The 41347-nt window shown below is 63.8% G+C and carries 44 protein-coding genes and 1 pseudogene; 27 read left to right on the top strand and 18 right to left on the bottom strand.

Going from position 1 to position 41347, the window contains the following annotated elements:
* Positions 1-341 (bottom strand): hypothetical protein (locus WBA38_RS06975; RefSeq protein WP_424322370.1); only part of this gene is annotated, 341 nt, incomplete at its 3' end.
* A 101-nt stretch (positions 342-442) separates the two neighbouring features.
* Here WBA38_RS06975 and WBA38_RS06970 point away from each other — a divergent pair.
* Genes WBA38_RS06970 through WBA38_RS06950 form a run of 5 tightly spaced genes read left to right on the top strand, consistent with a single transcriptional unit; the run spans position 443 to position 3938 of the window.
* Positions 443-1360 (top strand): Rossmann-like and DUF2520 domain-containing protein, encoded by a 918-nt coding sequence (locus WBA38_RS06970; RefSeq protein ID WP_424295812.1) that lies wholly within the window; start codon positions 443-445, stop codon positions 1358-1360.
* 23 nt (positions 1361-1383) lie between these two features.
* Positions 1384-2244: a pantoate--beta-alanine ligase gene (gene panC, locus WBA38_RS06965; protein ID WP_424322372.1), complete on the top strand. Its 861-nt coding sequence runs from the start codon at positions 1384-1386 to the stop codon at positions 2242-2244.
* Positions 2245-2251: 7 nt separating this feature from the next.
* Positions 2252-2677 carry an aspartate 1-decarboxylase gene (gene panD, locus WBA38_RS06960; protein ID WP_424295810.1) on the top strand — a complete coding sequence of 142 codons (426 nt, stop codon included), beginning with the start codon at positions 2252-2254 and terminating at the stop codon, positions 2675-2677.
* Between the two features lie 11 nt (positions 2678-2688).
* A complete protein-coding gene (locus WBA38_RS06955; protein ID WP_424295808.1) occupies positions 2689-3495 on the top strand; it encodes a type III pantothenate kinase in 807 nt (268 codons plus the stop codon).
* On the top strand, positions 3492-3938 hold the full coding sequence (locus WBA38_RS06950; protein ID WP_424295806.1) for a MaoC/PaaZ C-terminal domain-containing protein: 447 nt from the start codon (positions 3492-3494) through the stop codon (positions 3936-3938). Before WBA38_RS06955 ends, WBA38_RS06950 begins: the two co-directional genes overlap by 4 nt.
* A 64-nt stretch (positions 3939-4002) precedes the next feature.
* Here the strand turns inward: WBA38_RS06950 and WBA38_RS06945 are convergent, their stop codons facing one another.
* Positions 4003-4821, bottom strand: coding sequence for a hypothetical protein (locus WBA38_RS06945; protein WP_424322373.1), 819 nt, complete (start codon positions 4819-4821; stop codon positions 4003-4005).
* A 274-nt stretch (positions 4822-5095) separates the two neighbouring features.
* On the opposite strand from WBA38_RS06945, the gene WBA38_RS06940 reads away from it, so the two are divergent.
* Both WBA38_RS06940 and lysS read left to right on the top strand, forming a co-directional pair.
* Positions 5096-5509 carry a rhodanese-like domain-containing protein gene (locus tag WBA38_RS06940; RefSeq protein ID WP_424293642.1) on the top strand — a complete coding sequence of 138 codons (414 nt, stop codon included), beginning with the start codon at positions 5096-5098 and terminating at the stop codon, positions 5507-5509.
* Between the two features lie 45 nt (positions 5510-5554).
* A complete protein-coding gene (gene lysS, locus WBA38_RS06935; protein ID WP_424293641.1) occupies positions 5555-7090 on the top strand; it encodes a lysine--tRNA ligase in 1536 nt (511 codons plus the stop codon).
* A 20-nt stretch (positions 7091-7110) separates the two neighbouring features.
* On the opposite strand, the gene WBA38_RS06930 is transcribed toward lysS, so the two are convergent.
* The gene (locus tag WBA38_RS06930) at positions 7111-7977 is read right to left on the bottom strand and encodes a LuxR C-terminal-related transcriptional regulator (RefSeq protein ID WP_424293640.1); all 867 of its coding nucleotides are present in this window, start codon (positions 7975-7977) and stop codon (positions 7111-7113) included.
* 67 nt (positions 7978-8044) lie between these two features.
* On the opposite strand from WBA38_RS06930, the gene WBA38_RS06925 reads away from it, so the two are divergent.
* The gene (locus tag WBA38_RS06925) at positions 8045-9574 is read left to right on the top strand and encodes an AMP-binding protein (RefSeq protein WP_424322369.1); all 1530 of its coding nucleotides are present in this window, start codon (positions 8045-8047) and stop codon (positions 9572-9574) included.
* A gap of 133 nt (positions 9575-9707) precedes the next feature.
* On the opposite strand, the gene WBA38_RS06920 is transcribed toward WBA38_RS06925, so the two are convergent.
* Positions 9708-11252: a FadD3 family acyl-CoA ligase gene (locus WBA38_RS06920; protein WP_424322368.1), complete on the bottom strand. Its 1545-nt coding sequence runs from the start codon at positions 11250-11252 to the stop codon at positions 9708-9710.
* 41 nt (positions 11253-11293) lie between these two features.
* On the opposite strand from WBA38_RS06920, the gene WBA38_RS06915 reads away from it, so the two are divergent.
* The 6 genes and pseudogenes from WBA38_RS06915 to WBA38_RS06890 all read left to right on the top strand — a co-directional run bounded on the left by WBA38_RS06915 (position 11294) and on the right by WBA38_RS06890 (position 17921).
* The gene (locus WBA38_RS06915) at positions 11294-12556 is read left to right on the top strand and encodes an acyl-CoA dehydrogenase family protein (protein ID WP_424322367.1); all 1263 of its coding nucleotides are present in this window, start codon (positions 11294-11296) and stop codon (positions 12554-12556) included.
* The gene (locus WBA38_RS06910; RefSeq protein WP_424293636.1) at positions 12553-13365 is read left to right on the top strand and encodes an SDR family oxidoreductase; all 813 of its coding nucleotides are present in this window, start codon (positions 12553-12555) and stop codon (positions 13363-13365) included. Before WBA38_RS06915 ends, WBA38_RS06910 begins: the two co-directional genes overlap by 4 nt.
* A gap of 27 nt (positions 13366-13392) precedes the next feature.
* A complete protein-coding gene (locus WBA38_RS06905; protein ID WP_424322366.1) occupies positions 13393-14550 on the top strand; it encodes an acetyl-CoA C-acetyltransferase in 1158 nt (385 codons plus the stop codon).
* Positions 14551-14691: 141 nt separating this feature from the next.
* Positions 14692-15526 (top strand): annotated as a pseudogene (locus WBA38_RS06900) (alpha/beta hydrolase).
* 140 nt (positions 15527-15666) lie between these two features.
* A complete protein-coding gene (locus tag WBA38_RS06895; RefSeq protein ID WP_424322365.1) occupies positions 15667-17178 on the top strand; it encodes an aldehyde dehydrogenase family protein in 1512 nt (503 codons plus the stop codon).
* Between the two features lie 143 nt (positions 17179-17321).
* Positions 17322-17921 (top strand): TetR/AcrR family transcriptional regulator, encoded by a 600-nt coding sequence (locus WBA38_RS06890; protein WP_424294141.1) that lies wholly within the window; start codon positions 17322-17324, stop codon positions 17919-17921.
* Between the two features lie 17 nt (positions 17922-17938).
* Here the strand turns inward: WBA38_RS06890 and WBA38_RS06885 are convergent, their stop codons facing one another.
* Entirely contained in the window at positions 17939-19057 is a 1119-nt protein-coding gene (locus tag WBA38_RS06885) for a class I SAM-dependent methyltransferase (protein ID WP_424322364.1), read from the bottom strand.
* 66 nt (positions 19058-19123) lie between these two features.
* On the opposite strand from WBA38_RS06885, the gene WBA38_RS06880 reads away from it, so the two are divergent.
* The 4 genes from WBA38_RS06880 to WBA38_RS06865 all read left to right on the top strand — a co-directional run bounded on the left by WBA38_RS06880 (position 19124) and on the right by WBA38_RS06865 (position 22406).
* Entirely contained in the window at positions 19124-20317 is a 1194-nt protein-coding gene (locus WBA38_RS06880) for a multidrug effflux MFS transporter (protein ID WP_424322363.1), read from the top strand.
* A 64-nt stretch (positions 20318-20381) separates the two neighbouring features.
* Complete coding sequence (locus WBA38_RS06875) at positions 20382-20915, top strand: MOSC domain-containing protein (protein WP_424322362.1); 534 nt, start codon at positions 20382-20384, stop codon at positions 20913-20915.
* Between the two features lie 94 nt (positions 20916-21009).
* Entirely contained in the window at positions 21010-21447 is a 438-nt protein-coding gene (locus tag WBA38_RS06870; RefSeq protein ID WP_424322361.1) for a VOC family protein, read from the top strand.
* 8 nt (positions 21448-21455) lie between these two features.
* Positions 21456-22406, top strand: coding sequence for a sigma-70 family RNA polymerase sigma factor (locus WBA38_RS06865; protein ID WP_424322360.1), 951 nt, complete (start codon positions 21456-21458; stop codon positions 22404-22406).
* Here the strand turns inward: WBA38_RS06865 and WBA38_RS06860 are convergent.
* From WBA38_RS06860 to WBA38_RS06840, 5 genes are all read right to left on the bottom strand, one after another.
* Complete coding sequence (locus tag WBA38_RS06860) at positions 22403-22720, bottom strand: helix-turn-helix domain-containing protein (protein ID WP_424294210.1); 318 nt, start codon at positions 22718-22720, stop codon at positions 22403-22405. The two genes, WBA38_RS06865 and WBA38_RS06860, sit on opposite strands and share 4 nt — an antisense overlap.
* Before the next feature lie 129 nt (positions 22721-22849).
* Positions 22850-23941: an NAD(P)H-dependent flavin oxidoreductase gene (locus tag WBA38_RS06855; RefSeq protein ID WP_424322359.1), complete on the bottom strand. Its 1092-nt coding sequence runs from the start codon at positions 23939-23941 to the stop codon at positions 22850-22852.
* Entirely contained in the window at positions 23938-24690 is a 753-nt protein-coding gene (locus WBA38_RS06850) for a CoA-transferase subunit beta (protein ID WP_424322358.1), read from the bottom strand. The genes WBA38_RS06855 and WBA38_RS06850 overlap by 4 nt, the downstream gene beginning before the upstream one ends.
* A complete protein-coding gene (locus WBA38_RS06845; RefSeq protein ID WP_424295397.1) occupies positions 24687-25595 on the bottom strand; it encodes a CoA transferase subunit A in 909 nt (302 codons plus the stop codon). Before WBA38_RS06845 ends, WBA38_RS06850 begins: the two co-directional genes overlap by 4 nt.
* Positions 25595-26356, bottom strand: a complete 762-nt coding sequence (locus WBA38_RS06840; RefSeq protein WP_424295395.1) for an enoyl-CoA hydratase family protein — start codon at positions 26354-26356, stop codon at positions 25595-25597. The genes WBA38_RS06845 and WBA38_RS06840 overlap by 1 nt, the downstream gene beginning before the upstream one ends.
* 79 nt (positions 26357-26435) lie before the next feature.
* Here WBA38_RS06840 and WBA38_RS06835 point away from each other — a divergent pair, with 79 nt between their 5' ends.
* Genes WBA38_RS06835 through WBA38_RS06820 form a run of 4 tightly spaced genes read left to right on the top strand, consistent with a single transcriptional unit; the run spans position 26436 to position 29327 of the window.
* Positions 26436-27215 carry an SDR family oxidoreductase gene (locus tag WBA38_RS06835; RefSeq protein WP_424295393.1) on the top strand — a complete coding sequence of 260 codons (780 nt, stop codon included), beginning with the start codon at positions 26436-26438 and terminating at the stop codon, positions 27213-27215.
* Positions 27216-27265: 50 nt separating this feature from the next.
* Entirely contained in the window at positions 27266-28162 is an 897-nt protein-coding gene (locus WBA38_RS06830) for an SDR family oxidoreductase (protein WP_424322357.1), read from the top strand.
* On the top strand, positions 28149-28517 hold the full coding sequence (locus tag WBA38_RS06825; protein WP_424294206.1) for a hypothetical protein: 369 nt from the start codon (positions 28149-28151) through the stop codon (positions 28515-28517). The genes WBA38_RS06830 and WBA38_RS06825 overlap by 14 nt, the downstream gene beginning before the upstream one ends.
* Positions 28518-28526: 9 nt before the next feature.
* On the top strand, positions 28527-29327 hold the full coding sequence (locus WBA38_RS06820) for a crotonase/enoyl-CoA hydratase family protein (RefSeq protein WP_424322356.1): 801 nt from the start codon (positions 28527-28529) through the stop codon (positions 29325-29327).
* Positions 29328-29416: 89 nt separating this feature from the next.
* On the opposite strand, the gene WBA38_RS06815 is transcribed toward WBA38_RS06820, so the two are convergent.
* Positions 29417-30280, bottom strand: a complete 864-nt coding sequence (locus tag WBA38_RS06815; protein WP_424322355.1) for an oxygenase MpaB family protein — start codon at positions 30278-30280, stop codon at positions 29417-29419.
* 93 nt (positions 30281-30373) lie between these two features.
* Between WBA38_RS06815 and WBA38_RS06810 the strand changes: the two genes are divergently transcribed.
* Complete coding sequence (locus tag WBA38_RS06810; RefSeq protein WP_424294209.1) at positions 30374-30928, top strand: TetR/AcrR family transcriptional regulator; 555 nt, start codon at positions 30374-30376, stop codon at positions 30926-30928.
* 58 nt (positions 30929-30986) lie between these two features.
* Here the strand turns inward: WBA38_RS06810 and WBA38_RS06805 are convergent, their stop codons facing one another.
* Complete coding sequence (locus tag WBA38_RS06805; protein WP_424322354.1) at positions 30987-31643, bottom strand: GNAT family N-acetyltransferase; 657 nt, start codon at positions 31641-31643, stop codon at positions 30987-30989.
* Between the two features lie 166 nt (positions 31644-31809).
* Between WBA38_RS06805 and fadD8 the strand changes: the two genes are divergently transcribed.
* Together fadD8 and WBA38_RS06795 are read left to right on the top strand one after the other, a co-directional pair.
* Positions 31810-33426 (top strand): fatty-acid--CoA ligase FadD8, encoded by a 1617-nt coding sequence (gene fadD8 / locus WBA38_RS06800; RefSeq protein WP_424295070.1) that lies wholly within the window; start codon positions 31810-31812, stop codon positions 33424-33426.
* Positions 33426-33689, top strand: a complete 264-nt coding sequence (locus WBA38_RS06795; protein ID WP_424322353.1) for a ferredoxin — start codon at positions 33426-33428, stop codon at positions 33687-33689. Before fadD8 ends, WBA38_RS06795 begins: the two co-directional genes overlap by 1 nt.
* A 76-nt stretch (positions 33690-33765) precedes the next feature.
* On the opposite strand, the gene WBA38_RS06790 is transcribed toward WBA38_RS06795, so the two are convergent.
* Entirely contained in the window at positions 33766-34245 is a 480-nt protein-coding gene (locus tag WBA38_RS06790) for a nitroreductase family deazaflavin-dependent oxidoreductase (protein WP_424322371.1), read from the bottom strand.
* 1 nt (position 34246) lies between these two features.
* Positions 34247-35410, bottom strand: coding sequence for a steroid 3-ketoacyl-CoA thiolase (locus WBA38_RS06785; RefSeq protein ID WP_424297076.1), 1164 nt, complete (start codon positions 35408-35410; stop codon positions 34247-34249).
* 203 nt (positions 35411-35613) lie between these two features.
* Here WBA38_RS06785 and WBA38_RS06780 point away from each other — a divergent pair, with 203 nt between their 5' ends.
* Both WBA38_RS06780 and WBA38_RS06775 read left to right on the top strand, forming a co-directional pair.
* Complete coding sequence (locus tag WBA38_RS06780) at positions 35614-36837, top strand: cytochrome P450 (RefSeq protein WP_424297078.1); 1224 nt, start codon at positions 35614-35616, stop codon at positions 36835-36837.
* A gap of 6 nt (positions 36838-36843) precedes the next feature.
* Entirely contained in the window at positions 36844-37287 is a 444-nt protein-coding gene (locus tag WBA38_RS06775; protein WP_424322352.1) for a nuclear transport factor 2 family protein, read from the top strand.
* 85 nt (positions 37288-37372) lie between these two features.
* Here the strand turns inward: WBA38_RS06775 and WBA38_RS06770 are convergent, their stop codons facing one another.
* The 4 genes from WBA38_RS06770 to WBA38_RS06755 form a co-directional block, all read right to left on the bottom strand.
* A complete protein-coding gene (locus tag WBA38_RS06770; protein ID WP_424322351.1) occupies positions 37373-37831 on the bottom strand; it encodes a DoxX family protein in 459 nt (152 codons plus the stop codon).
* Positions 37832-37983: 152 nt separating this feature from the next.
* Positions 37984-39153, bottom strand: a complete 1170-nt coding sequence (locus WBA38_RS06765) for a thiolase domain-containing protein (protein ID WP_424322350.1) — start codon at positions 39151-39153, stop codon at positions 37984-37986.
* Positions 39153-40196, bottom strand: a complete 1044-nt coding sequence (locus WBA38_RS06760) for a thiolase domain-containing protein (protein WP_424322349.1) — start codon at positions 40194-40196, stop codon at positions 39153-39155. Before WBA38_RS06760 ends, WBA38_RS06765 begins: the two co-directional genes overlap by 1 nt.
* A gap of 28 nt (positions 40197-40224) precedes the next feature.
* Positions 40225-41238, bottom strand: a complete 1014-nt coding sequence (locus WBA38_RS06755) for a Zn-ribbon domain-containing OB-fold protein (protein ID WP_424322348.1) — start codon at positions 41236-41238, stop codon at positions 40225-40227.
* Positions 41239-41347 lie beyond the last annotated feature (109 nt).

Raw genomic sequence — 41347 nt, 5'->3', positions numbered from 1 at the left:
AGCCCCGCCCGCAGCAGCCGCGGCGCGAACAGGCCCGGCCTTCGCAGCCGCGACCGCAGCAACCGGTTGCCGAGGTCGATGAGGCCGAGGGCACGCATTCGGAAGGTCGACCGGCCAGCGAGCTGTTGAGTCGACTCCGCGCTGCCAGCGAAAACGCCGCGCCGAGCCGTGAAGGCGGGCGTCGCCGCCGCGACTGAAGTTATTGCCGACAGAATTATTGCCGACAGGGTTCGTGCGCATGCGGCTGCGGGCGTGACCGGCCCGCAGACTTCCCGCGTATTGCAACGCTGCCTCGTATCGCCGGACTGTGCCCGGAAATTCCGCGCCGTGAAAGTTGTCACACGGCGTAGCCGCCCATACCCGCCCCGCATATCGTGGTGTGGAACGTCTGGTACCCACAACTCGCCTTCGAGTAGGGACTGGAACGGAATGGAGGAACGCGGTGAACTCACCGATGACCCCGGCACGTCTGCGTGTCGGCATCGTCTCGGCCGGTCGCGTCGGCACTGCGCTCGGTGGGGCGCTCGCGGCGGTCGGACACGACGTAGTTGCAGTCACCGCACGCTCCGTCCAATCTCAGGCCCGTGCCGCTACCCGACTCCCCAGCGCGCGCCTTCTCGACATCCCCGGCGTAGTTAGCCAGGCGCAACTTTTGATCCTCGCGGTCCCGGACACGGAACTGTCCGAGGTGATCGCTCAGGTTGCTGACGCACAGCCTCGTCCCGGAACCATCGTGTTGCACACCGCTGGCGCCTACGGTGCCAACATCCTGGCGCCGCTCGCCGAACTTGGGGCCGTCACGATGGCCGTCCATCCCGCCATGACTTTCGTTGGCACGTCCGATGACACCGTCCGCGTCGCGTCGTCGTGCTTCGGCATCACTGCGGTCGACGAGATCGGCGAGGCCATCGCTGCCGCCCTCGTTCTTGAGATGGGTGGCACACCGGTGCGGATCGCCGAATCCGACCGCACGCTCTATCACGCGAGCCTCGCGCACGGTGCGAACAATTTGATCGCCCTCATTTCGGATGCGCTGACCGCGCTGACCGTGGCGATCGAAGGGCCGACGGGAGAGCATCGCAACACCGCGACCGTCGACGGTCCCGATTCTGGATTGGCCCAGCGGATCCTTGGGCCGCTGGTCCGTGCCTCGCTGGAGAATGTCCTCGACATGGGTCCGGCCGCGTTGACCGGACCTGTCGCGCGGGACGACGCCGCGACCGTCGCCCGTCACCTTGATGCCCTTGCGGCGTTGCCCGATGCGGGCGTCGTCGATGGATACCGTGCCCTGTCGCTCCGTGCGGCCGGCCAAAGTGCCGCCGGAGAAGAACTACGAGACCTTTTGGAGAAGCAATCGTGAGCTCCCTGTATGCGCCGGGTGAGATGACCGTCCACCGTAATCCCGCAGACCTGCGCCGGGTCGTGAAGGCGTTGCGCGCCACCGGTAAGCGCGTCGCGTTGGTGCCGACGATGGGTGCGCTGCACCTCGGACACATGCAGCTGGTGGAAGCGGCGAAGATGCACAACGACGTCGTGGTCGTGTCGATCTTCGTTAATCCGCTGCAGTTCGGGGAAGGCGAAGATTTGGACGCCTACCCGCGGACGTTCGACGAAGACCGTGCCCTGCTGGAAAAGGCCGGGGTGGAATTGGTGTTCGCCCCGACCGCCTCGGCAATGTACCCGACCGGTCCCCGCACCACGGTGCTCCCCGGCGAGACCGGTGCCATTCTGGAAGGCGCGACCCGTCCGACGCACTTCTCGGGCATGCTGACGGTCGTCAACAAGCTCCTCAACATCGTCGCACCGCACGCCGCGTACTTCGGTGAAAAGGATTACCAGCAGCTGGTTCTCATCAACCAGATGGTGAACGATCTCAACATGGACGTCGAAATCATCGGCGTCCCCACCGTGCGCGAAGCCGACGGGCTGGCACTGTCGTCGCGCAACCGATACCTGTCCGCCGACGAACGCGAACTCGCGACCGTCCTGTCCGCGGCGCTGCTGGCTGGCACGCACGCCGCAGCGGGAGGACGCGACGCGATCCTCGCAGCCGCTCACTCCGTCTTGGCTACCGCACCGGAAATCGAGATCGACTATCTCGAATTGCGGGGGCGGGGCCTAGAAGAACCGCCGGAACTCGGGGACGGCCGCCTGCTTGTGGCCGCCCGCGTGGGACCGGCACGCCTTATCGACAATGTCGGGGTCGCCATCGGCACCGGCTTTATTGAACGACCAGAAGGGTAGGGGCGACATGTTTCGCACCATGATGAAGTCGAAGATTCATCGCGCGACGGTGACCCAGGCCGACCTGCACTATGTGGGTTCGGTGACCATCGACGCCGACCTCCTCGATGCCGCCGATCTGATGGAAGGCGAGCAGGTTTGCATCGTCGACATCAACAACGGAAATCGGCTCGAGACCTACGTCATCGCGGGTGAGCGTGGCACGGGTGTGATCGGGATTAACGGCGCCGCCGCGCACCTGGTGCATCCCGGCGACCTCGTCATCATCATCGCGTACGGCGTCATGAACGAGGCCGAGCTGGCTGAGTACTCGCCCGCCGTGGTTTTTGTCGACGAAGCCAACCGTCCGATTAGCCTCGGCACCGACCCGGCCAACGTTCCCGAAGGCTCCGGCCTGAAGGACCCGCGCGGCCTCGCGACCGCCGCAGTCTGAATCGGGCAACCGTGCTCCTGACCGTCGCCGTCGGCAACACGAATATCAACCTCGGGGTGTTCGCCGGAACCGGCGATCACGCGAAGCTGGTGCGTGACTGGCGGATCCACACGCAACCGCATCTGACCGCCGACGAATTTGCCCTGCAACTGCGCGGCCTGCTTGGCCCAGACATCGAGCAGGTGACAGCGGTTGCCGGACTGTCGACGGTGCCGTCGTTGCTGCGGGAAATGCGGGAGATGCTGCCGCGCTATTTCGGTCATGGCCCACACGTGCTGCTTGAACCCGGTGTTCGCACCGGGGTGCCGCTGCTCGTCGACAACCCGAAAGAAGTTGGCACCGACCGGGTGGCGCACAGCCTGGCCGCGCACGAAAACTACCCGGACGGGCCATGCATTGTTGTGGCATTCGGTACGGCGACGGTCGTAGATGCGGTGTCGGCGAAGGGTGAGTTTTTGGGCGGGGTGATTGCCCCGGGCGTCGACTTGGCGGTGGAAGCGCTCAGTGAGCACACCGTGACTGTTCGAAAGGTGGAGCTGATGCCACCGCGAAGCGTGATCGGGAAAAACACGGTTGAGGCGTTGCAGTCGGGGATTATCTACGGGTTCGCCGGGCAGGTCGACGGCCTCGTCCAACGGATCAGGAACGACGTTCCGGGCTTCGACGGCAACGATGTGACCGTGATCGGCACGGGTTTCCGCGCACCGATGATGGTGGAGCAGTGTCGTGAGATCAGCGTGCATCACCCACATTTGGTGCTCGACGGCCTGCGCCGCGTGCACGAGCGTAGTCGCCGCCTAGGAAAGGGCCGAGCGTGACAGACAAGATTTATGGCCGAGATATCGAGCCCGGCCAGGTTTACCAACTCGGCGAGTACATCGTCGAGAAAGACGAACTCGTCGAGTATGCCCGCAAGTGGGACCCGCAGGGCTTTCACATCGACGAGGACATTGCCGCCGCCAGCCCCTACGGCGGACTCATCGCCAGCGGCATTCATTCTTTCGCGATCATGCAGCGTCTGTCGGTGATCGGTGTCTACGACAATTGGGCCGTCATTGCGGGCAAAGAAGTCCGCGACATCAAGTTCCTCCGCCCCGTGCGTCCCGGCGACGTCATCACCGGAACTGTGACGGTCAGCGAACTCGAGTTTGACGACCGCAACCGAGCCCTCGTTCGCATCATTACGGAACTGACCGTCGACGGAAAAGCCGTCCTCCGAACCGACACCGCCTCCCTGCTTCACGCCGCGCCGACGAAGTAGGTTTCGATTCTTTGCTCCGTCCGTACTTTGGGCCCAGATACCGGGCCCAAAGTTCGGACGGAGGCTAAGTCGGCGGGCGAACTGCGCATTGTGTTGATCTGCATGGCTTTACGAAGTCCCGCCATCCGCGGTGGTTCAGGGCTGTTCCATCCAACTCGACGATCAGCCCCCACTCGTCGTATTCCACGTCGCGGAAGCCTGGTCGGCCGACTTCCGTCGGTGATTGTCGAGTACCGCGAGGCAGTCCGTGCGCCTGTTCCACATTGGTGAGATAGCGATGCTCGAGCACCGAGCAGGTGCCGTCGCGAATATCAATCAGTACTGCTCTCAGGAACCGCCGCCGGGCGATCCGACTTCGGGATGCGAGGGCATTGAGCAGTCGGTCCGGAGTTGTGTGCCGCGATTGGACGACGTCCGAGAGGTAGGCAATCGCATCCAGTTCCGAAGTCGCGTCGGCGGCGACGTCGAGCACCGCGTGTTCCAACCGGGTCCGCGGTGGATGCGTACTGGCCATAACGCGCTCGGCCATGTAATTGCTGTAGTGCACGACTACACCTGGAGGTCGGGTGACGCGCCGTCCCCCATCGACGACGATGTGGATTGGATCGTGAAGGTTCCCGGTGGCTCCTGTCCCGGCTTGGATCGCCGATCTGTGACTGAGCGCTGCGGGCATTACCGAGAGAACTGCGATCCATTCCTTTTGCCTGCGAGTGAGTGGTCCGGTGTGCGCCACGTAAACGCCGGAATGCACTTGTACCCAGTCTCTGCGATTGAGGCGTTGCCTGATGAACGCGCGGGCGAGACCGCAGTCGAGCACCTGGCGTCGTGCGATGACACCGTCTTGTGCGTTCAATAGCCGACCAAGCTCCCCCGAGATCGTCATACCGGTAGTTTCTCGATAAGTCCGGCTTTGCGGTAGTCCCCCCTGTGGATAACTCGACGGCAGCGTTTCGTCCGTACTTTGGGCCCAGTATTTGGGCCCAAAGTACGGACGGGAGCAGGAGTGTTTAAAACCACGGTGCGCGCAAGGGGTAGTCAGGGGGAGCGGGCTGTGGCAAAATCACTTCCGTGATCAAGAGCTGTATGGAGTGTTGTCGGGGCTGAAACGCCCTTTCGTCAACCCCTGCTCGTTTCGATCATTTGAGGATTCCCTCGTCATGACTGTTTCTTTTTCTGCACCTGTCACTTCTTCGTACACGCAGGCCCCGATTTCGTTGCAAGTTGCCGACTACCGCGCGGCGCTCGCGGGCGGGGCGGTGGCCGTCGATCTGCGCGCCACGGACGTTCGCGCTGCCGAAGGTGCCCTCATGGGGGCACTGGCCGTCGGGGTCGACGACGCCCTGGAACTGCTGTCGCCCGGATCGTCGGAGCGGCTTCGCGCAGCAACCGCCGACGCCAACTGGGTGCTCGTCAGCGACGACGGTCACGACGCCGAAATGGTCGCCTGGCACCTGCAAGCGCGGGGTGTGCGCGGCGCCCGATTTGTCGTCGGAGGACACGGGGCGCTCCGATCGGCAGGCGTCAATGGGTCCGTCGGCAGCGACGCCCTGGGCCTGTTCGACGCGCACTGACCCGCTGATTGGTCTTGTCCCTGGTGGGCCGCATAACCTGGGAGGGTGAGTGACCAGGATTCCAGCGCCCAGACGCCCGCCTCCGCAGCCGCCGATCAGACGCCCGAACAGGTGCGCGTCCGGCAAGACAAGCGTGAGCGCATCCTTAACGAGGGACGCGAGGCCTACCCGGTAGCGGTAGGTCGCACCCACAGCCTCAGCGAAATCCGGGCTGCGCACCCCGAACTCGAAGCAGGCACCGAGACCGGCGAAATCGTTGGCGTCGCCGGCCGCATCATCTTCCTTCGCAACAAGGGCAAGCTGTGCTTTGCCACCCTGCAGGAGGGCGACGGCACCCAGCTTCAGGTGATGGTCAGCTTTAACGGCGTCGGCGAGGAAGCTCTGGCCCGGTGGAAAGCTGACACCGACATCGGAGACATCGTCTTTGTGCACGGTGAAGTGATCAGCTCGCGCACCGGTGAACTTTCGGTGATGGCCGACGCTTGGGAGATGGCGTCGAAGGCCCTGCGGCCGCTGCCCGTTGCGCACAAGGACATGAACGAAGAGTCACGCGTCCGCCAGCGCTACGTCGACCTGATCGTGAACCCGGAAGCTCGGGCGACGGCCCGCACCCGCGTCAAGGTAATGGCCGCGCTGCGCCAGTTCATGACCGACCGCGACTTCCTCGAAGTTGAGACCCCCATGCTGCAAACCCTCCACGGTGGTGCCGCAGCCCGCCCGTTCCATACGCACTCCAACGCTTTCGATATGGAACTGTTCCTGCGGATCGCGCCCGAACTGTTCCTCAAGCGCTGCGTGGTCGGCGGCATCGAGCGAGTCTTCGAAGTAAACCGCAACTTCCGAAACGAAGGTGCGGACTCCACGCACTCGCCCGAGTTCGCAATGCTCGAGACCTACCAGGCATACGGCACCTACGACGATTCGGCGGTCATGATCCGCGAACTCGTGCAGGCTGTCTCGATGGCCGCCGTCGGCACCCTGACCCCGACCATGCCCGATGGCAGCACCTACGACCTGTCCGGCGAATGGAAGACGGTGTCGATGTACCCGTCGCTGTCGGAGGCATTGGGCGAGGAGATTGTGCCCGCACAGACGTCGGTGGACGAACTGCTGAAGATCGCCGACCGCGTCGGCCTCGACGTGCCCCGCGACAAGGGGTACGGACACGGCAAGCTCGTCGAAGAACTCTGGGAGCACCTCGTCGGAGACAAGCTCGACGAGCCGGTGTTTGTCCGCGATTTCCCCGTCGAAACGTCGCCGCTGGTGCGCGCGCACCGGACCGTCCCCGGCGTCGTCGAGAAGTGGGACCTGTACGTCCGCGGCTTCGAGTTGGCGACCGGCTACTCCGAACTCGTCGACCCGGTAATCCAGCGCGAACGGTTCGTCGACCAGGCGCGACTGGCGGCTGCCGGTGACGACGAGGCGATGGTCCTCGACGAAGAGTTCCTGATGGCCATGGAATACGGCATGCCGCCGACCACCGGCACCGGTATGGGCATTGACCGTCTACTGATGGCCATCACCGGCCTCGGTATCCGTGACACCGTGCTATTCCCGCTGGTGAAGCCGCTGCAGTCGTAGCTAGCGCGTTAGGTCTGCCGCTACGGAATCAGCCGGACGCGGCGGGCATTAACGACGGCCTCAAAGCGGGACGAGGCGTCGAGTTTCGTGAGCAGCGACTTCACGTAACCCTTGACCGTGTGCAGGCCAATGCCCAAATGCGTGGCGATTGACGCGTTGGTCAGGCCGACGGCGAGGAGGCTCAGGACGTCTTGCTCGCGGGAGGTGAGCCGGACGACGATGTCGTCGGCGGGGGCATGTCCTGCCAGATCTGCGGCGATGTCGAGAAGCTGGGCGCGGAGCGACGGCTCGTCCACGGTGTCGGCGAGCCGCCGCAGTCGGGTGTGCGACTCCTGCACCCGACTGCGCCAGGCGGCGAGGCTGAGCTCGTCTTCGTCGGTGCGGAGAGTCCCGAGGACCTCGGCCACCGTTAATTGCTGTTCGATAGCTCGCGCTTCGTCGGTGACGATGTCGAGGGCGTCGTCCAATTGATCGTGTGCGGTTCGGCTCGCCGCGTACAGCACGCCGATATGCCTGCGGCCGACAATGATGGGCGCGGCCACGAGGGAGCTTAGGCGTTCAGCGCGGATGAGGTTGTCGTAGGTGTGGGTGATTACCGGTGACCCAAAATAGTCGTTCACGGCGGTCGCGCGGCGACGCTGCAGAACGTGTCCGCCGAGTCCGTGACCGTAATCCAGCCTGGCCCCGCGCAACGGCCCGACCACGTCGCCGTCGAAGAAGCTCAATTCGATCTTTGGATCGTCGCCGCTTTCGGCGACTACCCGCCCGGCGAAGGCCAAACTTGCGCCAGTACTTTTCCGGAGACGACGAAGCGTCCGGAGCAGGTGCCGAGCAAATTCGTCGTGGGGCGTACCCCTCTTTGGGGGGTTGTGCGTGTCGGCTGTCACGTCGATGATCATCCCAGATCAAGTGGGACGAGTCGAACAAGAGCGACAACCCGAGGGAGATTGCCGAATGAATGCCGAGCAACAGACTCAGGCGTGGCTCGAACTCTATCGGGCGCAAGACGCTAGCGCGGCACACCTCCTGTGCGACCGTCACGACCCAGACGCCGTCGCGTTTACGTTGGTTGAACCGGATCTGACAGCGCAACCAATGACCTGGGGCGAGCTGGCGGCAGAGTCTCGGGCGATGGCAACAGTCTTGGCGGCCAAGGGGATTGGCCGGGGCGACCGCGTGCCGGTCCTGCTCGGCAAGCGTCGGGCGCTCGTCGTCACCCTGATGGGCCTGTGGCGTCTCGGTGCTGTCCACGTGCCGCTCTTTACCGCGTTTGCGACCGGTGCCATTGAACTGCGCACCGAGAGTGCCGATGCCCGGGTGGTTGTGACCGATGCCTCACAGCGAGACAAGGTTGATCCGATCGCCGCGGTCACCGTTCTTGATGTCGACGACCTGGTCGCTGAGGCCGCTACGGCCGAACCGCTCGCCGATGCGGTCGCCATTGGCGGCGACGGCACGCTGGTTCAGCTTTACACTTCCGGCACCACTGGCAAGCCCAAGGGCGTCCCGGTCCCGCTGTTTTGCCTCGCGTCGTTCCACACGTACCTGCACTACTCGCTCGATGTCAGCGACGATGACGTCTTCTGGAACGCGGCCGACCCGGGTTGGGCCTACGGGCTGTATTACGCGCTGCTGGCCCCGATGGTTGCTGGCCGCACCAGCTTGCTACTGAACCAGGGCTTCACTCCGGAGTCGACAGTCGCGGTGATCCGGAAATTTGGCGTTACCAACTTTGCGGCAGCGCCGACGATCTACCGGGCCATCCGCGCCGGGGTCGGCACCGAAGGCATTGCGCTGCGGCGAGCATCGTCCGCCGGTGAACCGCTAACGCCCGACATCGTCGAATGGGGCATCGCGAACCTCGGTTGCGAGGTCCGCGACCACTACGGGCAGACCGAACTCGGCATGGTCATCGGCAACCACTGGCACCCCGAGGTAGCCAAGCCGGTGAAGGTCGGATCGATGGGGCAGGCGATGCCGGGCTTTACCGCGGGCATCGTTGAGGGGCAGATTGCGCTCAACGTGCACGACAGTCCGCTTCTCTGGTTCACCGGATACGACGACGCCCCCGAGAAGACCGCCGAACGTTTTACCGCAGACGGCAGTTGGTATCTGACCGCAGACACCGGCAAGCAGGACGATGAGGGCTACCTCTCGTTCAGCTCGCGCGATGACGACGTCATCCTGGCGGCTGGCTACCGAATCGGCCCGTTCGATGTGGAGAGCGTCCTTGCCGGGCACGCCTGGGTTAACGAGGTCGCGGTGGTCGGACGCCCAGATCCGGAAGGGATCCGCGGCGAGGTCGTCGAAGCGTTTGTGGTGCTGAAGGCCGGGGTTACCGGCGACGATGCCCTCGCTACCGAGCTAAAGCACCTGGTGCGGGACAAGTACTCCAAGCATGCGTACCCGCGGACCGTTCACTTCGTGGAGTCACTCCCGAAGACGCCGAGCGGCAAAATTCAGCGGTTTATCCTGCGGCAGTAGGAAACTGCGCCACGACCTTTTTGGCGGGAGGGGGAGCGGAGCGAGCGTATCGAGATTCGAGGGGTTTGAGGTGTCCTCTCGAGGCCGATACGCCGTTCCGCTCCATATTTTCTGGCGCTGGAACCTGCCAGCACTAACTCATTTCGCGCTTGAGGATCTTGCCGGAAGCATTGCGGGGGAAAGCGTCGAGGATCTCGACGGTGCGGGGGGCCTTGAAATTTGCGAGGTGCTCGCGGGCGTAGGCGATCACCGCTGCGGGCTCGATTGTCGCGTCCGACTGCACGGTGAGGAAGGCCTTGCCGACCTCGCCGAGACGCTCGTCGGGTACGCCTATCACGGCTACCTCGGTGACGCCGGGGAGGCGAGACAGGACCTGCTCGACCTCCGCCGGATACACGTTGAACCCGCCGCAGATGTACATGTCCTTGAGTCGGTCGGTGATCTTGAGGTTGCCATTCTCGTCGAGCACGCCGATGTCGCCGGTGTGCAGCCAGCCGTCCGAGTCAATGGTTTCGGCAGTTGCCTCCGGGTTGTCGAGGTACCCGCGCATCACCATGAGGCCGCGCGTGAGGACCTCGCCCTGTTCTGACAGCTTCACCTCCATGCCGTCGAAGGCACGACCGCACGTGGTGGCAACGGTGACGGCATCGTCGTTGGGGCGGCAGGTGGTGATGAAACCGCTGGTTTCGGTCTGCCCGTAAGCGGTGACCACGGTTTCGACGCCGAGGTCGGACTGCAGGCGTTCGATGAGTACGACGGGGACGATGGTGGCACCGGTGACGATCAGCCGAAGGCTCGACAGGTCGTGGTTGGTGCGGTCGGGGTCGTCGAGGATGGTCTGGAAGATGGTGGGTGCACCGGGGAACACGGTGATGCCTTCGGCGGCGACCGTTTCCATCGCCTTTGTCGGCGAGTACACGGCCAGCGGGTACATGGTGGTGCCCAGAAGTAGGCACGGCAGGATGCCTGCCTTGTAGCCGAAGGTGTGGAAGAACGGGTTCACCATCAGGTAGCGGTCGGTCGAGCTCAGGCCGCCGTTGCTGCCCCACGCGTGAGCACCGTGAACGGTCTGCTGATGCTCGGCCATGACGCCCTTGGGGGCGCCAGTGGTTCCGGAAGTGAAGAGGATATCCGACAGATCGTCGGCGGCGACGGCCTCGGCTCGGGCGCGGGCCTGGCCGATCAGTTCATCGGTGGCCGAGCCCATGAGTGCGTCCCAGGTGAGGACGCCGTCGCCGTCGGCGCTGGTTTCGAGCGGCACAGAAATGATGGTCCGGCCGGTCGGAATCGTGGTCGCGAGGACTTCGTCGAGGCGGTTGATGCCCGCGAACTCACCGGAGACGATGACCACCTTGGCACCCGCGCGGTCGACGATGTCGGTCGCCTCGCTGGTTGTGTAGCGAGTGTTCAGGGGAACCAGGACGCCGCCTGCGTAGTGGACGGCGAGCGCCGCGATGGGCCAGTGGAAACTGTTGGGTGCCCACAGTGCGACGCGGTCACCGGGGGCAACGCCGATCTTGATCAGGCCGGCGGCGAACTCGCGGACCCGGTCGGCGAGCTGTGGCCAGGTCAGGCTGACGGGTTCGCCCCACTGGTTGTCGACGATGGCGATACCGTCGGGCCACTGCGTCTCGGCGCGGTGGAGTGCGGCGGGGGTGGTCAACGGGTTCGGGAGCATAACCAAAACCTAGCAAATGCTTGGTAGGTTAAGCTAGCGGTATGACGACGATCAATCTCGCCGATCGCAGCGTCGATCTGGGCGAATGGGCGGCCACGACACCCGATGCCGCCGAGGTCTTTGCGCAAGCAGTCCGCACCTGGCTCGCCGACAACCTGGTTGGCGACTTCGCGGAACTTCGCGGCCGCGGCGGACCCGGCAGTGAGCACGAGTTCTTCGCCGAACGCCTCGAATGGGACCGCCACCTGGCTGCCTCCGGGTGGACGTGCCTCGGCTGGCCGGTCAAGCATGGCGGTCGCGGAGCGACGATCGCCCAGCGCATCATCTTCCACCAGGAGTACGCGCGCGCCAATGCTCCGGCCCGGGTCAATCACCTCGGTGAAGAACTGCTGGGACCCACGCTGATTGAGTACGGCACTCCCGAACAGCAAGAACGGTTCCTGCCGGGCATCGTTAACGTCACCGAGCTGTGGGCGCAGGGCTACTCCGAACCGGGCGCAGGCAGTGACCTTGCCGGTGTCGCAACGTCGGCCGTAGTCGACAACGGCGAGTGGGTTATCAACGGCCAAAAGATTTGGACGTCGCTGGCGCACCTTTCGCAGTGGGCCTTCGTGATTGCCCGCACCGAAAAGGGTTCGACCCGCCACAAGGGCCTCAGCTTCCTGCTGGTCCCGCTCGATCAGCCGGGCGTCACCATCCGCCCCATCCAGCAGATCACCGGAACGTCGGAGTTCAACGAAGTCTTCTTCGACGACGCCCGCACCGAAGAGTCCCTCATTGTTGGCGAGCCCGGCGACGGCTGGAAGGTCGCGATGGGGCTGCTGCAGTTTGAGCGCGGCGTCTCCACGCTCGGCCAGCAGGTCGGTTTCCAGCGTGAACTGGAAGACATCATCGACCTGGCTCGCAGCAACGGCAGCATCAACAACCCCGACGTTGCGAGCCGCCTCCGGCGCGCCAAGGTGGGGCTCACCGTGATGGATGCCAACGCGCGCCGCACCCTGTCCGGCGACGTTGTCTCCGAAGCCGGGGCCGCCTCGGTCACCAAACTGCTGTGGGCCAACTGGCACCGCGACCTCGGCGAGCTTGCCGTTGCCGTCGTCGGAGCGCCGTCGTTGATCGGCCCGCCCGCCACCACCGAGGGTCGTGCCAACGACATCGCCGACCCCGAACACGTCGAACTCGACGAGTGGCAACGACTTCTGCTCTTCACCCGCGCCGACACCATTTACGGCGGCTCCAACGAAGTGCAGCGAAACATCATCGCCGAGCGAGTGCTCGGCCTTCCCCGAGAGGCACGCGCATGACCGACTCCCGCCCCGTTTCCCCGCTGGCAACCCCGCCGGAGGAAGTTGCCGGACACAACCTCCTCGCAGGCAAGAAGGCGATCGTCACCGCTGCCGCGGGCACCGGTATCGGTTTCGCGACCGCACGCCGCATTCTGCTTGAGGGTGGCGATGTCCTAGTGTCGGACTTCCACGAGCGTCGTCTCGGCGAGACTGTCGAGAAGCTGTCGGCGGAGTTCCCGAACCAGCAGGTTGTCTCGTTTGTGTGCGACGTTTCGAGCACCGAGCAGGTCAACGAACTCTTCGCCAGCGCTGCCAGCCAGCTCGGCCGCATCGACGTTGTCGTCAACAACGCCGGTCTCGGCGGCGAGACGCCCGTCGTCGACATGACCGATGAGCAGTGGGATCGCGTCGTCGACATCACGCTCAACAGCACGTTCCGCGCCACCCGCGCCGCACTGGCATACTTCCGCGACGCACCGCACGGCGGCATCATCGTCAACAATGCGTCGGTCCTCGGCTGGCGTGCACAGCGCGGCCAGGCTCACTACGCGGCCGCCAAGGCGGGCGTCATGGCATTGACGCGCTGCTCGGCCGTCGAAGCCGCCGACTACGGAGTCCGTATCAATGCCGTCGCACCGTCGATCGCCAAGCACCCGTTCCTGGCGAAGGTGACCTCCGACGATCTGCTCGACGAACTCGCTTCGCGCGAAGCGTACGGTCGTGCCGCTGAGGTGTGGGAGATCGCCGCGACGATCGCCATGCTCGCCAGCGACTACACCACCTACCTGACCGGCGAAATCGTTTCCATCTCCAGCCAGCGCGCCTGACCCGCCAGCTTCCCGAAAGGCATTCTCATGACAACTCCCCAGGCATACATCGTTGACGCGATCCGCACCCCCGTCGGCAAGCGCAACGGCTCGTTGGCCGGCTTCCACCCCGCCGACATGGGCGCCCACGTCATCAAGGCGATCATTGATCGCACCGGGATCGATCCCGAGGTTGTCGACGACGTCGTATTCGGCTGCGTCGACACGATCGGCCCGCAGGCAGGCAACATCGCCCGTACCGCGTGGCTGGCCGCAGGCATGCCGCTCGGCGTCCCCGGCACCACCGTCGACCGCCAGTGCGGCTCCAGCCAGCAGGCCATCCACTTCGCGGCACAGGCCGTGATGAGCGGCACCCAAGACGTGGTGCTCGCCGGTGGCGTCCAGAACATGAGCGCGATCCCGATCAGTGCGGCCATGATCGCTGGCCAGCAGTTTGGTTTCACCACCCCGACCGCCGAGTCGAAGGGCTGGACCGAACATTTCGGCGACCAGGAGATCAGCCAGTTCGTCGGCGCCGACATGATCGCCAAGAAGTGGAACATCAGCCGCCTCGAGATGGAGGAGTGGTCGCTCCAGAGCCATCAGCGCGCTAAGGCGGCGATCGCTGAAGGCCGCTTCGCTAACGAGTACGTAGCCCTCGGTGACTGCGTCGTCGACGAGTGCCCCCGCGACACCACCATGGAGAAGATGGCATCGCTCGACGTCCTCGCTCCCGGCTCGCAGCTGACCGCAGCCGTCGCCTCGCAGATCTGCGACGGCGCGTCGGCCACCCTCGTCGTTTCGGAGAAGGCGCTTGAGCAGTACGGCCTGACCCCTCGCGCCCGCATCCACCACATGTCGGTGCGTGGCGACGACCCGGTGATGATGCTGTCCGCACCGATCCCAGCCACCGAGTACGCCCTCGCAAAGACGGGCATGAGCATTGATGACATCGACGTTGTCGAGATCAACGAGGCCTTCGCGCCGGTCGTGTTGTCGTGGCTCAAGGAAACCGGTGCCGACCCGGCTCGCGTGAACCCCAACGGTGGCGGCATCGCCCTCGGCCACCCGCTGGGTGCCACCGGTGCCAAGCTGTTCGCCACCATGCTCAACGAACTGGAGCGCACTGGCGGCCGCTACGGACTGCAGACCATGTGCGAAGGTGGCGGCACCGCAAACGTCACCATTATCGAACGTCTGGGCTAATCAGTCGCAAGATTAATACCGACATTCCGTGCCTAATAAGTATGGGATGTCGGTATTTTTTGCTCCCTGGGAAAAGCGTCGCATAGCATCTGAACAACTGACATGTTCTTTACACTTGCTTTACCTATGAGGAGTTACTGGATGAACCGCGCGCGACTGGGCCGATTGGGGCTTCTCTTAACATCGGCACTGGTGTTCGCTGGTATCACCGCCGCACCGAGCAATGCGGCCCCGCAAATGGAAGACATCGTGGTCCACTCGGCATCGATGAACCGCGACATTCCGTTGACGGTCCTCAAGCCGAAGGACACGTCCAAGCCTGCGCCCGTCCTGTACCTCCTCAATGGTGCTGGCGGCGGCGAAGACACCGCCACCTGGCAACGCAACACTGACGACATTCCTCGGTAAGGAACTCCCGCCGGCCATCGGCGGCAAGTACAACACCAGCGGCAAGAATGCGATCGCCGGAATCTCGTCATCCGCGACGTCTGTGCTGAACCTCGCCATCGAACACAAGGGCCTGTACAAGGCTGTCGGTTCGTACAGTGGCTGCGCCAGCACTTCGAGCCAGCTCGGGCAGATCTACATGCAGATCGTCGTCGAGCAGCGCGGCAAGGCCGACATCACCAACATGTGGGGCGACCTCTCCGATCCGCTGTGGAAGAAGAACGACCCGGTTGTGCACGCCAACGGCCTGCGCGGACTGTCGCTGTACCTCAGTAATGCCAGTGGTCTGCCCGGCCCGCACGACACTCTCGTCGAAGTTCCGGATCCCGTCGTCCTCGCTGACCGCATCGTCGTTGGCGGTGGCATCGAAGCGGCTACCCGCATCTGCACCGACCAGTTGGTGGGCAAGCTCAAGAGCCTGAACATCCCGGCAACCGTCGACTACCCGATCGCTGGCACGCACTCTTGGCCGTACTGGCAGGAGCAGCTCCACAAGTCGTGGCCGCAGCTCGCCCGCGCCATCGCATAAGCAAGCGTGCGCTATCGCGCACATAAAGGTGTGTCTTCCGTGTAGCGGCCCTGTGATTCAAACCACGGGGCCGCTACACTTGGGATGAGTGAGCAAATTTGTCTCACGGTGTTTTGAATGCCTCGTAGTGGGAGAGTGGAATGACCAAACCGGCAGAAATGGCCGTGCGTGCGGGCGACAAAGTGTCGTCGGAATCGCGGACGTTGGAAGAGCTTCTCGACATCCAGAAGGCCGCGTTTCTGCGCGACGGAATCCCCGATGCGCGGACCCGCATCGACCGGATCAACCGTCTCGGGCAGATGCTGCTCGACCACTCGGACGAACTGACGGCCGCGCTGACCGCAGACTTCGGTACCCGGCCGGCTGACCTTTCCGTCGCCGCCGACATCGCTGGCTGCATGATCGACATCGCACACCAGCGCCGCAGCGCTGAAAAGTGGATGCAGGAAGTCACCGTCAATAAGCTGCAGGGCCTGGTGGGCTTCAAACAGCGGTTGCGTCGCGATCCGCTCGGCGTTGTCGGCATCATGGGTCCTTGGAACTTCCCGTTGCAGCTGACGATCGTGCCCGCGGCTTCGGCGTTCGCTGCGGGCAACCGCGTCCTCATCCGGCCGTCGTCGGTCACCGCGAAGACCACCGACGTGATCGCGCGCGTGGCCCCCGACTACTTCTCGATCGAAGAACTGGCCGTCATCACCAGCAAACACGGTGGCGGTTCGGACTTCGCGAAGCTCAAGGTCGACCACATGTTCTTCACCGGTTCGCCGGAAGTTGGCTCGTCCGTCGCACAAGAAGCGGCCAAGAACCTGGTGCCGGTCACCTTGGAATTGGGTGGAAAAAACCCCGTCGTCGTCGACAAGAGCTACGACATCGCCAAGGCCGCGACCAGCATCGCCGACTCGCGGATGGTGAACGGCGGCCAGGTGTGCCTGTGCCCCGACTACGTGTTTGTGCCCGAAGACAAGGTTGGCGAGTTCACCGACAAGGTGATGGCGCGCTGGACCAAGAACTTCCCGACCATCGTCGACAACGACGACTACACGTCGACCATCAACGAGAAGAACTACAACCGCATCGTTGATCTGATCGACGACGCCGTGAACCTCGGTGCCACCAAGCATCAGCTCAAGCCCGCGGGCGAAGAACTGCCGAATGCGGGGGCGCGCAAGATTCCGCCGACCATCCTCACCGGTGTTACCCCCGGGATGAAGATCGAGGACGACGAGGTATTTGGTCCGGTCCTGACCGTGTACCCGTACCGCGACCTGTCTGAGGCGATCGACAAGATCAACTCGGCCGGGCACCCGCTGACGCTTTACTGGTTCGGTGAGGACAACGACAACCTGAAGACGGTTGCCGATAACACCCGCAGTGGATCCATCTCGGGGAACGACTTTGGCTTGCATATGCTGTCGTCCAAGCTGCCGTTTGGCGGTGTCGGGCGTTCCGGCATGGGCAATTACCACGGCGAGTTCGGGTTCAACACGTTCAGTCACGCTCGCGCGGTTACTGTCTCGAAGCTGCCGATGTCGTTCGCGGAGAACATGGTGCCGCCGTTCGGCAAACGCGAAAAGCGTGCGACGAGCATTCAGATGAAGCTGTGGCGCTTCCTCAACGGTCGTGCGATGAAGAAGTCGGCCAAGAAGCGGTGATCTCGTAGGTCACTCGGTGCGCCTCATTCCCTCGGGATGGGGCGCACCGTTGTCTTTACGGATCAGGGGCTGTAACGAGGAGCGACGCACCTAACCAACCAAGCACTTGCTAGGGTAGGGGGTAGTCATACGAGGGAGGCACGGTGGCGTCGAAGACATCGGTAAGCGGGACCAGCCGTCGAGACGAACTGCTGGGGATCGCCGGCCAGTTGTTCGCTGATCGCGGCCTGCGCTCGACCACGGTACGCGATATTGCTGACGCGGCCGGAATCCTGTCGGGCAGCCTCTATCACCATTTCGATTCCAAGGAGTCGATGGTCGACGAGTTGCTTCGCGACTTCCTCGACAGCCTGTTTGCCAGCTACCGCGAAATCGTCGAAGCGAAAATGTCGGCGACGGATACCATTCGAGCACTCGTGGTCGCCTCATTCGAGGCCATCGATGCCCGCCATACCGCCGTCGCGATTTACCAGAATGAGGCACGACAACTCGCTGGTCAAGAACGCTTCGAGTACATCAGTGACCGCAACCTCGAGTTCCGCAACCTGTGGGAATCGGTGCTGCGCCGCGGCGTCGACGACGGCGACTTCCGCCCGGACCTCGATATCGACCTCGTCTACCGCTTCATGCGCGACACCGTCTGGGTTGCCGTCCGCTGGTACCGCCCCGGCGGCACCATGACTGTCGAGCAGATCGCGGATCAGTACCTTTCGATCGTGCTCGACGGGATCTTGCCGCGCTGATCGGTGTTCGTGAGCACTTACGGCTTCCGAGAAGCAGTCACCGTGAACTTGGTGTTCCGCGCGATCTGACGCGTCGGTCCGACGACCTTTTCCAACGTCGGCCGGTAACGCAGGTGCGAATTCCAGACGCACCAGAGTTCGCCACCTGATGCGAGGGCGCGGGCGGCGTCGGCGAAGAGATGGCGGGCGATGCCCGTCGAGACGGCGGCGTCGCTGTGGAACGGCGGGTTCAGCGCGATCAGTTCCTGCGAACCGTCGGCCACCGACTCCAGGCCGTCGGCCTGTTCCACGTGAATCCGATCGGCGACGCCGTTGGCGGCGGCGGTCGCGCGGGCAGACGCAGCCGCAGCAGCGGAGCGGTCGGTCGCCAAGACCGTAATGTTGTCGCGCGCTAACGCCAAGGATGCGGCAACGAGGCCGCTGCCGCACGCGAGGTCGACGGCGGTCGTAGCGTCGGGGCGGGCGGCGTCGAGGGTGGAGAGTAGGAAGCGGGTACCGACGTCGACGCGGTTGCCTGCGAAAACTCCGCCGTGGGCGGCGAGGGTGACGCCGAGGTCGTCGTGGCGTTCCAGTTTCGGCCAGGTGCCGAGTTGCTCGACGGCAATGGCTGGGCGCGGGCCGCGGGCGAACAGGACGCGCGACTTTTGTCGTGCGTGTGAGATGTCGACGCGGTCGAAGAACTGGCCGAGGACGTCGTTCATCGCGACCGACATGTGCTTGATGCGACCGCCCGCCACCACGACCACTTCGGGGTCGGCGTTGGCGGCGATTAGGGCTGCGACCTCGGCAAGGCGTTCCAAGCTGCGGGGTAGGCGCAGCAACACCACGCGTGCGCCGGACACCGCACTCGCGTCGAAGGGCAGCTGGATGATCTCGACGTTGAAACGGTCGGCGTTGCGACTCGACGCGCGTTCGCCCGTCACCAGGTCCTGATGGCTGCGCACACTCGTGGCACCGCTGACCGCCGCGCCGATCGCGAGCGCGCCATAGGCGTCGTCGAACACCGTCACCGAGTCGGCGGTCGCATCGGCGAGGAATCCTGCGGCCTCGTCGAGAATCAGCCGGTCGGCGGCATCGGAGGCGGACAGATCGGGGCCGTCGGGGTCGGGGTCGCGCCGGAGCAGGGAGAAGTCCACGATCGGGAGGTTACCGGTGACGGGCCGCGATCGGCGCATCGTTGGTGCAGCGGTAGCGTCGAGCCCATGTCTTCTGGTGCGCAGGTGCAGCGTTCAATCCCCGTGCCGATGCTCCTGAGTCTGGCGCTATTGTCGGCGATCGCACCGCTGGCGACCGACATGTATCTCCCGGGCCTGCCGCGGGTCGTTGATGAACTCGACACGTCACCGTCTCTGGTGCAGTTGACTCTCACCACGTTCATGCTGGGGTTGGCCGCCGGGCAACTCGTCATGGGACCGCTCTCGGACGGATTGGGTCGACGACGCCCGCTGATCGTCGGCACCGTGCTTCTGACGCTCGCCGGACTGGGGTGCGCGTTAGCACCGTCGATCGGGGTGTTGATCACGCTCCGATTCCTTCAAGGGGTCACTGGAGGCATCGGCGTCGTGGTGGCGCGGGCGGTGATCGCCGACCGTACCGAGGGCGATCAGTCAGCGAAGCTGTTCAGCATCATGATGATCATTACCAGCGCGGCACCGGTGGTCGCGCCGTTGCTCGGCGGCGTGCTGGTGGGGCCGATCGGCTGGCGCGGAGTCTTTTACGTACTGACCGGATTAGCCTTGGTGATGCTGTTCGCGGTAGCGCGGTTTGTTCCCGAGAGCTTGCCCGTGGAGCGGAGGCACCCCGTGGAGCCGCGCGCCATCGCCAGCAATATCCGCGCGGTGCTGAGCAATCGGCTGTACCTCGGTTACACCCTGACCTTTGGTATCGGCTTCGGCGCGATGTTCGGTTACATCTCGGCCTCGCCCTTCGTCATCCAGGAACTGATGGGCTTCTCGCCCGCAGTGTTCTCCGTGCTCTTTGCGATCAATGCCCTCGGAATCGGGCTGGCCGGTACCGCGAACACCAGACTCGTCGGCAAGTTGCATCCGCAGCGGTTGTTGACGATTGGCGTCGGCGCGCTGGTGATGGTGGGTACGGGGATGCTGGCGGTCGCACTGTTTGCGCCGGATGTGCACTGGCTTCTGCTGGTCCTGATGTTTTGTCTCACCGCGACTTTTGGGCTGACGGCAGGAAATGCGACGGCGCTGGCGCTGGGGCAGGTCCGCGATCGGGCAGGCACCGGATCTGCGGTTCTCGGTACCCTGCAATTCACCGTCGGGGCCATCGTCTCTCCGCTGGTAGGGATTGGTGGTTCCACCAGCGTGCTGCCGATGGCGATCGTCATCTTCACGTGCACGGTGTTGGCTGCGGGAGCGTTTTTGACGACGTTGCGGTAGGAAGTTCGTTGAGCGTGCCGAGGTGCCTTCGAGGAGGTTTCAAGCCGCCGGTACCGTAGCGGCCATGGCTCACGTGACGGCAATCTGCGTTGTGCACGCACTGCTCCCGGATTCGGGGAAGGTCGGGACAACGGCGATCGACAAACGGCCCGTCGCCGGAGCGGTCAAGGTTGGTGATTACGGCGTGTACGCCGACGTGCAGGCCGACCGCAAACACCACGGCGGGCTCGACAAAGCGCTGTACGCCTACGCGCAGGAAGATGCCGACTTCTGGGCGCACGAACTGAGCCGGGAGATTCCGGCAGGCTCCTTCGGCGAGAACCTGCGGACCGTCGGGATCGACGTGAACGCCGCGCGGATCGGGGAGCAGTGGCGCATCGGCGACACGGTGGTCGTCGAAGTGACGTCGCCGAGAGTGCCTTGCCAAACCTTCGCGCGCTGGATGGGCGAAGAGACCAATGGCTGGGTGAAACGCTTTGCGCAGTCCGGTCGCGTCGGCCCCTACCTGCGCGTTGTGAAGCGGGGAAGCATCGCGCCGGGGGACGAGATCACGGTTGTGCATGTGCCCGACGGTGCTCCCGCCGTCAACGGGTTGTAAATCTTTTGCGCGACGACCGATCAGTTTCGGGGTCGGCACCGGTCTATATCTATGACGGCATCGATCGGCGGTGCCGCAGACGATTGGAACCGACATGCACAAGACAATTTTCGTCAACCTTCCCGTCGCCGACCTGGACGCTTCGAAGAAGTTCTTCGGCGCGTTGGGCTACCGCTTCGATGAGCGCTTCTCTGACGAGAATGCCGCCGCGCTGGTCCTCGGTGAGACGATGGTCGCGATGCTGCTGAAGCGCGACTTCTATCAGAGCTTTGTGCCGGGCAGGCAGGTCATCGACGCCCACAAGGTCAGTGGCGCTATCCTCTGCCTCGACGTTGATAGTCGTGAGATCGTCGACGAACTCGTCGGCAAAGCCGTCGCAGCCGGTGCGACCTTCGGCGATACCGAAGACCACGGATTCATGTACGGAAGTTCGTTCTACGATCTCGACGGCCACGGCTGGGAGATGATGTGGATGGACCCGGCAGCAGCTGAAGCTGGGCCGGAAGCCTTCGCAGCACAGAACGAGAGCTAACCAGATCCATGAGCGGCGACCGCGAGTTCGACGAAGCGACTAGCGCCCTGCGCGCGGAGTTGCTGGTGCACTGCTATCACATGCTCGGTTCGGCGACCGATGCCGAAGACGTCGTTCAGGAGGTCTACCTCCGCGCATGGCAGGCGTATCACCGGTTCGAAAGGCGGTCATCGGTCCGGACCTGGATGTACAAGATCGCGACCAATACGTGCCTCACCGCGCTGGAGGGAAAAGCGCGCCGACCGCTACCAACGGGGTTGGGGACCGAGTCGTCCGATCCGCGGGAGCCGGTGATCGCGAACGACGAAATCCTGTGGCTCCAACCGCTTCCCGATGCGGCGCTGGGCGATCCGGCGGCGGCAGTCACCGCACGTGAGAGCGTCGGCCTGGCGATGGTCGCAGCCCTGCAAGACCTACCGGCGAGGCAGCGGGCCACGCTGATCTTGCGTGATGTGCTGGCGTTCTCGGCAGCCGAGACCGCCGACGTGCTCGACATGTCGGTGGCTGCCGCCAACAGCGCGCTGTCGCGGGCGCGCGCAACGGTCGGGGACGGTGCGCGCAGGGATGGTCGTCGTGCGGCGGAGTTGTCCGAGCACGAGAGGCAGGTGTGGGACGACTTCTGTACCGCCTTTGAGCGGCACGACATTCCCGGCGTCGTCGACGTCCTTGCCGCCGACGCCATCTGGGAGATGCCGCCGTTCCCCGGCTGGTACATCGGCGCGGAAGAGATTGGAGTGCTGACGCTTTCGCAATGCCCAGCCAAGGTGGCCGACGATCTCAAAATGGTGAAGACCACCTGCAACGGCCAGCCCGCGGCCGGCATGTATCTACGTGACGGCGACGTCTGGCGCCGATTCCAGTTAGACGTGCTGAGCATCGTCGAGGGGAAGGTCGTGCACGTGGGTGCGTTCTTTGAACCCGCGCTGTTTTCGTTGGCAGGTCTGCCGGAAGTGCTTTAGGCGTCGTCGTCGCCGACGGGGCCGCCTTCACTTTCCCAGTTCTCAATCATGCGCACATTGGTGCGGGTGAACTTGCGTCGAACCCCGATGCCACCAGCTTCGTCTTCGGGCACGAAGGACGCACCGTAGTGCACGAGGGCTTCGGTGACGGCCTGGATTTCCTTGGACGACAACGAATTTCCCCCCTTCTCGTAGCGGCGAAGAGCATCCTGATCGACGTCTGCGAACCGGGCGATCGTCCGCGCCGACACCTGCGTCAAATGCCTCGCCGCGCGAGCCAGGGCACCATCCATGTGAAACTCGATTGCGGTCATATTTCCCATTGTCCCCGGTTTGGTTGTGGGTTACCAGGGATGCCGGGAAGTGGATGGAGTTAACCACCGATCCACAAATGGAACAGGCCCGACCGGCGATTCGCCGGTCGGGCCTGGGTCTAGAGCTCCCTAGCGGGGGAGGGAGGCCAAGCGGCTGTGGGCCTGGGTCATGATCGACTGGATCAGCTCGTCACAGGACGGGAGATCGTTGATCATGCCGACCACCTGGCCGGACGCCAACACGCCAGCTTCGGTGTTGCCGTCGACCAGACCGGCCTTCAGCAGCATCGGGGTGTTGCCAGCCATGATGATCTGCTGCCACGAGCGGTCGCCGCTCTTCTTCATCGACGCGCCGTCGCGGAGCATGGAAGTCCACTTCATGCCGGTCATCTGCTTGAACTCGTTGGCATTGCGTGCGGCGGCAAACAGAGCCTTGGCGCGCGAGCCAGTTTCGAGAGCTTCAACCAACTGAGTGCGGAGCACGCGGTGAGGCATGCCGTCGACCTTGAGTGAAACCACCGTGTCGTTGAGGGTGCGCTTCAGGTACTCCTGCTTGACGCTCTCCGGCACAGCCGAATCGGACGTCAGCAAGAAACGCGTACCCATCGCAACACCATCGGCACCGTAGGCGAGCGCGGCTACCAAGCCACGACCGTCGAAGAAACCGCCGGCCGCAATCACCGGGATCGACGTCGGACCGTCGTTGCCACCGAGGGCATCGACGACGGACGGCAGCAGCAGCGTGGTCGCGACGGGGCCGGTGTGGCCACCGCCTTCGCCACCCTGCACGATCACCGCGTCGGCACCCCACGAAGCCACCTTGACGGCGTGCTTGGCGGCACCGATCGACGGCACAACGACGAGTCCGTTGTCCTTGAGCTTGGCGATCAGTTCCTTCTTCGGCGCCAACGCGAACGAAGCAACCTTGACGCCCTCGCGGATCATCAGGTCGACGCGCTCGTTAGCGTCAGTGGCGTCGGCACGCAGGTTGACGCCGAACGGCTTGTTGGTCAGCGACTTGGTCTTCTTAATCGCAAACTCAAGCTCGTCGTACGTCATAGTGGCCGAGGCCAGAATGCCGAGGCCGCCCGCATTGGCGGTGGCGGCCGTCAACGACGGTCCCGACACCCAGCCCATGCCGGTCTGCACGATCGGATACTGCACGCCGACCATCTCGGTGAACCGAGTCGAAATCGGTGCAGCCTTCGCAGCGTCTGTCACGAGCGGACCTCGCGATCACGCAGGTTCTTCGGGTCGAGGACCTCGCGGATGATCTGCAACTGCTCAGCCGTGGGCTCAGCGGTGACCGGTGCCTTGTCGAGATCGGCAACAGCGAAGCCGGTGTTCTCGGCAACCTGCTCGGCGGTGACGCCGGGATGCAACGACAGTGCGCGCATCGTGTGGCCGGGGCCGCTGAAATCGAAGACGCCCAGGTTGGTGACCACGCGGTGGATGTTGAGGTCGTCGTACGCCGGGTTGTTTTCGTCGATCTTGTCGTAGCCGACACCGGAAACGATGTCGACCTGCTCCGGGAACACGCGAGCGGTGTGGTTACCAACCCAGTAGCTGGTGGCATGGTTGATGGTGTTGCCTGGGGCGCCGCGAACACCAAACATCTGGCGCTTGGGGTGCTGCAGCGGACCGAATGCCGAGAGGTTTTGGTTGCCGAACCGGTCAATCTGGTTGGCGCCCATGACGACGTGGCGACGGCCCGAGGCGACGACGTCGAACACCTTGCGGAACGGCATCCAACCCTCGATGGGGCTGGACTGTCCCACGGCGGGGGTGTCGGCGAGGATGAGGGCTTCACCGTCGGTGATCAGCAGATCGGGCTCGGTGGTGAGGCGTGCGAGGCGGGCACCGATCAGCGGGTTGGTCGCCATCGGCGATGCCATGATCTCGCCGGCCCCGGTGAAAATGTCGGCGCATGCGACGACGCAGTATTCGGCGCGGGTGATTTCGGTGCTCACTTGCTGCTCTCCTTCTGTGCCTGCTGCTCGGCCTGCCACTTGGCGACCTCGCTCTGGTAGGTGGCTTCGTCAACGTCGAGGAAACGGGTCTTGAATGCCGACCAGGTTTCTTCGGTGCCAGCGGACTCGGCATAGAACTTCAAGAAGGCATTGTCGCGGCCGTAACCGCCGGCGAACGTGAAGTGTGCGCCGTTGGGGGCGTGCACCACGCGGTCGACGTTCATGCGGTTAACGATGAGGCGTTCGCGGGCCACCGAACCGACGAGCTCTTCAGTGGAAACAACCTCGTCGGCCGACACGTAACGACGCTCAGCGGCGGCGAGGTACAGGTCGTCGAAGTACGGGTCGACGCCGGTGTAGGCGGCGTTGCCGTGAATGTCGGCGATATCCAGGTGCACGAATGCCGCGTCGAGCTTCAGGGCGGGCATCGCGATCAGCGTCTGGGTACGACCGTCAGCGTCCGCGTAAGGCGACTCGATGGTCTTGAGCTCGCCTTCCCAGAACTCGGGAACAGCGGAACCGAGACCGGCGCGGATCGGCAGGAACGGGAGGCGAGCAGCGGCGGCTTCGAGGCCGCACTTGATCATGCCCTCATCCATCTCGCGGGCTTCCAGGGTGCCTTCGGTGCGGACCTTGGCGAACCACGGGTCGTAGAAGGGGGCGGCGTCGAGCGAAACGAAACCGTAGTAGGCGCGCTTCACCTTGCCCGCGGCGCACAGCAAGCCGAGGTCGGCGCCGCCGTAGGTCACCACGGTCAAGTCCTTGACATCCGAACGTGCAATCGCACGGACCAGGGCCATCGGCTTGCGGCGCGAGCCCCAGCCGCCGAGGCCGATAGTCATGCCGTCTTCGAGCTCGGCGACAACGTCGTCGAAGCTCGACGTCTTGTCAGTCTTGGAGGACATCAGTTCCCTTTCAAGGTCTTGCCGGTCTCGACGAACGCATCACGATGTTCGTCGGCGACGCCGGCCAGATTCAATTCATAGGTGTAACGCTGCTCAAGCAGGTAGCTGGTCTTGACATCGACGGGGTCGATGCCGTTGATCGCGGCCTTGGCGGCGCGGATCACGCGGGTGTCCTTCTGGTCGATCATGCGAGCGACTTCGAGGGCGGCCTCAAGGAGTTCTTCGCGCGGGACGGCCTTGTAGCAAGAGCCGAAGTGCACAAGCTGCTGGGCGGTCACGTTCTGCGCCGTGTAGTACAGGGTGCGCATCATGTGCTGCGGAACCAGACGCGCCAGGTGAGTGGCGGCACCCAGAGCGCCGCGGTCCACCTCGGGGAGACCGAAGACGGCGTCGTCGGAGGCGATGATCACGTCAGCGTTGCCGACGAGGCCGATGCCGCCGCCGACACAGAAGCCGTTAACGGCGACGATGACGGGGACCTGGCAGTCGTACACGGCGGAGAAGGCTGCGGCGCAACCCTTGTTGGCGTCGACCAGAGCGCCGAAGCCCTCGGTGTTCTGCATTTCCTTGATGTCGACGCCGGCGTTGAAGCCGCGGCCTTCGGCGCGAAGGATCACGACGGACGTTTCCGGGTCGGCGCCGGCGGCCAAGATAGCCTCGCCGAGCTCGAACCATGCGGCGCTGGGCAGGGCGTTGACCGGCGGAAAGTCGACAGTCACGGTCACAATGCCGGATTCGACGCGGGCGGTGGTGATCGGCACACCGACTCCTTTGCTGGGGGGCTGGGTGGTACTCAATGACTACCCAAGCAAATGCTTGGTTGTTTGTTACAGTAGCACCATGACCAATGGAGTGCACAGCCCGGCGAATCTGGGACTTGCAGGGAAAACGATCCTCGTCACCGGGGGTGTCCGCGGTGTCGGCGCAGGCATTGCGCAGGTACTTGCTGATCTCGGTGCCAACCCCGTGGTGTGCGCGCGCCGCCCGGGCGACGACGGCCGTGAGTTTTACCCGTGCGACGTCCGTGACAGTGACGCCGTCGCCGAAATGATCGCCGCGATCGTCGCCAAACACGGCACCCTCGACGGTGTCGTCAACAATGCGGGCGGTTCGCCGTTCGCGCTCGCCGCGGATGCATCGGACAACTATTCGCGCAAGATCATCGAACTGAACTTGATTGCCCCGCTGATCGTGGCGCGCGCTGCCCACCAGGTGATGGTGAATCAGCCCGACGGCGGTTCCATCGTGAACGTCTCGAGCGTGAGCGGGCACCGTCCGTCGCCCGGCACCGCCGCCTACGGTGCTGCCAAAGCCGGCATGGACAACCTGACCGAGTCCCTCGCCGTCGAATGGGCGCCTGCCGTTCGGGTGAACTCGGTGATCTGCGGACCGGTGCACACCGAGCAGTCGCACCTGCATTACGGCGACGACGATGGCATTGCCGCCGTCGGTGCCACCATCCCGATGGGTCGCCTCGCGCTCCCCGAAGACATCGGCAACGCTGTCGCCTTCTTCCTGTCGCCGATGGCGTCGTTCATCACTGGCTCCACCGTCACCGTTCACGGCGGCGGCGAAAAGCCAGCCTTCCTGTCGGCCGCCAACGCGGACAACAAGGCCTAACCCCACCCCGCTTAGAACCCACCCCAGAACCAAGTAGAGAGCGAAAACCTGTGAGCACAAAGCTGAATGAAGGTCGCGTCGTCATCATCACCGGCGCCGGACAGGGCATCGGTCGCGCCCACGCGCACGCCTTCGCCGCCGACGGCGCCAAGGTGGTCGTGAACGACTACGCCGCAGACTCGGCCGCCACCGTCGTTGAAGAGATCCGTGCAGCCGGTGGCGAAGCCGTCGTCGCCGCCGGTGACGTTGCCGACTGGGAGACCGGTGCTGCCATCGTGCAGACCGCCATCGACACCTTCGGTCGCCTCGACATCCTGGTCAACAACGCAGGCTTCCTCCGCGACCGCATGCTGCTCTCGCTCGGCGAAGAAGAGTGGGACTCGGTGGTCCGCGTGCACCTCAAGGGCCACTTCGTGATGTTGCGTCACGCCGGTGCCTACTGGCGCGCACAGTCGAAGGCCGGCGAGCAGGTGGCCGCCCGCATCATCAACACCTCGTCGGGCGCGGGCATCTTCGGCTCGGTGGGCCAGGGCAACTACGCCGCCGCCAAGGCCGCCATTGCGGAGCTCACCATCCAGGCCGCCGCTGAACTCGGTGGCTACGGCATCACCGTCAACGGCATTGCCCCCGCGGCCCGCACCCAGATGACGATGGGCGCAGGCGACGAAATGGCCGGGCAGATGGCCGCCCCCACCGACGGCTCGTTCGACGCCATGGACCCGGCCAACATCTCGCCGCTCGTCGTGTGGCTCGGTTCGCCGGAGTCCGCGGCCGTCACCGGACGCCTCTTCGAGGTTGAGGGCGGCATTGTGACCGTCCTCGACGGCTGGCAGCGCGCCGCGTCCCGCGACAATGGTGCCCGCTGGGAGGTCGCCGAACTGACTCCCGTCATCGCCGAGCTCATCGACGCATCGCCGAAGCAGGTGAAGGCATATGGCGCTCGCTGATGCCGATCGCATCGCCGCGGCCCGCGCCTACGTCGATGCCCTCGTCAGTCACGACGCGTCCGCAGTGAAGTTGACGCCCGACTGCACCCGCATCGAGTTGGGTGTGAAGACCGGGCGCAACGGCGACCACATTCGCCGCAGCCTTAACAACGGCCCGCAGTTCAAACTGATCTACCAGATCAGTGACTTCACGGCCAACGTTGTCGACGGCACCGTCAACACCACCTACTACGTGCACGTTCATCCCAAGATTCTCGGGTTGGCGGCACGCGTGGTGGAATCGTTCGACGTTGACGAGTCGGGAGCGATCTCGGCAATCACCGCCAAATTCTCCGTCCCCACCCGCAAGGTTTAAGGAACAACCGTGACCGAATCTGCAGTTCTTTACGAGGTGCGCGACGGCGTCGGCATCATCACCTTCAACCGGCCCGAAGCGATGAACGCGGTAAACGCCGACCTCGCCATCGGTGCGGGCAACGCCTTGGCGCAAGCCTCGGCCGACCCCGCAGTGCGGGTTGTGGTGCTGACCGGAAACGGTCGGGCATTCTGTGCCGGAGCCGACCTCAAGGCCGTCGCGCGTGGCGAGGGCATCGCCGACAACGACCATCCCGAGCGTGGCTTCGCGGGAATCGTCCAGCATTGGATCGACAAGCCGGTCATCGCCGCCGTAAATGGATTCGCGATGGGTGGCGGCACCGAGATCATGTTGGCTGCTGACCTGGTAGTCGCCGCCGATTCGGCAGTCTTTGGCCTGCCGGAAGTGAAGCGCGGCCTCATCGCCGGTGCAGGCGGCGTCCTGCGCATGCAGCGACAGCTGCCGCTGAAGCGGGCCCTGGAACTGGTCCTGACCGGCGACGGTATCGAGGCGGCGACCGCCCTCGACTGGGGGCTGGTGAACCGTGTGGTTCCCGCCGAAGAAGTGTTGGCGACCGCGCTCGAGTTGGCTGCGAAAATTGCCGCCAATGCGCCGCTGTCGGTGCAGTACTCCAAGCAGACCGTCTACCGGACCCAGCAGGGACGTTCGGACTGGAACCCCGCGTGGGGTGCCGAGGATCCGTGGGCCGTCAATACCGATCTCGGGATGAAGGTGTTCACATCGAAGGATGCCCGCGAAGGTCCCCGGGCCTTCGCTGAGAAGCGTCAGCCGAACTGGCAAGGCGAGTAGTACCTGCATAGAAGTTCCCGCACAGGACCGATGAGGCTCAGAAAGGTCTCATCAACGCTGTGCGGGAACTTTTATGCGCGGAGCAGCGGCTAATGCTGGACGGGGCAGCCAGCGTGGGCGAAGGTACCCATGGATTCGATTTCGAACCCGTCGGGGTACGACTTGATCCGGGCCATGTTGTGGACATAGCGCGGCTTGCGGCGGCTCGGGAGTAGTCCGGCGATCTTTCCGCGCACCTTCAGTCCCACCCGGGATGCGCCGCGCACCAGTGCCGGCGGCCGCTTATAGCCGAAGGCATCGAGCAGGGAATCGTCCATCACGGACAGGCTGAAGAGGTCGATCGCCGGACCGAGTGGCCTCGGGTAAAAGGTCTTAAACAGCTTCAGCGTGGCATCGCCGGTGCGGCGGACGCCGGGGGTTCCACCGGAGACGTAGTGCTCCTTCTCGTACTCGTCCATGAGTCGCGCGAACTCGTCGTATGTCTCGGGCATGTCCTTGATCGCCATGTGGCGGCCAAGTTGGCGGTAATACCGGACGCTGGCGCGTACCTCCTCGGCAGTGAGTGGGCGCGATGCATAGTCGTGGATCCAGCGGACCGGCACCACCACAAACGTTGCTAGAACGTACAGCATGTCCGCGTTCGAGATGTCGTACATCTTGTGCATCTGATTGATCCGGCGCATGGCGGCTGTGCCGTCGGTGCTGTCGAAGCCCTTCAGGAGTGGCACCTCCAAAAGGATGGCGGTGTCGTCGTACCGCTTCTGGGGGACGTCCTTGAACTGGGCGGTCTCGTCGAGCAGGTTGCCGACGGTCGGCACCGCGTAGGTGCGGAACAGGGCGAAGCTCAGCGCCTGATTGATATCCCACGGAAATTCGTAGGTGGCGAGCCTGCGGTAAATCTCGTGAAAGTCAGTCTCCGGATCCAAACCGGCAGTCGTGCTCTTGCTTGACATAGATCGCTCCTTGGATGTCGATTACGTCACTGTAAGTGGACTTATAGTTTTCTGCAAGAGGTTGTTCGCGCAGATGTGAATACAGTTGGACGAATGGTGAGAAAGGCGTCGGTGCCGTCGGAGCAAGCGCGCAGACGATTTTTGGATGCGGGGTTGGCGGTACTGGCAGGAAGTGGACATGCGGGCCTCAAGCTGGCCCAGGTGTGCGACGCGGCCAGCGCAACAACGGGCAGCTTCTACCACGCTTTCGGTAGCTGGGCGGAGTACAAGACGGCACTCATCGCCCACTGGCGCAGCGAGCAAAGCAGCCGACTGATCGAGGACGCGCTTGCGGTTCCTGATCTTCGCGAACGGATGGATTACCTCATCGACATCGGCTTGGGGCTCGATCGCGCCTGCGAGGCAGCCATCCGCGTTTGGTCCCAGCACGATCCCGAAGTCCTTGCGCACTTAACCGAGGTTGACCGCGAGCGGACGGACGTCATTGCCGACACCACGGCGCAGGTCTTGGGCGACGTGGCAACGGCACGACAGTTTGCTCAGGTCTCGATGTATTTGCTCGTGGGTTATCAGATGGGAACGGTCGAATCCCTTGATGCGCTGCGCTTCGGATTTAACTCGCTGCTGGCGTATTCGCTGGGAGAGTGAGGCATACGCAAAACGAGCCCGGTCGCGATGACCGGGCTCGTGTTGTGTTGCCTTGAATTTAGGAGCTGGGGGCGCGCACCACCATCGGGACGCCGGGGAACAGGGCTGCCATCTCCGACCGTGACTTGCGCAGGGCCGCAGTGCCGTACCCGTGCTTGCGGGCAGAGGGGCGGATCCAGATGCGGACGTCGACCTCGCCGCCGTGAAGCTCGCCGAACACAATGCCGATCTTGCGGTCGTCTTCGACGGCGACGAGCCAAACTGCGTCCTCCGCGTCGACGCGGTCGACAGCCTGGGCGATCTCGTCGTCGAGTGCGCCCGCGGGAGCACCCGATCCGTCTCCTGCCACGCCCTGTTCGGAGGTGCGCTCAGCAAAAATGTCGGCGTCCTCGTCAGCGGAGAACGGGCGGAGGCTGAGGGTGTCGCCAGAGCTGGCGGGGCGTTCGGCGAGGGTGAACGTGATGGCTTCGTTGAGGTTGTCGAGTTCGGCCTGGTTCTTGCGGCGCTCGTCCGTGGTGAGTTGGTAGAACGACATGTTCAACACGGCTTCGGCGCCGAGCTTTGACTTGCCGAGCAGAGCCGCGATCTTGGTGGCTGCGGTATCGCGATTCTCGGCCTCGACGATGATGTCGAGTACTTCGTGGCGACGTTCCATCGCACTCAGCAGTGCGTCGGTAATGTCGCGTCGGCTTGCTGTCTGGTCCACATCGGTCATAGTTCGATAGTAGCCACACCGGAGTGTTTCGCACCCGGGTCTGCCGCTGGCCGGAACGAATTTAACGCAGTGTTTGCAGGTGTGGACCTTGGGCTCTAGCGCTTGCGGCGCAACAGGATTGGGCAAGTGCTTTCGCAAATCTAGAACACGTTCTAGTATTCGGAATATGGAATCTGGTTTCGATATCGACGATCTATTGCACAATCCCGTCCACCTGGGCGACCTCATGGTGGCCGCGCTGCACCGGAACCACGACAAACCCGTGCTCCGCCTGGGGGATACGGAACTGACGGGCAAGCAGATGGCCGAACAGATCAGTTGCTTCACCCAGGCCATCGAGGCCGCAGGCGCCGGAACTGGCAAGGCGGTTGGACTGCTGGCGCTGAACCGTCCGGAAGTGCTCTACGTGATCGGTGCAGGCCAGACGCAGGGCTGGCGTCGCACCGCTTTGCATCCGCTGGGGTCGCTCGACGACCACGCATACGTCCTGTCCGACGCCGGTGTCTCGACGTTGATCATCGACCCGAATCCCAAGTTCGTCGAACGCGCCGTCGCCTTGCTGGAGCAGGTCGAGAGCCTGACCCAGGTGCTTACCCTCGGCCCGGTGCCCGCCGAACTCGCCGAGGTTGGGGTGGACATCATCGCCGCTGCCGCCAAGTACGAGCCGCAAGAACTGACCGCGGCGATTCTCGACCCCGAGCACGTCGTCTCCATTACCTACACCGGCGGAACCACCGGCAAGCCCAAGGGTGTGATCGGTACGGCACGAGCCATGGCGACGATGACGCAAATCCAGCTCGCCGAATGGGAATGGCCGGAGCGTCCCAAGTTTCTGATGTGCACGCCGCTCTCGCACGCCGGCGCGGCCTTCTTTGTGCCGAGCCTGGTAAAGGGCGGCACCATGGTGGTCCTGAGTAGCTTCAACCCCGCAGAGGTGTTGGAGACCATCGAGCGCGAACGCATCACCGCCACCATGCTTGTGCCGTCGATGATCTACGCGCTGATGGACCACCCGGATTCGCACACCCGCGACCTGTCATCGCTGGAGACCGTCTACTACGGGGCGTCGCCGATCAACCCGGTGCGTCTCGGCGAGGCGATCGATCGCTTCGGTCCGATCTTCGCCCAGTACTACGGCCAGTCCGAAGCGCCGATGGTCATCAGCTACCTCCGCAAAGACGAGCACGACAAGGAACGATTGGGTAGCTGCGGTCGCCCGTCGGTGTTCCTGCGGACCGCGCTGCTCGACGCCGAAGGCAACCGGGTCAAGCGTGGTGAGCCCGGCGAGATTTGCGTGTCTGGGCCGCTGTTGGCGGGCGGCTACCTCGGACTCCCGCAGCAAACCGCCGAGACATTCGTCGACGGCTGGTTGCACACCGGCGACGTCGCTCGCGAAGACGAGGATGGCTTCTGGTTCATCGTTGACCGCACCAAAGACATGATCGTCTCCGGTGGCTTCAATGTTTTCCCGCGCGAAGTGGAAGACGTGATTGCCGAGCATCCGGCGGTCGCGCAGGTGGGTGTCGTGGGTGCTCCCGATGAGAAGTGGGGTGAAGCCGTGACCGCGGTGGTCGTGCTGCGGGCTGACGCCGATGGCGGCGACGAGGCCAAGGCGAAGATCGTGGCCGAACTGCAGGCATCGGTGAAGGATCGCAAGGGCGCAGTTCAGTCACCGAAGACGGTGGTCTTCGCGGACTCGCTTCCGCTGACCGGACTTGGCAAGCCCGATAAGAAGGCCTTGCGAGCGCAGTTCTGGAAGGAATCGGAGCGAGCGGTGGGCTGATGGCCGTGGAAGACGAAGAACCGGAGCCCGGAACCGACCGACCGGAGCTGACCGTAGTCGCGGACATGAGCTTGTGCGACGGTTATGGCGAATGCGTGAAAGCCGCACCCGCCGTGTTTGCGCTCGACGACGATGGGTACGTCCTCATCAAGGACCCGAATGTTTCCGAAGAAGAGGAAGCTCGGGTGATACGGGCGGTCTCGCGGTGCCCCAAGGGTGTGCTGACCTTGCTCGCAGATGGCAAACCGGTCGACATTCCATAGCTCGAAAAAATTAGTGCCGCCGATCGTGACCCAAGATGAGTCACGATCGGCGGCACTAATTTTGGCTGACGCGTGGTTACTTCGGTGAGCAGATGACGACCGGAATCTTCCGGTCGGTCCAGGCGGCGTAGGTGTTGAAATCTGCGTACAGATCCACCAGTTGCGGCCACAACCGATCCCGTTCGGCGTCGTTGGCGATGCGCGCGGTGTAACGGCGATCGTCGCCGCCGACTTGAATGCGGACCGACGGGTCGTCGCGCACGTTGTAATACCAAGCGGGGTTGCTCGGCAGGCCACCCTGCGACGCCACGACGACGATGTCGTCGCCATCGCGAAGGAACAGCAGCGGTACGGTCCGCTCCTGTCCCGACTTGCGTCCGATGCTCGTCAACAGGCAGACGGGCGTGGGATTCCGCAGTGCGGAACCCACGCGCCAGGTGCCGCCGAACTTGCCGCGAGTCAGTTTGTACAGCCGCGTGTTAAGCCGCGACCCGACTTTGATGAACTTCGCGACAATCGGCGAATCTAGCTGTGCCGGGCGCGCATTGGCGTCCAACTTAGATGCGCTCGATGATGGTGGCGGTCGAGAGCGCGCCACCGGCGCACATGGTGACCAGCGCTGTCTGCTGGTCGCTGCGCTCAAGTTCGTGAAGAGCAGTCGTGAGCAGGCGCGAACCGGTGCTACCGACGGGGTGACCAAGCGCGATAGCGCCACCGTTGACGTTGACCTTGTCCATATCGGCGTTGTGAACCTGTGCCCAACTGAGGACGACCGAAGCAAATGCTTCGTTGATTTCGACGATGTCGATGTCGTTCATCGTCATGCCGGAACGCGACAGGACACGCTCCGTTGCCTGCACCGGGCCGTCGAGGTGGTAGTACGGCTCTGCACCGACGAGGGCCTGGCTGACGAAGCGGGCGCGCGGCTTGAGGCCGAGGGCCTTGGCCTTGTCGGAATCCATGATCAGGATGGCGGCGGCACCGTCGGAGATCTGCGACGAGTTGCCTGCGGTGTGGATGCCGCCCTCGATGACGGGCTTGAGGTTGGCAAGCGATTCCAGCGTGGTCTCGCGGAGGCCTTGGTCGCGGTTGACCTCGAGGATGTTCCCGGTGAGCTCGCCTTCCTTGGTGCGCTCCGGGGCCTTCACAGTGAGGACCTCGCGGTCGTAGCGGCCTTCGTCCCAGGCGCGCTTCGCGTTGGCCTGCGAACGGACGCCGAGGGCGTCGACCTCAGCGCGCGTGATGCCGCGGCGCTTGGCGATACGCTCTGCGGCCTCGAACTGGTTCGGCATATCGATCGACCAGGATTCGGGGCGTCGCGGGCCTGCTTCTGTGCCAACGTTGGCGCCGAGTGGCACATGCGACATGCATTCGACGCCGCACGCGATGCCGACATCGATGGTTCCGGTGGCGATCAGGCCGGCGATCATGTGATTGGCCTGCTGCGCCGATCCGCACTGGCAGTCGATGGTGGTCGCACCGGTCTGCCAGGGGAGCCCGGCGTGCAGCCAAGCGGTGCGCGTGACGTTGTTGCCTTGCTCGCCGACCTGCATTACGCAGCCGCCAACAACCTGCTCAACGAGTTCGGGGTCGATCCCGGCGCGTTCGATCACGCCACTTTGTGCGGCGCCCAGGATCTCGGCTGCGTGGAGGCCCGAGAGCCACCCGTTGCGCTTGCCGATGGGGGTGCGAACGGCCTCGACGATCACCGGTACGCCCATGATTTCTCCTTCATCAATAAAATGGTCTCTAGCTCGAAACTAGAACAAGTTCTTGTTCACGTCTATCCTGTGTGGCAGAGTGTGACCTACCGCAAATTGTAACGGGTTCTCGTTTGGGTCGGGAGCCTGCACATGGCATAAAGAAACGAGGTGATGACGTGACTGAAACGCCGACAGACAGCGCTGCTGGCACGTGTCCGTTCATGCATCAGGAAGGTTGGGACTTCACTGATCCCGACTTGCTGGTTCAGGGCATTCCGGTCAAGGAGTTTGCAGAGCTCCGTAAGACCGCTCCCGTCTGGTGGAATGCGCAGCTCCCCGGCAAGGGTGGCGGCTTCAACGACGGTGGTTACTGGGCCGTCACGAAGCACGAGCACATCCGCGAGATCTCGAAGAACGCTGATGACTGGTCGGCCCACGACAACGGTGTGATCATCCGTTTCGAGGACGATATGTCTCCCGAGCAGCTTGAGGTCACCAAGACCCTGCTGATCAACCATGACCCGCCAGAGCACACTCGTCTGCGCAAGGTCATTTCGCGTGCGTTCACCCCGAAAGCTGTCCACGCGATTGAGGACAAGCTCGACGAGGCTGCCCGCGAGATCGTGAAGAAGGCCGCGGATGAAGGCTCCGGTGACTTTGTTCATCAGGTTGCCGTCGACCTGCCGCTGCTGGCGATCGCTGACCTCCTCGGTGTCCCCGAGGAAGACCGGATGAAGTTGTTCGACTGGTCGAACTCGATGATGAACGCCGACGACCCGGAGTTCACCACCGATCCGGTGACCGCCAACATGGAGATCCTCGGCTACGGCTACAACATGGCTGAGCAGCGTCGTGCGTGCCCGGCCGACGACATCGTCACGCAGCTGATCGAGGCCGACATCGACGGTCATGGGCTGACCGAGGCGGAGTTCGGCTTCTTCTTCATCCTGCTGACGGTAGCGGGCAACGAGACCACTCGTAATGCCATTACCCACGGAATGAACGCCTTCCTGGAACATCCCGATCAGTGGGAACTGTTCAAGAAGGAGCGTCCGGCCACGGCGATCGACGAGATCGTTCGTTGGGCTACTCCGGTCAACGTCTTCCAGCGGACCGCCAAGCGCGACACGATGGTCGGCGGCGTCGAGATCAAGAAGGGCCAGCGAGTCGGTATGTTCTACGGCTCGGCGAACTTCGACGAGGATGTCTTCGAAGATCCCTTCACGTTCAACATCATGCGCGACCCGAACCCGCACGTCGGTTTCGGCGGCAACGGCACGCACTTCTGCATCGGTGCCAACCTGGCCCGCATGGAGATCAGCCTGATGTTCAACGCCTTGGCGGACCTCGTTCCGGATATCAGCAAGGTGGAGCAGCCTCGCCGCTTGCGCCACGGTTGGATCAACGGCATCAAGGAACTCCAGGTCAACTACGGAACCAAGTAGGTTTCGGTGGCTGACAACGCACCCGCTTACTTGAACATCGATCGCGAGAATCACCCGGCAGTGCTTGCTGGGCGACGCTCGCGGGAAGCCGTCGAAGCCCGCGACAAGCAGGCTTGGCTGGAGAATTTCTCCGCCACCGGATCCGTCGAGGATCCGGTGGGTCCGTCGATGTTCGACGAAGAAGGCAAGGGGCACCGGGGGCTCGACGAGCTCTCGGCGTTCTGGGACAAGACAATTGCCACGACCGAGAAGATCGAGTTTGTGTTCGATCGGGAAGTCATCTGCGGCAACGAAGTGGCTTACATCGGCAAGATCGTCTCGTACATCGGCGGTCACCTGACCGACGCCGAAGGTGTTTTCACCTACAAGGCGGACGAGAACGGGGATCTGCAGGCGCTGCGCGCGTTCTGGGAGGTCGGGGCGACCATGAAGTCGCTGCGCCCCCAATAGGTTTAGGCCCAACAGGGTTAGGCCCAAGAACCGCAACAATAAAGTCCCGGCAACCATCGGTTGCCGGGACTTTATTGTTGGGTGGCTAAGCGTCGACCTGGGTCGAAGTCTTGTTGGTCGAGGTCTTGTTTGTCGCGGCCTTGATGAGGTGGGTGTCGGCGGCGAAGGGGCCGTGAGCGGCGAATCCGACGGCGATGAGGCCGGCGATCAGGGCGAGGGGCAGCTCGTATCCGCCGTCAGCGGTCCAGAAACCCGCGTCGATGTGGGCGATGAAGATGGCACCGATCATGTCGAGGATCAGAATGACGGCGACAACGGGAATCGCGAGTCCGACGATCAGCATTGCGCCGCCGACTAGTTCGGCAATCGCCGCCACCCAGGCGGAGAAGGTCGGCAGCGGTGCGCCCATGGCATCGAAGTTCGCGGCGACATTGTCCATGCCGTACACGAAGAACTTCTGGCAGCCGTGCGCGAAGAAGATGATGCCGAGGATGATGCGGGCAATGGTGGTGGCCAGATTCTGACCGCTCTTGAGCGCGTTCATAGCGGGGCTCCTTGAGAATTGGTTAACGTGTTGACCAAAATTGAAACATCTGCGCTCCCGCAGTGCAAGGGTTGTCGTCGCCGTCACTGTCTCGATAACGCGAGACGGCCCGCCCCGGAAGAATCCGGGACGGGCCGTCGTCGTTGTTGGTATTACGGCTTGTCGGCGCCGAGAACCCACATGGAGAAGTACTGTGAGCCGCCGCCGTAGGCGTGGCCGAACGCCTTGCGGACGTCGGGGACCTGATGGTCGCCGCCCTTGCCCATCACCTGGATGGCCGCCTCGGCGCAACGAATCATGCCGGACGCGCCGATCGGGTTCGACGACAGCACGCCGCCCGAAGCGTTGACCGGCAGCTTGCCGCCGATTTCGGTCTCGCCAGCCTGCGTCAGCTTCCAGCCCTCGTACTGCGGCATGAAGCCCAGATTCTCCAGCCACATCGGCTCGAACCAGGAAAACGGGACGTAGATCTCCGCAGCATCAATTTCCTCGAGAGGATTGGTGATGCCAGCGTCCTTCCACAGGGCGGCCGATGCATCGCGGCCGGCCTGCGGGCTAACGACATTGCGGTGCGAGTACGACAGCGGCTCGGTCCGCATCGCGGTGGCCAAGACCCACGCGACCTTGCGGCCGTCGGCGATGGCGTCGTCGGCGGTCTTCTCGTCACCGAGAATCACCGCGCAGGCACCGTCGGACGACGGGCAGGTCTCGTCAAAACGGATCGGGTCCCACAGCATCTGCGAGGCCATCACCGATTCCACGGTGATGTCGGGCTGATGCAGGTGTGCCAGGGGGTTCTTGGCGCCGTTGCGGCGATCCTTCGCGGCGACGATCGCACCGATGTTGTCGGGGGCACCCGAATTGTTGATGTACGACCGCACGTGCGGGGCAAAGAAGCCGCCCGCGCCAGCCCCGACGGGCATGGTGAACGGAACCGGAATCGACAGCGCCCACATGGCATTCGACTCCGACTGCTTCTCCCACGACACTGCCAGCACGCGGCGATGCACGCCACTGCTGACCATCGACGCGCCCACGACGGCCGTCGACGCACCCACCGAACCGGCGGTGTGCACACGGATCAGCGGCTTGCCCACTGCGCCGATCGAGGCGGCCACCGACAGTTCCGGCATCATCGAACCCTCGAACAAGTCGGGGGCCTTGCCGATGGCGATGGCGTCGATGTCGTCCATCGTCAAATGAGCGTCGGCGAGTGCGCGGTCGATCGCTTCGCGGACCATGCCAGCCATGGTCACGTCGGTCCGCTTCGCGACGTACTTGGTCTGTCCCGTGCCGATGACGGCAACGCGATTGCGGCCCATCAGTTTTCTCCTCCTGAAAGTGCGACGACCATGTTCTGCTGCAGCAGCGGGCCACTGGTCGCGTGGGCGACGGCGGTTTCCGCGTTGCCGGTCAAGATCTCGTATGCGGCGTAGCCGATGCGCTGCAGACCTGCGGTGAACAGGCTGTTTCCGGTGAGTGCGCCGCCCGACGGGTTGATCCGCGTGCGGTCGCTGACACCAAGCTCGCGCTTAATGATCAGCTCTTGGTGGGTGTATGGCGCGTGAATCTCGGCGACGTCGACGTCGCGCGAGCGGTCGCCGAAGGCGGTGTTGGCCGACATGGCGGTCGACGGTGAACGGGTCAGGTCGCGGGCACCAAAGTTGGGTGTCTCGATCCGGTGATCCCAGCCGGTGATCCAAGCGGGGTTCGCGACCAGTTCGCGGGCACGTTCCTCGGAAGCCAGAATCACGGCAGCGCCAGCATCGGAGTAGGGCGCAATGTCATGAGCGCGCAACGGGTTCGACACGTAGTCGGTAGCGAGCAATTCATCGACCGAAGCGCCGGTGGTGCGGGCGGCAACGGCCGCCATGTCGGCTTCGGTCCACGCACCCGACTCGAGTCCCGCACGCGCCTGGATACCTGCGAGCGAACGGGCGTCCGGCCACAGGGGAGCGACCGTGTAGGTATCGGTCTGCATTGCCAGGGTGCGGTCAGAATCGCCAGCCGAGGCCTTGCCGAAGCCGTACGCCAGCGCGACGTCGACCTCGCCGGTGGCGATCTTGATCCAGGCCTCGTACAGGGCCCAGGCGCCGTCCATTTCGACGTGCGACTCGTTGATCGGCGGAACCGCGCCGATGGCGTCGATTGCGGAAATGAAAGAGAACGCTCGACCGGCCAGGTAGTCCGACGATCCGCTGCACCAGAAGTCGATGTCGGTGCGGCTGATTCCCAGATCGGAATACAGCTTGTTGAAGCAGGGAACCAGCATTTCCACACCGTTGGTGGTGCCGGTTGTTTCCGGAACGTTGGCGCTGTGCGCGAAGCCCACGACTGCAATGCGTGGGAGATTTGAATTTGTCATCTCGGTACTTAAGGTCCTTCCGCGAGCGTCAGAGGTGGTTCCGGTACGACTCAAAGTCGGCGTCCGGCTCGCCGCTCGGGGCGAAGTGGCTGATGTTGCGCATGGTGTAGTCCCATTCGTCTTCGGGACGCCACACGGCCTTCACCCGCATGCCCATGCGGACGTCCTCGGCGGGCGTGTCCAGGATGAGGTGCAGGAACGGGATGTCGGAGCCGTCGAGGAGAACATAGGCGGCGACGTAGGGCGGCTTGATCTGCTGACCCAGGAACGGGACGTTGACGATGCAGAAAGTGGTGACGATGCCGGTTTCGGCGAGCTGGACGCGCTCGATGGTGGGGCTTCCGTCGGACGGGCTCACATAACGCGGCGGGAAGTAGACTTCGCCGGTCTGGACGCGGCCGCCGAGGAGTTTGCCTTCCTTGAGGCCCTCGAGGTACCAGCTCTCCGACTCGGTGGCCGAGTGCATGATCGAGTTCGTGATCGGCGTCGTGATGATGACGTCGCCGTTGGCGTCGACGGTCATGTCGCCGGTCGCGGCGGGGGCGTCTGACGGGGCGTCGCCCAGGCTGAAGTGCGAAATATCGGTGATCGCGCCGGTGCGAACGGCATTCCACACGGCATGGACGCGGGCGCCGACCTTGATGTCGTCGGCGCTGGCCACGTCGACGGCGTGCAGAAGTGACGTGTCGGCTCCGTCGAGCTTGATGAGTGCGAAGGCGAATGGACGGTCGAAGACCTGGCCTTCCACTGGGCTCGGCTGCCAGGACCAGCTTTCGATGGTGCCAACCGGGGCGACCTCGACGAGGTCGGTCGTCAGTGTGCCGGTGGTTGGGTCGAACTCGTCGGGCGGGGTGGTCACCCGTCCGTCGGCGCCGCGGCTGCCGAGGATGCGGCCATCGCGAAGGGCGAGGGCGAACTGCGATAGGACGGGTCCGAGCGAGCGCGTGTAGGCGAAGGTGTTTTTCAACTCCGCGGACAGAATTCGTGACTTCGGCTCAGGTACCTGCACCTCTGGATGGGTGGGGATTGCACTATTGGACACTTTCGAAGTAGAACACGTTCTAGTCTTGGTTCGCAAGGCTATGCACGGTACGGCGCAGCGGTGCGAACTGTCGGTTCTGACTCGGTCGTTCGATGTCACTTCAGATGAC

Origin of the sequence: Gordonia sp. (in: high G+C Gram-positive bacteria) (assembly GCF_049647785.1) — a bacterium.
In the GTDB taxonomy this organism is placed as follows: domain Bacteria; phylum Actinomycetota; class Actinomycetes; order Mycobacteriales; family Mycobacteriaceae; genus Gordonia.
The sequence above is the reverse complement of the archived record's forward strand: the minus strand, read 5'-3'. Positions and strand labels throughout refer to the sequence as shown.

Excerpts from the sequence above, each read along its gene's own strand:
- panC (WP_424322372.1), top strand. The coding sequence starts at position 1,384 with ATGACCGTCCACCGTAATCCCGCAGACCTGCGCCGGGTCGTGAAGGCG.
- panD (WP_424295810.1), top strand. The coding sequence starts at position 2,252 with ATGTTTCGCACCATGATGAAGTCGAAGATTCATCGCGCGACGGTGACC.
- WBA38_RS06945 (WP_424322373.1), bottom strand. The coding sequence starts at position 4,821 with ATGACGATCTCGGGGGAGCTTGGTCGGCTATTGAACGCACAAGACGGT.
- WBA38_RS06940 (WP_424293642.1), top strand. The coding sequence starts at position 5,096 with ATGACTGTTTCTTTTTCTGCACCTGTCACTTCTTCGTACACGCAGGCC.
- WBA38_RS06925 (WP_424322369.1), top strand. The coding sequence starts at position 8,045 with ATGAATGCCGAGCAACAGACTCAGGCGTGGCTCGAACTCTATCGGGCG.
- WBA38_RS06920 (WP_424322368.1), bottom strand. The coding sequence starts at position 11,252 with ATGCTCCCGAACCCGTTGACCACCCCCGCCGCACTCCACCGCGCCGAG.
- WBA38_RS06915 (WP_424322367.1), top strand. The coding sequence starts at position 11,294 with ATGACGACGATCAATCTCGCCGATCGCAGCGTCGATCTGGGCGAATGG.
- WBA38_RS06910 (WP_424293636.1), top strand. The coding sequence starts at position 12,553 with ATGACCGACTCCCGCCCCGTTTCCCCGCTGGCAACCCCGCCGGAGGAA.
- WBA38_RS06905 (WP_424322366.1), top strand. The coding sequence starts at position 13,393 with ATGACAACTCCCCAGGCATACATCGTTGACGCGATCCGCACCCCCGTC.
- WBA38_RS06895 (WP_424322365.1), top strand. The coding sequence starts at position 15,667 with ATGACCAAACCGGCAGAAATGGCCGTGCGTGCGGGCGACAAAGTGTCG.
- WBA38_RS06880 (WP_424322363.1), top strand. The coding sequence starts at position 19,124 with ATGTCTTCTGGTGCGCAGGTGCAGCGTTCAATCCCCGTGCCGATGCTC.
- WBA38_RS06875 (WP_424322362.1), top strand. The coding sequence starts at position 20,382 with ATGGCTCACGTGACGGCAATCTGCGTTGTGCACGCACTGCTCCCGGAT.
- WBA38_RS06870 (WP_424322361.1), top strand. The coding sequence starts at position 21,010 with ATGCACAAGACAATTTTCGTCAACCTTCCCGTCGCCGACCTGGACGCT.
- WBA38_RS06865 (WP_424322360.1), top strand. The coding sequence starts at position 21,456 with ATGAGCGGCGACCGCGAGTTCGACGAAGCGACTAGCGCCCTGCGCGCG.
- WBA38_RS06860 (WP_424294210.1), bottom strand. The coding sequence starts at position 22,720 with ATGACCGCAATCGAGTTTCACATGGATGGTGCCCTGGCTCGCGCGGCG.
- WBA38_RS06845 (WP_424295397.1), bottom strand. The coding sequence starts at position 25,595 with ATGTCCTCCAAGACTGACAAGACGTCGAGCTTCGACGACGTTGTCGCC.
- WBA38_RS06835 (WP_424295393.1), top strand. The coding sequence starts at position 26,436 with ATGACCAATGGAGTGCACAGCCCGGCGAATCTGGGACTTGCAGGGAAA.
- WBA38_RS06825 (WP_424294206.1), top strand. The coding sequence starts at position 28,149 with ATGGCGCTCGCTGATGCCGATCGCATCGCCGCGGCCCGCGCCTACGTC.
- WBA38_RS06815 (WP_424322355.1), bottom strand. The coding sequence starts at position 30,280 with ATGTCAAGCAAGAGCACGACTGCCGGTTTGGATCCGGAGACTGACTTT.
- WBA38_RS06810 (WP_424294209.1), top strand. The coding sequence starts at position 30,374 with ATGGTGAGAAAGGCGTCGGTGCCGTCGGAGCAAGCGCGCAGACGATTT.
- WBA38_RS06805 (WP_424322354.1), bottom strand. The coding sequence starts at position 31,643 with ATGACCGATGTGGACCAGACAGCAAGCCGACGCGACATTACCGACGCA.
- fadD8 (WP_424295070.1), top strand. The coding sequence starts at position 31,810 with ATGGAATCTGGTTTCGATATCGACGATCTATTGCACAATCCCGTCCAC.
- WBA38_RS06795 (WP_424322353.1), top strand. The coding sequence starts at position 33,426 with ATGGCCGTGGAAGACGAAGAACCGGAGCCCGGAACCGACCGACCGGAG.
- WBA38_RS06785 (WP_424297076.1), bottom strand. The coding sequence starts at position 35,410 with ATGGGCGTACCGGTGATCGTCGAGGCCGTTCGCACCCCCATCGGCAAG.
- WBA38_RS06780 (WP_424297078.1), top strand. The coding sequence starts at position 35,614 with ATGCATCAGGAAGGTTGGGACTTCACTGATCCCGACTTGCTGGTTCAG.
- WBA38_RS06770 (WP_424322351.1), bottom strand. The coding sequence starts at position 37,831 with ATGAACGCGCTCAAGAGCGGTCAGAATCTGGCCACCACCATTGCCCGC.
- WBA38_RS06765 (WP_424322350.1), bottom strand. The coding sequence starts at position 39,153 with ATGGGCCGCAATCGCGTTGCCGTCATCGGCACGGGACAGACCAAGTAC.
- WBA38_RS06760 (WP_424322349.1), bottom strand. The coding sequence starts at position 40,196 with ATGACAAATTCAAATCTCCCACGCATTGCAGTCGTGGGCTTCGCGCAC.